Source organism: Actinophytocola sp. KF-1, from assembly GCF_054661535.1.
This window is the reverse complement of the sequence record NZ_BAAFVK010000001.1, coordinates 1,069,266-1,126,936: the sequence shown is the minus strand read 5'-3', so window position 1 is coordinate 1,126,936 and position 57,671 is coordinate 1,069,266. Positions and strand designations below refer to the sequence as shown.

42 protein-coding genes (2 of these 42 cut by a window edge) are annotated in these 57,671 nt (G+C 71.4%); 24 read left to right on the top strand and 18 right to left on the bottom strand.

Annotated elements, in window-relative coordinates; translation table 11 throughout:
- Window positions 1-565, top strand: the end of a protein-coding gene (locus ACYQ77_RS05400; protein ID WP_459707942.1) for an AMP-dependent synthetase/ligase. 1,244 nt of this gene lie to the left of the window's left edge; only the last 565 of its 1,809 coding nucleotides appear in the window; the start codon falls outside the window, past its left edge; the stop codon is at window positions 563-565.
- 119 nt (window positions 566-684) lie between these two features.
- Here the strand turns inward: ACYQ77_RS05400 and ACYQ77_RS05395 are convergent, their stop codons facing one another.
- From ACYQ77_RS05395 to ACYQ77_RS05365, 7 genes are all read right to left on the bottom strand, one after another.
- On the bottom strand, window positions 685-1,416 hold the full coding sequence (locus ACYQ77_RS05395; RefSeq protein ID WP_459707941.1) for an AMP-binding protein: 732 nt from the start codon (window positions 1,414-1,416) through the stop codon (window positions 685-687).
- Entirely contained in the window at window positions 1,416-1,919 is a 504-nt protein-coding gene (locus tag ACYQ77_RS05390) for an SRPBCC family protein (RefSeq protein ID WP_459707939.1), read from the bottom strand. The genes ACYQ77_RS05395 and ACYQ77_RS05390 overlap by 1 nt, the downstream gene beginning before the upstream one ends.
- A 360-nt stretch (window positions 1,920-2,279) precedes the next feature.
- Window positions 2,280-3,293, bottom strand: a complete 1,014-nt coding sequence (locus tag ACYQ77_RS05385; protein WP_459707938.1) for a 2-oxoacid:ferredoxin oxidoreductase subunit beta — start codon at window positions 3,291-3,293, stop codon at window positions 2,280-2,282.
- Entirely contained in the window at window positions 3,293-5,167 is a 1,875-nt protein-coding gene (locus ACYQ77_RS05380) for a 2-oxoacid:acceptor oxidoreductase subunit alpha (RefSeq protein WP_459707937.1), read from the bottom strand. The genes ACYQ77_RS05385 and ACYQ77_RS05380 overlap by 1 nt, the downstream gene beginning before the upstream one ends.
- 221 nt (window positions 5,168-5,388) lie before the next feature.
- The gene (locus ACYQ77_RS05375; RefSeq protein WP_459707935.1) at window positions 5,389-7,614 is read right to left on the bottom strand and encodes a (Fe-S)-binding protein; all 2,226 of its coding nucleotides are present in this window, start codon (window positions 7,612-7,614) and stop codon (window positions 5,389-5,391) included.
- A gap of 124 nt (window positions 7,615-7,738) precedes the next feature.
- Complete coding sequence (locus tag ACYQ77_RS05370; protein WP_459707934.1) at window positions 7,739-8,617, bottom strand: bile acid:sodium symporter family protein; 879 nt, start codon at window positions 8,615-8,617, stop codon at window positions 7,739-7,741.
- Window positions 8,618-8,867: 250 nt separating this feature from the next.
- On the bottom strand, window positions 8,868-9,650 hold the full coding sequence (locus ACYQ77_RS05365) for a TetR/AcrR family transcriptional regulator (RefSeq protein ID WP_459707933.1): 783 nt from the start codon (window positions 9,648-9,650) through the stop codon (window positions 8,868-8,870).
- A gap of 83 nt (window positions 9,651-9,733) precedes the next feature.
- On the opposite strand from ACYQ77_RS05365, the gene ACYQ77_RS05360 reads away from it, so the two are divergent.
- The 5 genes from ACYQ77_RS05360 (at window position 9,734) to ACYQ77_RS05340 (ending at window position 15,176) form a co-directional block, all read left to right on the top strand.
- Window positions 9,734-10,684, top strand: a complete 951-nt coding sequence (locus ACYQ77_RS05360) for an ATP-binding cassette domain-containing protein (RefSeq protein ID WP_459707932.1) — start codon at window positions 9,734-9,736, stop codon at window positions 10,682-10,684.
- Window positions 10,681-11,466, top strand: a complete 786-nt coding sequence (locus ACYQ77_RS05355; RefSeq protein WP_459707931.1) for an ABC transporter permease — start codon at window positions 10,681-10,683, stop codon at window positions 11,464-11,466. Before ACYQ77_RS05360 ends, ACYQ77_RS05355 begins: the two co-directional genes overlap by 4 nt.
- A 7-nt stretch (window positions 11,467-11,473) precedes the next feature.
- Window positions 11,474-13,852 (top strand): DEAD/DEAH box helicase, encoded by a 2,379-nt coding sequence (locus tag ACYQ77_RS05350; RefSeq protein ID WP_459707929.1) that lies wholly within the window; start codon window positions 11,474-11,476, stop codon window positions 13,850-13,852.
- A gap of 89 nt (window positions 13,853-13,941) precedes the next feature.
- Window positions 13,942-14,601, top strand: a complete 660-nt coding sequence (locus ACYQ77_RS05345; protein ID WP_459707927.1) for an SWIM zinc finger family protein — start codon at window positions 13,942-13,944, stop codon at window positions 14,599-14,601.
- 359 nt (window positions 14,602-14,960) lie between these two features.
- On the top strand, window positions 14,961-15,176 hold the full coding sequence (locus ACYQ77_RS05340; RefSeq protein WP_459707926.1) for a hypothetical protein: 216 nt from the start codon (window positions 14,961-14,963) through the stop codon (window positions 15,174-15,176).
- Here ACYQ77_RS05340 and ACYQ77_RS05335 read toward each other — a convergent pair.
- Window positions 15,157-16,191 (bottom strand): MBL fold metallo-hydrolase, encoded by a 1,035-nt coding sequence (locus ACYQ77_RS05335; RefSeq protein WP_459707925.1) that lies wholly within the window; start codon window positions 16,189-16,191, stop codon window positions 15,157-15,159. The two genes, ACYQ77_RS05340 and ACYQ77_RS05335, sit on opposite strands and share 20 nt — an antisense overlap.
- Before the next feature lie 721 nt (window positions 16,192-16,912).
- Here ACYQ77_RS05335 and ACYQ77_RS05330 point away from each other — a divergent pair.
- Entirely contained in the window at window positions 16,913-18,136 is a 1,224-nt protein-coding gene (locus ACYQ77_RS05330) for a glycoside hydrolase family 18 protein (protein WP_459707924.1), read from the top strand.
- A 493-nt stretch (window positions 18,137-18,629) separates the two neighbouring features.
- Here the strand turns inward: ACYQ77_RS05330 and ACYQ77_RS05325 are convergent, their stop codons facing one another.
- Genes ACYQ77_RS05325 through ACYQ77_RS05310 form a run of 4 tightly spaced genes read right to left on the bottom strand, consistent with a single transcriptional unit; the run spans window position 18,630 to window position 21,758 of the window.
- Complete coding sequence (locus ACYQ77_RS05325) at window positions 18,630-18,815, bottom strand: hypothetical protein (protein ID WP_459707923.1); 186 nt, start codon at window positions 18,813-18,815, stop codon at window positions 18,630-18,632.
- Between the two features lie 59 nt (window positions 18,816-18,874).
- Window positions 18,875-19,696, bottom strand: a complete 822-nt coding sequence (locus ACYQ77_RS05320) for an ABC transporter ATP-binding protein (RefSeq protein WP_459707922.1) — start codon at window positions 19,694-19,696, stop codon at window positions 18,875-18,877.
- Window positions 19,693-20,727 (bottom strand): FecCD family ABC transporter permease, encoded by a 1,035-nt coding sequence (locus ACYQ77_RS05315; RefSeq protein ID WP_459707921.1) that lies wholly within the window; start codon window positions 20,725-20,727, stop codon window positions 19,693-19,695. The genes ACYQ77_RS05320 and ACYQ77_RS05315 overlap by 4 nt, the downstream gene beginning before the upstream one ends.
- Entirely contained in the window at window positions 20,724-21,758 is a 1,035-nt protein-coding gene (locus ACYQ77_RS05310; protein WP_459707919.1) for a FecCD family ABC transporter permease, read from the bottom strand. Before ACYQ77_RS05310 ends, ACYQ77_RS05315 begins: the two co-directional genes overlap by 4 nt.
- A gap of 136 nt (window positions 21,759-21,894) precedes the next feature.
- On the opposite strand from ACYQ77_RS05310, the gene ACYQ77_RS05305 reads away from it, so the two are divergent.
- Genes ACYQ77_RS05305 through ACYQ77_RS05295 form a run of 3 tightly spaced genes read left to right on the top strand, consistent with a single transcriptional unit; the run spans window position 21,895 to window position 38,457 of the window.
- Complete coding sequence (locus tag ACYQ77_RS05305) at window positions 21,895-22,875, top strand: iron-siderophore ABC transporter substrate-binding protein (protein WP_459708161.1); 981 nt, start codon at window positions 21,895-21,897, stop codon at window positions 22,873-22,875.
- Window positions 22,876-22,894: 19 nt separating this feature from the next.
- Entirely contained in the window at window positions 22,895-38,251 is a 15,357-nt protein-coding gene (locus ACYQ77_RS05300) for an amino acid adenylation domain-containing protein (RefSeq protein ID WP_459707918.1), read from the top strand.
- A complete protein-coding gene (locus ACYQ77_RS05295; protein WP_459707916.1) occupies window positions 38,248-38,457 on the top strand; it encodes an MbtH family protein in 210 nt (69 codons plus the stop codon). Before ACYQ77_RS05300 ends, ACYQ77_RS05295 begins: the two co-directional genes overlap by 4 nt.
- A gap of 1 nt (window position 38,458) precedes the next feature.
- Here ACYQ77_RS05295 and ACYQ77_RS05290 read toward each other — a convergent pair whose 3' ends face one another.
- A complete protein-coding gene (locus ACYQ77_RS05290; protein WP_459707915.1) occupies window positions 38,459-39,409 on the bottom strand; it encodes a methionyl-tRNA formyltransferase in 951 nt (316 codons plus the stop codon).
- A gap of 101 nt (window positions 39,410-39,510) precedes the next feature.
- Between ACYQ77_RS05290 and ACYQ77_RS05285 the strand changes: the two genes are divergently transcribed.
- From ACYQ77_RS05285 to ACYQ77_RS05230, 12 genes are all read left to right on the top strand, one after another.
- Window positions 39,511-40,839, top strand: a complete 1,329-nt coding sequence (locus ACYQ77_RS05285) for a lysine N(6)-hydroxylase/L-ornithine N(5)-oxygenase family protein (protein ID WP_459707913.1) — start codon at window positions 39,511-39,513, stop codon at window positions 40,837-40,839.
- Complete coding sequence (locus tag ACYQ77_RS05280) at window positions 40,836-41,651, top strand: siderophore-interacting protein (protein WP_459707911.1); 816 nt, start codon at window positions 40,836-40,838, stop codon at window positions 41,649-41,651. Before ACYQ77_RS05285 ends, ACYQ77_RS05280 begins: the two co-directional genes overlap by 4 nt.
- Window positions 41,652-41,660: 9 nt before the next feature.
- Complete coding sequence (locus tag ACYQ77_RS05275; RefSeq protein ID WP_459707909.1) at window positions 41,661-42,470, top strand: enoyl-CoA hydratase/isomerase family protein; 810 nt, start codon at window positions 41,661-41,663, stop codon at window positions 42,468-42,470.
- Entirely contained in the window at window positions 42,467-43,528 is a 1,062-nt protein-coding gene (locus ACYQ77_RS05270; RefSeq protein ID WP_459707907.1) for a hypothetical protein, read from the top strand. Before ACYQ77_RS05275 ends, ACYQ77_RS05270 begins: the two co-directional genes overlap by 4 nt.
- Window positions 43,529-43,679: 151 nt before the next feature.
- Complete coding sequence (locus ACYQ77_RS05265; RefSeq protein WP_459708159.1) at window positions 43,680-44,561, top strand: ABC transporter ATP-binding protein; 882 nt, start codon at window positions 43,680-43,682, stop codon at window positions 44,559-44,561.
- 73 nt (window positions 44,562-44,634) lie between these two features.
- Window positions 44,635-45,474, top strand: a complete 840-nt coding sequence (locus ACYQ77_RS05260; protein WP_459707905.1) for an ABC transporter permease — start codon at window positions 44,635-44,637, stop codon at window positions 45,472-45,474.
- Complete coding sequence (locus ACYQ77_RS05255) at window positions 45,471-45,728, top strand: helix-turn-helix transcriptional regulator (protein ID WP_459707903.1); 258 nt, start codon at window positions 45,471-45,473, stop codon at window positions 45,726-45,728. Before ACYQ77_RS05260 ends, ACYQ77_RS05255 begins: the two co-directional genes overlap by 4 nt.
- A 34-nt stretch (window positions 45,729-45,762) precedes the next feature.
- Window positions 45,763-46,293: a methylated-DNA--[protein]-cysteine S-methyltransferase gene (locus tag ACYQ77_RS05250; protein ID WP_459707901.1), complete on the top strand. Its 531-nt coding sequence runs from the start codon at window positions 45,763-45,765 to the stop codon at window positions 46,291-46,293.
- A gap of 14 nt (window positions 46,294-46,307) precedes the next feature.
- Window positions 46,308-47,141, top strand: coding sequence for a PaaX family transcriptional regulator (locus tag ACYQ77_RS05245; RefSeq protein WP_459707899.1), 834 nt, complete (start codon window positions 46,308-46,310; stop codon window positions 47,139-47,141).
- A 152-nt stretch (window positions 47,142-47,293) separates the two neighbouring features.
- Entirely contained in the window at window positions 47,294-47,656 is a 363-nt protein-coding gene (locus ACYQ77_RS05240; protein ID WP_459707897.1) for a YybH family protein, read from the top strand.
- A gap of 1,884 nt (window positions 47,657-49,540) precedes the next feature.
- Complete coding sequence (locus ACYQ77_RS05235) at window positions 49,541-50,443, top strand: GNAT family N-acetyltransferase (RefSeq protein ID WP_459707895.1); 903 nt, start codon at window positions 49,541-49,543, stop codon at window positions 50,441-50,443.
- Window positions 50,443-51,150 (top strand): SAM-dependent methyltransferase, encoded by a 708-nt coding sequence (locus tag ACYQ77_RS05230; RefSeq protein ID WP_459707893.1) that lies wholly within the window; start codon window positions 50,443-50,445, stop codon window positions 51,148-51,150. Before ACYQ77_RS05235 ends, ACYQ77_RS05230 begins: the two co-directional genes overlap by 1 nt.
- Here the strand turns inward: ACYQ77_RS05230 and ACYQ77_RS05225 are convergent.
- Genes ACYQ77_RS05225 through boxC form a run of 4 tightly spaced genes read right to left on the bottom strand, consistent with a single transcriptional unit; the run spans window position 51,147 to window position 56,583 of the window.
- Window positions 51,147-52,004, bottom strand: a complete 858-nt coding sequence (locus tag ACYQ77_RS05225; RefSeq protein WP_459707891.1) for an amidohydrolase family protein — start codon at window positions 52,002-52,004, stop codon at window positions 51,147-51,149. The genes ACYQ77_RS05230 and ACYQ77_RS05225 overlap by 4 nt on opposite strands.
- Window positions 52,004-53,572, bottom strand: a complete 1,569-nt coding sequence (locus ACYQ77_RS05220) for a benzoate-CoA ligase family protein (protein WP_459707889.1) — start codon at window positions 53,570-53,572, stop codon at window positions 52,004-52,006. The genes ACYQ77_RS05225 and ACYQ77_RS05220 overlap by 1 nt, the downstream gene beginning before the upstream one ends.
- A 12-nt stretch (window positions 53,573-53,584) precedes the next feature.
- Window positions 53,585-55,006 carry a benzoyl-CoA 2,3-epoxidase subunit BoxB gene (gene boxB / locus ACYQ77_RS05215; RefSeq protein WP_459707887.1) on the bottom strand — a complete coding sequence of 474 codons (1,422 nt, stop codon included), beginning with the start codon at window positions 55,004-55,006 and terminating at the stop codon, window positions 53,585-53,587.
- Window positions 55,003-56,583, bottom strand: coding sequence for a 2,3-epoxybenzoyl-CoA dihydrolase (gene boxC / locus ACYQ77_RS05210; RefSeq protein ID WP_459707885.1), 1,581 nt, complete (start codon window positions 56,581-56,583; stop codon window positions 55,003-55,005). Before boxC ends, boxB begins: the two co-directional genes overlap by 4 nt.
- 92 nt (window positions 56,584-56,675) lie before the next feature.
- On the opposite strand from boxC, the gene ACYQ77_RS05205 reads away from it, so the two are divergent.
- Window positions 56,676-57,131, top strand: coding sequence for an FxsA family protein (locus ACYQ77_RS05205; RefSeq protein WP_459707884.1), 456 nt, complete (start codon window positions 56,676-56,678; stop codon window positions 57,129-57,131).
- On the opposite strand, the gene ACYQ77_RS05200 is transcribed toward ACYQ77_RS05205, so the two are convergent.
- On the bottom strand, window positions 57,085-57,609 hold the full coding sequence (locus ACYQ77_RS05200; protein ID WP_459707882.1) for a TetR/AcrR family transcriptional regulator: 525 nt from the start codon (window positions 57,607-57,609) through the stop codon (window positions 57,085-57,087). The two genes, ACYQ77_RS05205 and ACYQ77_RS05200, sit on opposite strands and share 47 nt — an antisense overlap.
- Before the next feature lie 54 nt (window positions 57,610-57,663).
- Between ACYQ77_RS05200 and ACYQ77_RS05195 the strand changes: the two genes are divergently transcribed.
- Window positions 57,664-57,671: the 5' portion of a VOC family protein gene (locus ACYQ77_RS05195; RefSeq protein WP_459707880.1), read on the top strand. The gene runs 349 nt beyond the window's last position; the window shows 8 of its 357 coding nt (coding positions 1-8); it begins with the start codon at window positions 57,664-57,666; its stop codon lies beyond the right edge, outside the window.

Below are 57,671 nucleotides of genomic sequence, written 5' to 3'. Positions count from 1 at the left end.
GCGCGGGTACCGCAACGACCCGGAGAAGACGGCGGAGACCATCGACGCCGACGGCTGGCTGCACACCGGCGACATCGCGGAGATCGACGCGGACGGGTACGTCAAGATCGTCGACCGCAAGAAGGAACTGATCATCAACGCGTCGGGGAAGAACATGTCCCCGTCCAACATCGAGAACGCGATCAAGGCGGCGACGTCGCTCGTCGGCCAGGTGGTCGCGATCGGCGACGACCGGCCCTACGTGGCGGCGCTCGCGGTCCTCGACCCGGACGCGGCGGCGGCGTTCGCGGCGCAGCACGGTTTCGGCGGCGCGTCACCGGAGGAGCTGGTGGCGCACCCGGAGATCCGGGCAGCGGTCCTGGCCGGGCTCAAGGAGGGCAACGAGAAGCTGGCCCGCGTGGAACAGGTGAAGCGCCTGCGCCTGCTCCCGTCGCCGTGGGAGCCGGGCGGCGAGGAACTCACCCCGACGATGAAGCTCCGCCGCAAGCCGATCGCGAAGAAGTACGCGGCGGAAATCGACTCCCTCTTCGCGGAAACCCCGGACGAAACCATCCTCCAGCCCTGACCCCGGCTCTCGAACCTCGCGAGTCACGCTCTCAGACATGCCGAGTTGTCAGTTTCGTGCACATGGGTACCTGCACGAAACTGACAACTCGGTGTGCGCGAGAGCGTGACTCGCGGGGTTCAGGCTGCCTTGAGGCCGGTTTCCGTCAGGACGTGGGTGGGGGCCTGCGAGGTGGGGTGGTCGTCGTGGCGGGACAGGACCTGGGTGGCGCCCGTCAGGAGGGCCGCGCTCAGGGTGACCGGGTCGTAGGACGAGGTGGTCGTCAGGACCACCGCGTCCGCCGTCAGGTTGACCGCCGCCGCACGGACCTTCAGCTCCTGGTGCGTCAGCAGACCGGACAGGATGGCGGCCGGTTCGCGTTCGTCGCGGTCGCGGGGTTCGACGAGCAGCGCACCGCCGGTCGACAGCTCCGCGCACGTCAGCACCCCCGGCTCGGCGGGTGCGTCGAGCAGCAGCACCAGTTCCAGGGTGTCCGGCAGCACCGGCCGCACCCGCTCGTACATCGCACGGCCGAGCACCACCGCACGCGCCTTCGTCACGGCGAGGAAGTCGGCGAAGACGTCGGCGGGCATGTCCGGGTCGACCGGCGCCGCGACGTTGCCGCTGCGGACGATCGCGTAGAACGCCGTCGGGAAGTGCGTGCCGGGCAGCGCGGCCACCGCCACGGTCAGCCCGTCGCCGCCGAGCCGCTGCCGCAGGCCGAACGCGAGGCGCGACACGGCACGGTCCAGCTCGGCGAACGTGACCGTCGTGCTGGTGGTGCGCAACGCCGCCCGGTCGGGCCAGGCCGCCGCCGCGAGGCTGGGCAGCACGTCGGCCGAGCCGACCGGCAGGTCTGCGAACGAAGTCATCAGGAGGCCTCCCTCTCCGGGGCCGCACTGTCCGAACGGGACTGGAGCAGGTAGGGCACGGAACCGTACTCCGCGGTCCGCCGCAACGACTCGAGCATCGCGCTGCCGACGGCGGTGATCTGCCGCGCGGCCTCGGCCGCGGTCTCCGCGCTGTCGTCAGCGACGCTGTAGTAGTGGTCGAGCGCCACCACGACGCCGACCGCCTTCGTCTCCACCCGCCAGAGCCCGGCCATCGACCTGAGCGGCGCGGGCGGGTCGAGCCGCCGGTACCGCACCTGCAGCCGCTTCTGGTTCGCCTCGCGCACCGAGATCCAGGAGTTGCCCGAGCGCTCGACGATCCGGAACCGCTCGCAGGCCCGGTCGATCCCGAGTGGCTCGACCGCGGCCACCGAGTCGAACACCGACGGCCAGCCCTCGATGTCGGCGACCAGCTCGTACACGCGCTTCGGCAGGGCGGCGACCTTGACCCGCTGGCGTGTCGTCCAGATCCTCAGTTCCGCCATGGCTCCGCTCCTTCCGCATCTCCCAGTGGCAAGGCTTCCTGTGAGTTTCCTCACCGCCACTGGAAGGCAGCTCGAAGGCTGCTCGACAGGTGGTCCTCATCCTGGCCACTCGTGGTAAAGGGACCGCTACCGCATGTTTTCGTGTGTGTTGCGAGCGTGGCTCGAGGCGCCGGTCGCATCCTGGCGACGAACGCGGTGAAGGAGGCCGAGATGACGCATCATGGCGTGCCACGCAGCCTCACCCCGACGGTCGTCACCGTGGACGCGGGGCCGGCCGCGCGGAGGCGTTTCCACGCGCTCATCGTGCGCGCGTACCGCGACTGGGAGTCGGGTACGCGCGGTCCGGTGTGGCTGCGGTGTTCAGCCGACCGTCCAGGTGTCGGCCCCGCGGAGGAGTGACCGCAGGTCGGCCTGCTTCGCCTCGGTCGCGGCCCGCACCTGCGCGCGGGCCTGGTCGTCGTACGCGGGCCGGTCGACGTTGCGGTAGACGCCGGTGACCGTGTACCGCAGGTCCTGTGTGGACAGGCGGGAGAGCGCGAACGCGTAGGCCGGGTCCTCGGCCGACGCGTCGTGGACGACCACCCGGTCGGGGTCGTGGGGTCCGACCTCCAGGCCGCCCCGGTCGTTGCGCAGCACGGCGAGCGCTCCGTCCGGTCCGAACCGGATCGGTTTGCCGTCCTCCAACGGGATGAGGCGTTGTTCTTTCTCGCCGGGTTCTTTGAGGACGTCGAAGGCGCCGTCGTTGAAGATGGGGCAGTTCTGGTAGATCTCGACCAGGGCGGAGCCGCGGTGTTGTGCGGCGGCGGTGAGGATGGAGGTGAGTTGGGCGCGGTCGTTGTCCAGCGTCCGCGCCACGAACGTGGCTTCCGCGCCAATCGCGAGGGAGAGCGGGTTGAACGGGTGGTCCAGTGAGCCCATGGGAGTGGACTTGGTGAGTTTCCCGGTCTCCGACGTCGGCGAGTACTGCCCCTTGGTGAGGCCGTAGATGCGGTTGTTGAACAGCAGGATCTTGAGGTTCACGTTGCGGCGCAACGCGTGGATCAGGTGGTTACCGCCGATGGAGAGCGCGTCGCCGTCACCGGTCACGACCCACACCGACAGGTCCGGTCGCGTCACCGCGAGACCGGTGGCGATCGCGGGGGCGCGGCCGTGGATGGAGTGCATGCCGTAGGTGTTCATGTAGTACGGGAACCGGGACGAGCACCCGATACCGGAGATGAACACGATGTTCTCGCGCTTGAGCCCGAGCGTGGGCAGGAACGACTGCATGGCGTTGAGCACCACGTAGTCCCCGCAGCCCGGGCACCAGCGCACTTCCTGGTCGGACTTGAAATCCTTCGGCTTGAGCCCCAGCTCCAGGTCCACAGTGGTCATCAGGCTGCCTCCGCGAGCGTCGTGCCCAGGTATCGCCCGAACACGTCGACCAGCTCCGACTCCATGAACGGCGTGCCGGCCACCTTCGTGTACGACACCACGTCCACCAGGTACCTGGCCCGCAGCAACAGCGCCAGCTGCCCCAGGTTCATCTCCGGCACGACGACCGTGCCGTACCGCTTGAGCACCTCGCCCAGGTTCGCCGGGAACGGGTTGAGGTGCCGCAGGTGTGCCTGCGCGATCCGCTGACCGCGCTTGCGGAGGGCCCGGCACGCGGCCCCGATCGGGCCGTACGTCGATCCCCAGCCGAGCACCAGCACGTCCGCACGGTCATCGGGGTCCTCGACCACCAGGTCCGGCACCGCGATTCCGTCCACCTTGGACTGTCGCAACCGGACCATGCGGTCGTGGTTGTCCGGGTCGTAGGAGATGTTGCCCTTGCCGTCGGCCTTCTCCAGCCCGCCGATCCGGTGCTGCAGACCCGGCGTGCCCGGGATCGCCCACGCACGCGCGAGGGTCTCCGGGTCGCGGACGTACGGCCAGTGCTCGCCGTCCGGCCCGTTGGGTTCCGTCTCGAACGTGACCGACAGGTCCGGCAGGTCGTCGACGTCCGGCACCAGCCACGGCTCCGACCCGTTCGCGATCGCGCCGTCCGAGAGGACCAGCACCGGCGTCCGGTACGTCAACGCGATCCGGGCCGCGTCGATGACCACGTCGAAGCAGTCCCCCGGCGACTGCGGCGCCAGCACCGGCACCGGCGACTCACCGTTGCGGCCGTGCAGGGCCTGCAGCAGGTCGGCCTGCTCGGTCTTCGTCGGCAGACCGGTCGACGGGCCGCCGCGCTGCACGTCGATCACCAGCAGCGGCAGCTCCTGCATGACCGCGAGCCCGATGGTCTCGGACTTCAACGCGATGCCCGGCCCGGAGGTCGTGGTGACGCCGAGCGCGCCGCCGTACGACGCGCCGAGCGCCGCGCCGACCCCGGCGATCTCGTCCTCCGCCTGCATCGTGATCACGTTGAAGTTCTTGTGCTTGGACAGCTCGTGCAGGATGTCCGACGCCGGCGTGATCGGGTAGCTGCCGAGGAACACCGGGAGCTTGGCGCACTGCCCGGCCGCGACGATGCCGTACGACAGGGCGAGGTTGCCGGTGATCTGGCGGTACTCCCCCGGGGGGAACGACGCGGGCGCGACCTCGTAGGTGGTGGCGAACGCCTCGGTGGTCTCGCCGTAGTTCCAGCCCGCGCGGAAGGCCAGGATGTTGGCCTCGGCGATGTCGGGCTTGCGGGCGAACTTCTCCCGCAGGAACCGCTCGGTGCGCTCGGTCGGCCTGCCGTACATCCAGGAGAGCAGGCCGAGCGCGAACATGTTCTTGCAGCGCTCGGCGTCCTTCTTCGACAGGCCGGTGCCCTCCAGCGCGCCCTGCGTGAGCGTCGCCATCGCGACGGGCAGCAGGTGGTAGGCGTCGAGCGAGCCGTCCTCGAGGGGGTTCGCGTCGTAGCCGACCTTGCCGAGGTTGCGCTTGACGAACTCGTCGGTGTTGACGAGCACGGTCCCGCCCGGCGGCACGTCCCCGATGTTGGCCTTGAGCGCCGCCGGGTTCATGGCGACGAGCACGTCCGGCCGGTCGCCCGGGGTCAGGATGTCGTCGTCCGCGAAGTGCAGCTGGAACGACGAGACCCCCGGCAGCGTGCCCGCAGGCGCGCGGATCTCGGCGGGGAAGTTGGGCAGCGTGGCAAGGTCGTTGCCGAACGCCGCGGCCTCGGAGGTGAACCGGTCACCGGTGAGCTGCATCCCGTCACCCGAGTCCCCGGCGAACCTGATCACCACCCGGTCAAGCTGCACCCGTCGCGCGGGTTCTCCTCCGGTGATCACCAGCCAAGTGTGTGCGCCCCTGACAGAGCCCGGGACGAATCCGACTAGAGCCCCCGCGAGTCCCGCCCCCCGAAACCCGCGAGTCACGCCCTCAAACAGCGCGAGTCGCGCTCTCACGCATACCGAGTTGTCGATTTCGTGCAGGTCGCAGGTGCACGAAACGTACAACTCAGTGTGCGCGAGAGCGCGACTCGCGGTGTTCTGGAGCGTGACTCGCGGGGTCAGGGGGTGGGCTGGCCGCGTTTGACGGACTCCAGGAGCATCTGGCTGACGTCGCGGACCTGGACGTCGGTGCCCTTGTCCTCGCTCTGCCGCTGCACGAGGCCGTCGGTGATCATGACGCGGCAGAACGGGCAGCCGGTCGCGACCTCCTTGGCGTTCGTGCTCAGGGCCTCGTCGACGCGCTCCAGGTTGATGCGCTTGCCGAGGTGCTCCTCCATCCACATCCGCGCGCCGCCCGCGCCGCAGCACAGCGACCGGTCGGCGTGGCGCGGCATCTCCGTCAGCTGCATGCCGGTCGCCGTGACCAGGTCACGCGGCGCCTCGTACACCTTGTTGTGGCGGCCGAGGTAGCACGGGTCGTGGTAGGTGACCGGCGTCCCGCCCTCCGGCGGCTTGACGGGCGTCAGCTTCTTGTCGCGGACGAGGCGGTTCAGCACCTGCGTGTGGTGCAGCACCTCCCAGTGCCCGTTCGTGCCCTCGAACGTCGGGATCATGCCCTCCAGCTGCGGGTACTCCCGGGCGAGCGTGTTCATGCAGTGCGGGCACGTGGTGATGATCTTCCGCTTCTCCGGCTCGCGGCCCTCGAACACGGTGTTGAGCATCTCCGCGGTCTGCTGCGCCATCATCTGGAACAGGAACTCGTTGCCCGCGCGCCGCGCCGGGTCACCGGTGCAGGACTCCTCGTTGCCCAGCACCACGTACTTGACACCCGCGATGTGCAGCAGTTCGGCCGTCGCCCGCACGGTCTTCTTGGCCTGGTCGTCGAACGAGCCTGCGCAGCCGATCCAGTACAGGTACTCGACGTCGGGCTCCAGCACCCCGTCGTACACCGGCACCTCGAACGGCAGGTCCTTGGCCCAGTCCATGCGCGCCGAGTTGTTCTGGCCCCACGGGTTGCCCTTGTTCTCCAGGTTGCGGAACAGGGTGCCCAGCTCGGTCGGGAACTCCGACTCGATCATGACCTGGTAGCGGCGCATGTCGACGATGTGGTCGATGTGCTCGATGTCCACCGGGCACTGGTCGACGCAGGCGCCGCAGGTCGTGCAGGACCACAGCACGTCGGGGTCGATGACGCCGCCGACCTCGGCGGTGCCGACGAGCGGCCGCACCGCCTGCGCCGGCCCCGAGTCGGGGACGCGCCCGAAGCCGGACTCCGGCACGGAGTGGTGGCCGTTGTCGCCCTCGGCGAGGGCGAGCACGTCGACGTCGCTGTGGTCGGGCATCTCCTGCCCGCCGATCAGGTACGGCGCCTTCGCGAACAGGTGGTCGCGCAGGTCCATGATCACGAGCTTCGGCGACAGCGGCTTGCCCGTGTTCCACGCGGGGCACTGGCTCTGGCAGCGCCCGCACTCGGTGCACGTGGCGAAGTCGAGCATGCCCTTCCACGTGAAGTCCTCGATCTTGCCGCGACCGAAGACGTCGTCCTCGCCCGGGTCCTCGAAGTCGATCGGCTTGCCGTTCGACTCCATCGGCAGCAGCGGGCCGAGGCCGTCCGGGAGACGCTTGGTGGAGACGTTGATCGGCGCGACGAAGATGTGCAGGTGCTTCGAGTGGAGCACGATCAGCAGGAACGACAGCGCGACGCCGATGTGGGCGAGCAGCGCGATCGACTCGATCCACTCGTTGGCGGTGTGGCCGAGCGGTTCGAGCAGCTCACCGACGCCGAGCGAGACCCAGGCGCCGGAGTCGTACGGGAAGTTGCCCAGCGCGGCCGCGGCGCCGCGGAACAGGAACAGCGTCCAGACGACGTTGAAGATCATGAACAGGATCAGCCACGCGCCGCCGGTGTGCGAGCCGTAGAAGCGGGACTTGCGCTCCTTGCGCTCCGGGTCGTTGCGCAGGCGGATGATCGCGAAGACGCCCAGCGACACGGCGACCAGCACGGCGATGAGGTCCTGGGCGAAGCCGAGCACGGACCAGCGGCCGATCAGCGGGATGTGGAAGTCGGGGTCGAACAGCGCGCCGTAGGCCTCGAGGTAGACCGACAGGAGCAGCACGAAGCCCCAGAAGGTGAACGCGTGGGCGGCGCCGGGGATGGACCACTTGAGCAGCTTGCGCTGGCCGAAGACCTCTTTGACCTGGGCCCACAGGCGGGCGCCGAGGTGGTCGAAGCGGTCGACGGGCTGACCGGACTTGATCAGCTCGTAGAGGAACTTGGCGCGCCGCGCGGCCAGCCCGAGCACCACGACGGTGATCAGCAGTCCGAGAATGAGTCGAACGACCACGAGCTATCCGCCTCCGGCGACAGTGACGACCAAGACTGGCTTGCAAGGGTGTCAGTCTTGCTTGTTACTCGCCAGTATTTCCGATCGCGTCGCGAGTCGCGCAACAGGGTTGTGACGTTTGCCGCTACTGGATCGGTGCTGGTTCCCGATCCCGGGCGAACAGGGCGGCGAGCACACCCGCGGGCAGGAACATGAGGATGCCGTAGACCGCCGCCGGCACCGCCATCTCCGCGCTGTTCAGCAGCGACGGGGACAGCGCGATCGTGATGGCGAGGGTCGAGTTGTGCACGCCGATCTCGAACGCGGACGCGATCGACTGCCGCTTCTCGATCTTGGCGGCGCGCGGCACGAGGTACCCGATCGTGAGGCTGAACACGCACAGCAGGAGTGCGACGAGGCCCACGTCCTGGAGGTAGCCGAGCACGTTGTCCCGCTCCTGCCAGACCGCGACGACGATCACCGCGACGAGTACCACGATCGAGGCAATCTTGACCGGTCCGCGCATGCGCTCCGTGAACGCGGGTGCCTTGCGCCGGATCACCATCCCGATCGCGACCGGCACGAGCACGATGGCGAAGACCTGCAGCATCTTGGCCGGCTGGAGGCCGATGGCGTCGTCGCCGTCCATGAACCCGGCGAGCGCGAGGTTCACCACGATCGGGAGCGTCACGACGGCGAGTACCGAGTTGATGGCCGTGAGCGTGATGTTGAGCGCGACGTCCCCGCGCGCGAGGTGGCTGAACAGGTTCGCCGTGGTCCCGCCGGGCGAGGCGGCGAGCAGCATCATGCCGACAGCGAGCGCCGGTTCGAGGTCGAAGAGCAGCACGAGCCCGAGGCAGACCGCGGGCAGCACCAGGATCTGACAGGCCAGTGCCACGATCGTGGCCTTCGGGTACCGCACCACCCGGGTGAAGTCGGCGACGGTGAGCGACAGGCCGAGCCCCAACATCACGATCCCGAGCGCGACCGGCAGGAAGACCGTCGTCGCCGTCGACGAGTTCATTGCCGGAGACTCACACCAATCGGACAAACTGACAATCAGCCGAAAGGCCGAACCCCGCGAGTCGCCCACTCAGAACCCGCGAGTCGCCCTCTGGGGACCCGCGAGTCTCCCGTTCGCGACCTGCGAGTTGGCGGTTCGGGCCATCGAGCCGCCCTCGCGAACCGCCGACTCGGGGGTCCGGAACGGGAGACTCGCGGGTTCCGAACGGGAGACTCGCGAGGTCCGAACGGGAGACTCGCGGGGGTTGGGGTTAGTGGCGGGTTTTGATCAGGGATTCCACGCCGTCCAGGATGCGGGCCAGGCCGAACTCGAAGCCGTGTTTCGCGTCGTAGGCCGACTGGTAGGTCTCGCCTGCTATGGCGCCCACGCGGGCCGCCACCGGGTACTTCTCCGCGTCGAAGACCTTTTCCAGCAGGGGGGCGTAGACCGACCACCACTCGTCGTCCGTCTGGCCGGTGTCCCGGGCTGACGACGCGGCCTCCACCGCCGCGCGTGCGGTGCCCTGCACGTAGACGCCGACCATGCTGACCACGGAGTCCATCTCCAGCTCGGTCAGGCCGATGCCGTCGACGGCACGCAGCTGGTGGTCGTAGTCGGCGATGCTGTTCGGGCCCAGCGGCGGCCGGGACATGGCCATGACCTGCAGCAACCACGGGTGGCGCAGGTAGAGGTCCCACGCGGACCGCGCGATGGCGGTCAGCTTCTCCCGCCAGCCGCCCTCGACCTCCGGGCGCGCGGCCGACCCGATCGCGCGGTCGAACATCACGTCGACCAGCTCGGCCTTCGACGGCACGTACGTGTAGAGGGACATGGTGCCGACGCCGAGCCGGTCGGCGACGCGGCGCATGGACACCGCCGCCAGGCCCTCCGCGTCGGCGATCTCGATGCCCGCCTGCACGATCCGCTCCACCGTGAGCCCCTGCTTCGGACCACGGGAACGGGGCGCCTGACCGAGCCCCCACAGCAGCTCCATGCTGCGCACCGGGTCGCCGCGGCCGCCGTAGTGCTTGGTCTCGTCATTTTTCTTCGCCATCGCCGTAACATCCTAGAATCTCCGTACGATGTACGGTAGCGTCCATCCGAACTCCGTACAACGTACGACAAGGGAGATGACTGGTGAGCCCGACCATCGTCGCCGAGAGCCTGCGCAAGCGGTTCGGCGACAAGACCGCGCTCGACGGGTTGGACCTGACCGTCGCCACCGGGACCGTGCACGGCGTGCTCGGCCCGAACGGCGCGGGCAAGACCACCTGCGTCCGCATCCTCACCACGCTGCTGAAACTCGACGACGGCCACGCCGAGGTGGCCGGTTTCGACGTCATGACCAGGCCGGACCAGGTGCGTGCGCACATCGGGCTGGTCGGCCAGAACGCCGCGGTCGACGAGGTGCTGTCCGCACGGCAGAACCTCGAGCTGTTCGGCCGCCTCTACCACCTGAGCGCGAAGGACGCCCGCGCCCGCGCGACCGAGCTGCTCGACCGGTTCGGCCTCGCGGACACGGGCACCAAGGCGGTGAAGCAGTTCTCCGGCGGCATGCGGCGGCGGCTCGACCTCGCCGCGAGCCTCATCCTGCGACCCCGCGTCCTGTTCCTCGACGAGCCGACCACCGGGCTGGACCCGCGTGGCCGCAACGAGGTGTGGGAGGCGGTCCGCGCGCTCGTCCGCGAGGGCACGACGGTGCTGCTCACCACGCAGTACCTGGACGAGGCCGACCAGCTCGCGAGCGCGATCTCGGTCGTCGACCACGGCCGGGTGATCGCGTCCGGCAGCCCGGCCGCGCTGAAGTCCCGGCTGGGTGGCGACCGGCTCGAGGTCGTCCTCCACGACACCGCCGCGCTGCCGGGCGCGGCCGAGGTCGTCGCACGGATCGCCGGCGCGCCGGCACAGATCGACGCCGACAACCGCCAGGTCAGCGCGCCCGTGACCGATCCGCTGGCCGCGCTCGGCGACGCGGTCCGGGCACTGCGGGAGGCGGGCCTCGCGGTCGAGGACGTCGCGTTGCGCAGGCCGACGCTGGACGAGGTGTTCCTGCACCTGACGGGTGACAAGAAGGAGGTGCACGCATGAGGTGGGCACTGGCCGACGGCTGGACGATCACCCGCCGCGACATCCTGCACTGGACCCGCGACCCCGGTCCGGTGATCGTCGGGCTGCTGTTCCCCGTGCTGATGGTCGTGATGTTCGGCTACCTGTTCGGCGGCGCGATGGCGGTGCCGGGCGGCGGCGACGGGTACCGCGAGTTCATCCTGCCGGGCATGTTCGCCATGACCATGGCGTTCGGGCTGGAAGCGACCATGATCGCGGTCAGCACGGACGCGCAGAAGGGCGTCACCGACCGGTTCCGCTCGATGCCGATCGCACCGTCCGCGGTCGTCACCGGCCGGGCGGGCGCGGACATGCTGAACTCGGCGCTCGGCCTGGCCGTGATCATGGCGGCGGGGCTGCTGGTCGGGTGGCAGGCGCACACCGGCCCGCTCGAGGTGCTCGCCGCGGTCGGGCTGCTGCTCCTGCTGCGGTTCGCGCTGCTGTGGGTGGGCATCTACCTGGGCCTGACGATCAAGGGCCCGGAGAACGTGGTCATGGTGCAGATCCTGGTGTGGCCGGTGACGTTCCTGTCGAACACGTTCGTCGCGCCGGGGACGATGCCGGGCTGGCTGGGAACCATCGCGGAGTGGAACCCGTTGTCCTCCACGGTCGCGGCGACCCGGGACCTGTTCGGCAACCCGTCGTGGGGTGCGGACTCGTGGGTCGCCGAGCACGCACTGCTGATGGCGATCCTGTGGCCCGCCGCACTGATCGCGATCTTCGCGCCCCTGTCCGTCCGCCGATTCCAGCGACTCTCCCGATAGGAGACCGATGACCGAGGCCGAGCTGCTCGCACTGCACCTGGTGGCACGTGGGCGCCTGCTGCCGACCGTGACCGAGGACGGGTACGCCGCGTGGCGGGTCGGCCCGCTCGACCCGTCCGATGTGGACCGCATGCGCCGGCTGGGGATCACGCGCGAGCAGCTCGACCCGGTCGCCGACCGGCTGGCACGCGAGGCCGGGGCGAGTGTGACGCCGCGGACGCCGTTCGCCGACCCGGTCCCGCACCACGTGCCGGAGCTGCGCGAGTGGGCCGCGGCGATCGCGGCCGAGCACGACCGGGCCGCGCGCGTGTCGCTGCGGGTCGAGATGACCGGGGACGCGCTCTCCGCCGTGCTCCAGGTGCACAGCATGACCGAGCCCGGGCTCGTCGCGGACGCGGCGGCGGTGTGGGCGGGTGAGGCGTTCGGGCACCAGGAGCGGCTCGACGCCGTGCTCGAGCTCCGGCACGCCGCGCAGGCGTGGCCACCGCTCGCCCGGCTGCTGGAGCTGGCCGTGCCGGACCAGCTGGAGCTGACCGACGAGGAGGTCGGGGACCTGGCACGCGACGGCGAGCGAGCGCTCTCCGACGTCGGCGTCGCCGTGCACTGGCCGCGTGAGCTGGCCAGGGACGTGACGGCGGCGACGGTGGTCGGCGGCACCGAGCTGCCGTCGTTCTTCGAGGGCGTCATGGACTTCTCGTGGCAGCTGACGGTCGACGGGCGAACGCTCTCCGACGCCGAGATGGACGTGCTCGCCGAGGCGCACCGGCCGGTGGTGCGGCTGCGGGACCGGTGGACGCTCGTCACCCCCGACCTCGCACGCAAGGCGCGGGAGCGGGTGCTGAAGCCCCTCACCGCGGTCGAGGCGCTCGGCGCGGCGCTGACCGGGCGGGCGCACGTCGACGGCGAGTGGGTGCCCGTCGCGTCGAGCAGGCCGCTGGAACTGTTGCGGGGCAAGCTCGCCACGACCGAGACCGTCGACCAGCCCGCCGCGCTCACCGCGACCCTGCGCGACTACCAGCTGCGCGGGCTGCGGTGGCTCGCGCGGATGACGGAGCTGGGCCTGGGCGGCTGTCTCGCCGACGACATGGGCCTCGGCAAGACCGTCACACTGATCGCGCTCCACCTCCACCGCGGCACCGGCCCGACGCTCGTGGTGTGCCCGGCGTCGCTGCTCGGCAACTGGGAGCGCGAGATCCGGCGGTTCGCGCCCGGGGTGGCCGTGCACCGCTACCACGGCGGCGGTCGTGCCATCGTGGCGACGGACGGGTTCGTGCTCACCACCTACGGCACGATGCGCGTCGACGCCGACGCGTTGTCCACCGTGGACTGGGACCTCGTGGTTGCCGACGAGGCGCAGCACGTGAAGAACCCGCGCTCGGACACCGCACGGGCGCTGCGGCGGATCCCGGCACGCGCGCGGATCGCGCTCACCGGCACGCCGGTGGAGAACAACCTCTCCGAGCTGTGGGCGGTCCTCGACTGGACCACGCCCGGTCTGCTCGGGTCGCTGGGCGAGTTCCGGGCGCGGTGGGCACAGCCGGTCGAGGCCGGCGACCCGCTCGCGGCCGAACAGCTGGCACGGCTGGTCACGCCGTTCCTGTTGCGGCGCCGCAAGTCCGACCCCGGCATCGCGCCCGAGCTGCCGCCGAAGACCGAGACCGACCGGCCCGTCACGCTGACCCGCGAACAGGCCGGGCTGTACGAGGCGGTGGTGCGCGAGACCATGGCGCTGATCCGGGAAAGCACCGGCGTGCAACGGAAAGGGCTCGTGCTCAAGCTGCTCACCGCGCTCAAGCAGGTGTGCAACCACCCGGCGCAGTACCTCGGTGAGCACGATGGCGTGCTCACCGGCCGGTCCGGGAAGCTGGAGCTGCTGGACGAGCTGGTCGACACGATCCGCGCCGAGGGCGGCGGCCTGCTGGTGTTCACGCAGTACGTCGCGATGGCGCGGTTGCTGGCGCGGCACCTCGCCGAACGGGGTGTGCCTGCGCAGCTCCTGCACGGCGGCACGCCGGTGCGGCAGCGCGACGAGCTGGTGCGGACGTTCCAGGAAAGCGATGTCCCTCCGGTGTTCCTGTTGTCGCTGAAGGCGGCGGGCACCGGGCTGAACCTCACGCGCGCCGATCACGTCGTGCACTACGACCGGTGGTGGAACCCGGCGGTGGAAGCGCAGGCGACCGACCGGGCGTACCGGATCGGGCAGGACCGGCCGGTGCAGGTGCACCGGCTCATCGCGGAAGGGACCCTGGAGGATCGCATCGCGACCATGCTGGCGGCCAAGAAGGAACTCGCCGACGCCGTGCTCGGCAAGCGGGACGGCGCGGAACTCACCGAACTGTCCGACGCCGAACTGACGGAACTCGTGGAACTGAGGGAGGCCCTGTGACGGCGATCGGATTTCCTGCTTTTCCCGCCACGAAACGGAAACCGGGGCGATTCGCGCGGACCTGGTGGGGAAACGCGTGGCTGCAGGCGATGGAGGACACGTCGCTCGATCTCGGGCAGCTCAAACGCGGCCGCAAGTTCGCCTACGCCGGGCTCGTCGGCCCCATCACCGTCAGCGCGGGCAGGCTCGCCGCGCAGGTGACGGGTGACGACGGCGGGGTGCACCACACGGTCGTGCTCGTGGACCGGCTCTCCGACGCGCAGTGGCAGCGGTTCCTCGACGAGGTCGCCGCCAAGGCCGGGCACCTCGCCGCGCTGCTCGACCGGGACATGCCGCACGACCTCGTCGAGGCCGCGGCGGATGCGGATGTCCCGTTGCTGCCCGGAATTGGCGATCTGCAACCGGAATGCGACTGCGAGGGCTGGGAGCTGCCGTGCACGCACGCGGCCGCGCTGTGCTTCCAGGCCGCGTGGCTGCTCGACGCGGACCCGTTCATGCTGCTGCTGTTGCGCGGCCTCGGTCAGGAGGACCTCACCGACGAGCTGCGCAGGAAGGCCGCCGCACGCACCCGCCCCGCCGCCGCGCCGGCCGTCGGCACGGAACCGCTCCCGGCGCTGCCACCGGTTTCCGGTCCGCCGCGAAAACTGGTCGTGCCGCCCGCGCCGGGCATTGATCCCGGCGAACTCGCGGCGATCGCGGCGCGTGCCGCGGAACGCGCCAGAAAACTCCTGACCGAATACGCACAGTGATGTTACGAACAGGTGCCCACGCATGATCAACTCGTGAACTTGCCACCCCTGGTGATCGACCGAATCCGGAACGTGCTTCACCCTAATAACCGTGAAAGCTGGGAATAATCTGAGAGCATAAAAGCCTAAAGCCCAGTTCACCTGGCGATAAGCAACCTTTTCCAACTATGTGTTACCGCCGGTCAGACCGGTGCGGGGGTGGTGTGAACCACTCGGGGAGTGTCAGGATTGCCATCGCCGGGAGGCTTCCCCGGACGACCGTGCCGCTCGGACCCCCGATTACCGAGCGAGACGGTCAGCGATGGCGCTGCCGCAGATGGCCCCCGACGCCACCGCGGCAGCAGGCAGAAAGGCTCCGCATGACCTGGGCACGACACGCCAGCCCGACCCTTGAGCAAGGCCGATTCGCCGAAGCGCGGGCGAACGAGAGAGTTCACTACGCCATTCAGAACCGCAAGGCGGCACTCACCGTCGCCTGTCACTCGTCGGACGCACAGGACTGCGCGAACCTGCTCGCGATGCTGGGCCTCGACACGCTGGACGAGAACGGGGCCATCAAGTCCCCGACGGAGTGACGGAGTACTCCACCACCCCGTCCACGGTGACGGACTGAAGTTCCCCACGCACGACCAGCACGTCAAGGTGTGCCGCGGTTTCCCCCGCCGCGAGCGTCTTGTTGAACAGGTCGAGGTCGTCGAACCGGCGGTGCCGACGGGTCCACCCCAGCTGCCGCGCTGCTTCGAACGCGGTGCCGGCCCCGTCGCGCACCGCCGCCAGCGTCTCGGCGAGCCGTTCCTCGTGATGTGCCAGCAGTTCGTCGACGCGCGCGTGCACGCTCGGCGTGACCGGGCCGTGCGCGGGCAGTAGGCGCAGGTCCGGGTAGGACCGGACGAGGCGCAGGCTGTCGAGGTAGTCGCCGAGCGGCAGCTTCGCCGGTGCGGGCTGGAACCCGATCGACGGCGTGATGTGCGGGAGCACGTGGTCGCCCGCGAACAGCACCCCGGCCTGCTCGTCGACGAAGACGACGTGTCCCTGCGTGTGCCCGGGGGTCGGCAGGGCCACGAGCGTGCGGTCGCCGAGGTCGATCTTCGTGGTGCCGTCGAGCCACTCGTCGGGTTCCTCGTAGCGGGCGGGCGCCTCGCGCTCGTCCCGCTCGACGAACTGCCGCCGCCACTCCTCCATCAGCGGCGTGGCGCCCCACCGGACCATCTCGACGGCCTGCCCGTCGAGCCGGCGGGCCATGATCCGCTCGAGCGACGGCTGCTCCCCGATCCCGAGCGCGATCTTGCTCCCGTAGATCCGCCGCAGCGACACGCCCAGGGTGTAGTGGTCGCGGTGCACGTGGGTGACGAGGAAGCGCTGGATGTCGGAGAAGTCGCGGCCGATCGTGCCGAGGGCCGCCTCGAGCTGCCGCTCCGCGACGTCGAGCGCCCACCCGGAGTCGATGAGGACGAGCCCGTCGCCGGACTCGATGGCGTAGACGTTCACCGCCCGCAGACCGTCCGTGGGCAGGGGCAGCGGGATGCGGTACACGCCGGGGGCCACCTCGAACGCCCCGGGCTCGACCCACGCGTGCCGGTCCTCGGCCATGGCCACCTCCTCGTTAGCAAACCGAACTTAGCAAATCTCGGTTCACTTCCGGGTCGGTGACGTGCCGAAGAACACGCGCGGTGGGCGGCCACCGGCCCCCGGAATCCAGCGTAGACCGGGGGACCGACAGTTCTGCGGTGGTGGGAGCTGGTTGTCCACAGGGGGCGGGGTTGTCCACAGGCGACCTGCTGACGGGCCGGGACTGTCGCCCCTCCCCGGTAGGCTGGAAATCGGGGGCCGGAGGCCAACCCGCGAAGCGGGTCCCACCGCGGACGCGGACTCGCGAGGGCAAGGCCTGAGGCGGGCCGGGCCGGAAGCTCGCCCTGGGAAGTCAACCGCGGGACGGAAGCCCAACTCGAGGCAAGCCCACGGCGAGCAGCCGACCCGGGAGGCAACCTCAGTGCTCAGGCCCAAGCTGGGCGGCAAGCCCGATGGGTGAAAGGCCAACGCCGGAGGCCTGCCCGAGGCGCAACACGGAGGGCGGCCCCGGATCGGGAGCCGCCCCGGGAGGCGAGCCCAGCGCGGGAAGCCAGTGCGAGGTCGACCACGGACCGGGGACCACACCCTGGCGCCACCGAAAATCGCCTCTGGGAAGCAGCCGCGACCACCGGCCTGACAGTTGCCACTTGGTCTGTACCACTTGACGGCGCGTGGTCTAGACCACATAGTGGGAGTGGATCTCCGTTCAAGCGCTGGACCCCCTGCATCCACGAGGAGAACGATGACCCGCACACGATGGCGCCTGTCCGCGCTGGTGGCCATGGTGGCCACGACCTTCGGCCTGGTGGCCGCTCCAGCCCAGGGTTCCGAGTCCACACCCGCCGTGTCGGAGGCGGCGGGAGGGATCACCCTCGGGTACTTCGTCCAGTGGGGCGTCTACCAGCGGAACTACCACGTCAAGAACATCGAGACGTCCGGCTCGGCCGGCAAGCTGACCCACATCAACTACGCGTTCGGCAACGTCACGAACGGCCAGTGCGCCATCGGTGACGCCTACGCGGACTACGACCGGTTCTACGACGCGGCGTCCAGTGTGGACGGTACCGCCGACACCTGGGACGCGGGCGCGCTGCGCGGCAACTTCAACCAGCTGCGCAAGCTGAAGGCCATGCACCCGGGACTGAAGGTGCTGTGGTCGCTCGGCGGCTGGTCCTGGTCAGGGGGCTTCGGCCAGGCCGCGCAGAACCCCGCCGCGTTCGCCGAGTCCTGCTACAACCTCGTCGAGGACCCGCGGTGGGCCGACGTGTTCGACGGCATCGACATCGACTGGGAGTACCCGAACGCCTGTGGCCTGCAGTGCGACACGAGCGGGTTCGAGTCGTTCGAGAACGTGATGGCCGCGATGCGCGCGAAGTTCGGCCCGGACAACCTGGTCACCGCCGCGATCACGGCCGACGGCTCCGACGGCGGCAAGATCGACGCGGCCGACTACGCGGGCGCGGCGCAGTACGTCGACTGGTACAACGTCATGACCTACGACTACTTCGGCGCGTTCGACGCGGACGGTCCCACGGCCCCGCACTCGCCGCTGACCGCCTACGACGGTATCCCCGCCGCGGGCTTCAACTCCGACGCGGCGATCCAGAAGCTGAAGGGCAAGGGCGTCCCGTCGTCGAAGCTGTTGCTGGGCATCGGGTTCTACGGCCGCGGCTGGACCGGCGTCACGCAGGCCGAGCCGGGCGGCGCGGCGACCGGGCCCGCGCCGGGCACGTACGAGCCGGGCATCGAGGACTACAAGGTGCTCAAGGACCGTTGCCCCGCAACGGGAACCGTCGCGGGCACGGCGTACGCGTTCTGCGGCGGGCAGTGGTGGAGCTACGACACCCCGGCCACGATCGGCGGCAAGATGGACTACGCCGCCCAGCAGGGCCTCGGTGGCGCGTTCTTCTGGGAACTGTCCGGCGACACGGCGAACGGCGAACTGATCACCGCGATGGCGGGCTGACACATGGGCGGAGGGCGCGTCCGGGCTCCGGACGCGTCCTTTGCCATGATCAACGGCGGCCCGCCCGACCCCGGCATCCAGTCCAGCGGCGGGCGCCCGCAGGTCAGCGGTCCGCGTGCGGATGACTTTGACCACGGGGCGAGCTTTCACGGGCGCTCGGAGTGGACGAGCAGGACCGGCACCGATCGGCGAGGCGACGGCGGCAGGGGCTGGTCAGCGATCCTGACGAGACCGGAGCAGCCGCCGGACCCGGCATCCGGCCCAGCGGCCGCCACCCACAGGTCGGCGGTCCGCGTGCGGATGGCTGTGCGCCACCGGGCGAGCTTTCACGGGCGTCCACACCGGAAGGCGAACCAGGACCGGCACCGAACGGTGAGGCGACGGCGGCTGGTCAGCGGTCCTGACGAGACCGGGAGCGGCCGCCGGCCCCGACATCCAGCCTAGCGGGCACCACCGACAGGAACGGGCGGCGACGGCCGGGTTGTCCACAGGGTCACGGCATGCCGCGCGGGTCGCGGATGTCGCGGTAGCTCTCGGCCAGTGGGTTGTGGCCGGAGCGCACGACGACGGCGACGAGCAGACCGGCGAGACCGCCGATCGTCAGCGCGAGGAGCTGGAGCACCAGCCCGGCGACGAACGCTGCGGCGGCGAGGAGACCGATCACCCATCGGACGGCCATGTCATCCCCCAAACAGACGCACCTTGACGTTTGGGTTTTCGCCGCAGCCCGCGAAAGTGTTACCGAGAGTGCTGATGTTCACGGTCGGTGAGTGAGTGGTGTCGCCCAGTGGGGATTACCAGTGGCGTTCCGCTCACGGGGTCGGTCGTCACCTGGCACCGCACGTCGAACACGTCCTCGACCAGCGATGGCGTCACGACCTCGGCGGGCGGGCCCTCGGCGACGATCGCGCCCGCCTTCATCGCGATCACGTGGTCGGCGTAGCGGCACGCCTGGTTGAGGTCGTGCAGCACCATCACGACCGTCCTGCCCTCGCGCCGGTTCAGGTCGACGACCAGGTCCAGCACGTCGATCTGGTGCGCCAGGTCGAGGAACGTCGTCGGCTCGTCCAGCAGCAGCACCGGCGTCTCCTGGGCGACCGCCATCGCGATCCACGCGCGCTGCCGCTGCCCGCCGGACAGCTCGTCCACGGGCCGGTCGGCGAGGTCGGTCATCCCGGTCGCGGTGAGCGCGGCGGTCACCGCGGCCTCGTCGGCGGCCGACCACTGCCGCCACCAGCTCTGGTGCGGCGAACGACCGCGCGTCACCAGGTCGACGACGGTCAGCCCGTCCGGCGCGACCGGCGACTGCGGCAGGATGCCGAGCACGCGGGCGACCTGCTTGGTCGGCATGGCGTGCACGGACTTCCCGTCGAGGTGCACCGTGCCCGCCCGCGGGGTCAGCAACCGCGCGAGCGCACGCAGCAGCGTCGACTTGCCGCACGCGTTCGCGCCGACGATCACGCTGATGCGGCCGGGTGGCACGAGCAGGTCGAGGTCGTCCACCACGACCCGGTTGTCGTAGGCGAGGCGGACGTGCTCGGCACGCAACTCCACGGTCATCCTCCCGAGCCTGCTCGGTTGGCCCTGGCCAGCAGCCAGAGCAGGAACGGCGCCCCCAGCGCGCCGGTCACGACCCCCACCGGGAGCTGCGTGTCCGGCACGAGTTCGCGGGCGATCAGGTCGCTGCCCAGCAGCACGACCGCGCCGGTGATCCCCGACGTGACGAGCGGCGGCACCGGCGTGCCCGCGACACGCTTGGCGATCTGGGGCGCGGCGAGCGCGACGAACGCGACCGGCCCCGCGGCGGCGGTGCCGAACGCGACGAGCCCGACGCCGACCACCAGCAGCGTCAGCCGGGCGAGCTGCACCGGGGTGCCGAGCCCGACGGCGACGTCGTCACCGAGGTGCAGCGCGGTGAGCCAGCCGCTCGTCGCGAGCGTGATCGGCACGAGCACGGCCATCGCGACCAGCAGCGGGGTGGCCTGCGCCCACGTGCTGTCGTTGAGGTTGCCGACCATCCAGCCGACGATCTGCTGCGCCTCGTACAGCTTCGCGTGCGCGAGCAGGTAGCTGGTGGCGCTCGTGCACGCCCACGAGACGCCGATGCCGACGAGCACGATCCGGTAGCCGGTGGTGCCGCGCTGCCACGCGAGCATGTAGATCAGCAGCGCCGACCCGAGCGCGCCGGCGAGCCCGAGCGTCTGGGTGCCGAGGCCGGCGCCGACGCCGAGCACGATGCCGCACACGACCGCGGTGGTCGCGCCGGCGGAGACGCCGATGACGTCGGGGCTCGCGAGCGGGTTGCGGGTGATGGTCTGGAAGATCGCGCCGGACATGCCGAACGCGAGGCCCACGAACAACCCGCACAGCGCACGCGGCATGCGCCAGTCGTAGACGACGACCCGGTCGTGGTAGTCGCCCTGGGAGAACAGCGCGGCGACGACCTTGCCGACCGACAGCGGGTAGTCCCCGATCGTCATGCCGACGCAGCACAGCAGGAACGCGACGGCGGCGAGGACCAGGGCGGTCCCGAGCACCCTCGGCCGCACGCGTGCGGAGGCGCCGCCGACGCGGATGGCGATCGCCGTCATAGCTCGGCCAGCCTGCGACGGCGCACCAGCGCGATGAAGAACGGCGCGCCGAGGAACGCGACCACGATGCCGACGTCGACCTCGCCGGGCCGCGCGATGACCCGGCCGACGATGTCCGCGGCCAGCACGAGGACCGGCGCGAACACCATGCTGTACGGCAGCAGCCAGCGGTGGTCGGGCCCGGTGACGGCGCGGGCGACGTGCGGCACCACGAGCCCCACGAACACGATCGGCCCGACGACGGCGACGGCCGCACCCGTGAGCAGCGTGATCGCGACCGCGCCCTGGACGCGGATGAGCGCGACCCGCCTGCCGAGCGCCTTCGCCACGTCGTCGCCGAGCGCCATGCTGTTGAAGGCGCTCGCCGACGCGAGCGCGAGGACCGCGCCGGCCAGCACGAACGGCAGGACGCGGAGCAGCACCGCGTTGTCCTGTCCGGCAAGGGATCCCGACGCCCAGAAGCGGTACCGGTCGAGCGCCCGCGGGTCGAGAAGCGAGATGCCGTTGGTGAGCGAGGTCAGCAGCGCGGTGATCGCGACACCGGCGAGCGCCAGCTTGACAGGGGTGGCACCGCCCCGGCCGACGCTGCCGAGCAGGTAGACGACCGCGCTCGCGACCAGCGCCCCCGCGAACGCGAACCAGATGTAGCCGTACAGGGAGGCGATCCCGGTGGTGGCGACCGCGACGACGATGCCGAACGCGGCGCCCGCGCTGATGCCGAGCAGCCCGGGGTCGCCGAGCGGGTTGCGGGTGAGCGCCTGCATGACCGCGCCCGCGAGCCCGAGCGACGCGCCGACGAGGATGCCGAGCAGCGTGCGCGGGAAGCGGGTGCCCCAGATGATCGCGCTCTCCGAACCGTTCCCGAAGAGCGTCGCGACGACCTCACCAGGCGGGATGGTCCTGGTGCCGATCGCGAGCGACAGCACGCACAGCACCAGCAGGACCGCGATCGACGCGGCCAGGAACGTCGTGCGGCGACGGGCAGACCCACGCGCGGGCGCCCCGACGGGCGCGGCGTGGGTCTGGATCATGTGGCCTAGCCTACTCGGCAGAAGTTAGGGTAGGTATACCTCAGCTCTCCATGTTAGGTTCCCCTTACCTAACCCCGCCTGCGTGCACTGGGAGCGAAGAGAACTCATGAGGTCAGCCAAGATTGCCCTGTTGTTCGTGGTTCTGGCCCTCGCAGGCTGCGGGGTGGGCGATCCGCCCGCGGCACAGGAGCCGACCGGGGAGAACGCTCCCTCGGGCCAGGCCACGTTCCCGGTCGAGGTCGAGCACAAGTACGGCACGACCGTCATCGAGAAGAAGCCGCGGAAGATCGTCACGCTCGGCCTGTCCGACCAGGACGCCGTGCTCGCGCTCGGCGGCAAGCCCGTCGGCGCGATCGACTGGTTCAAGGAGCGCCCGTACGGGCTCTGGCCGTGGACGAAGGACCTGTGGGGCGACACCCCGCCGGAGATCGTCGGCGAACGCGACGACTACAACCTCGAGAAGATCCTGAACCTCAAGCCGGACCTGATCATCGCGCTGTACTCCGGCATGTCGAAGCAGCAGTACGACGAGCTGTCCAAGATCGCGAAGACGGTCGGCCAGCCGAAGGGCTTCGACGACTACGGCGCCCCGTGGCAGGACATGACCCGCATGGCGGGCAAGGCGATGGGCCTCGAGGCCGAGGCGGACGCGAAGATCAAGGAGATCGACGACCGGTTCGCGCGGCTCCGCGAGGAACACCCGGAGTGGCAGGGCAAGACCGTCGCCGTCGTCGACCCGTACCAGCCGGGCAAGATGGTCGCCTTCCAGGAGACCGACCCGAAGGCCGCGTTCCTGGAGCAGCTCGGGTTCACCGTGCCCGAGGAGATCAACGAGGCCGCGCGGGAGAGCAAGGAGCAGAACGCCGTCGAGCTCTCCAGCGAGCGGTTCGACATGGTCGACACCGACCTGATCGTGGTGCTGACGTTCGACCCGGCCGCCGCGAAGAAGAGCCTCGACGCGAACCCGGTGTGGCAGGGCCTGAAGGCCGTCAAGGACGGGCGCGTGCTGTACGTGCCGTACTCGCAGCCCGCGATCGGCGCCGCGCTGTCGTTCAACACCGTGATCAGCATCCCGTACGCGATCGACGAGTTCGTCCCGCTGCTCGAGAAGTCCTGAGACGGTCGGAGAAACCACCATGGGGACAGGTCTGCCTCTCACCGGGGCGCAGGCCGGGGTCTGGTACGCCCAGCAGGCGGAACCGGCCGGCACCGATTTCCACGTCGCGTTCATCGTCGACCTGCGGGGCGCGCTGGACGTGCCGCGCCTGGTCGCCGCCGTCGAGCAGACGCTCGCCGAGGCGGAGACCCTGCACGTCCGGATCGCCGAGGTCGACGGCCGACCGCGCCAGACGGTGGCTCCCGGGGCGGTTTCTGTGCCGGTGCTGGACTTCCCGTCGGAGGACGCGGCCAGGGAGTGGCTGCTCGCCGACCGGGCCCGCCCCATGGACCTCGCGACCGGTCCCCTGTTCCACCACGCGGTCCTGCGGTTCGCGGCCGACCGGGTGTGGTGGTACCAGCGCTACCACCACACGGTCATCGACGGCTTCGGCGCGTCGCTGCTGATCCGGCGCGCGGCCGACCGGTACACGGGGCGCGCGCTCGCCGACGTCGACTGGTCGCTGGCGCGCCTCACCGACGACGAGACGGCCTACCGGGAGAGCCCCCGCCACGAGGCGGACCGCGCGTACTGGCTCGACCGCATGGCGGACGCGCCGGAGCCGGTCAGGCTGCTGGACCGGCCGACCGCGCCCGCCACCCGGCTGGTGCGCCGGGAGGTCGTGCTCGACGCCGCGCGGCTGCGGGCGGCCGCGGCGCGCGAGCACACGAAGCCGTCGCGGCTGCTGGTCGCGGCGGCGTTCGGGTACGCGCACCGGGTCACGGGCGAGCGCGACCTCGTGCTCGGGATGCCGGTCGCCGGGCGCGCGCTGTGGGACGTGCCGGGGATGACCTCGAACGTCCTGCCGGTCCGGGTGCCGGTCGACCCGCACGCGCCGGTGTCCGCGCTGCTGGAGGCGATCGCCGACGAGGTGGCGGGCACCGTGCGGCACGGGCGGTTCCGCGCCGAGGAGCTGGCGCGGGCGCTCGGCCAGGAGGACGGCGTCGACGCGCTGGCCGGGCCGACGGTCAACGTGCTCGGGTTCATGAGCGCCGTCGACTTCGGGGACGTGTCCGCGGAGTTCCACGCCGTGTGGCCGGGCCCGGTGCACGACCTCGCGATCACCGCGCTCGAACAGGCGGACGGCGAGTCGTTCCTGTTCACCGTCGAGGGTGACGCGGCCGTGTGTGGCGACGCGGAACTGGCGGCGCACGAACGCGGTCTGCTCGCCGTGCTCGACGCGCTCGTGTCCACTCCGGACCTGCCGCTGCGGTCGGTCGAGCTGGCGCCGCTGCCGCTGGACTTCGGCACCGACCCGCGCGACGCGGACGAGGTGACGTGGCCGGGGGCGTTCGAGCGCCAGGTGGCGTCGTCGCCGGACGCCGTGGCGCTGGTGTGCGAGGACGTCACGCTGACGTACGCGGAGCTGAACGCGGCCGCGAACCGGTTGGCGCGCCTGCTGATGTCCCGTGGCGTTGGCCGCGACGACGTGGTCGGGGTCGCGCTCCCCCGGTCGGCGGACCTGGTGGTGGCCCTGCTCGCGGTGATGAAGACGGGGGCGGCGTACCTGCCGCTCGACCTGGACCACCCCCTGGACCGGTTGGCGTACATGCTGACCGACTCGTCCACGCGGCTCGTCGTGACCACGTCGACCACCGAACTGCCGCCGTGCGAGCGGCTCCTGCTGGACCACGTCGACCTGTCCGCCGCCGATCCGTCCGATGTGGACGTCGAGATTCCGTTGGCCGGCGCGGCCTACGTCATCTACACGTCCGGCTCGACCGGGCGGCCCAAGGGTGTCGTGGTGTCGCACGACGGGATCGGGTCGCTGATCGCGACCGCCGTCGACCGCATCGGGGTGACGGCCGCGAGCCGGGTCGCGCAGTTCGCGTCCGTCGGGTTCGACGTGGCCGTGTGGGACCTGTGCATGTCGCTCGGCACCGGCGCGCGGGTCGTCGTGGTGCCCGAGCACCGCCGCGTCGCGGGCCCCGAGCTGACGGATTACCTGCACGAACACGGCGTCACGCACATGATCCTGCCGCCGTCGCTGGTGGCCGCGCTGCCCCCGGAGTGCACGCTGCCCGAGGGCGCGGTGCTCGTGGTCGGCACCGAGGCGGTGCCCGCCGAGCTGGTGGCGCGGTGGTCGCCGACGCTGCGGGTCGTGGTCGCGTACGGGCTGACCGAGGCGACCGTGAACTCGACGCTGTGGCTCGCGGAACCGGGCTGGGACGGGCCGGTGCCGATCGGCGGGCCGGACCCGAACACGCGGCTGTACGTGCTGGACCCGACGCTGCGGCCGGTCGGTGTCGGGGTGACCGGAGAGCTGTACGTCGGCGGGCGCGGGCTCGCGCGCGGGTACCTCGGCAAGCCGGGGATGACCGCGTCGCGGTTCGTGGCGGACCCGTTCGGGGCGCCCGGGGACCGGATGTACCGGACCGGCGACCGCGTGCGGTGGACCGCCGCGGGGCACCTGGAGTTCCTCGGGCGCGCGGACAACCAGGTGAAGATCCGCGGGCACCGGGTCGAGCCGGGTGAGATCGAGAGCGTGCTGCTGCGGCAGCCGGGCGTGGCGCAGGCGGCGGTGCTGCTGCGGCACGACCACCGCAAGGCGCCGCGGCTCGTGGCGTACCTGTCCGGTGTGGACGTCGACGCGGCGGCCGTGCGGGCGGTGGTCGCGGACGAGCTGCCGGAGTACCTGGTGCCGTCGGTGTTCCTCGTGGTCGACGGCACGCTGCCGTTGACCCCCAACGGGAAGCTCGACACGAAGGCGTTGCCGGAGCCGGACTGGGCCGGGCTCGCCGGCACCGCCGCGCCCGTCACGGAGACCGAGCGCACGCTGGCCGCCGTGTTCGCGGACGTGCTGCGGCTGCCCGAGGTGGGGGTCCGCGACAGCTTCTTCGCACTCGGCGGCGACAGCATCGTCGCGATCCAGCTGGTGAGCCGGGCCCGCGCGGCCGGGCTGGCGTTGACGCCGAGGGACGTGTTCCGGCACCGCACGGTCGAGGCGCTCGCCGCGGTCGCGACCCCGACGACGACACAGGTGACCGACGTCGGCACCGGTGTCGTGCCGCGGACGCCGATCATCCGGTGGCTGAGCCAGGTCGACGGGCCGACGGACGCCTACTACCAGGCCGCCGTCCTCCCCCTCCCGTCCGATGTGGACGCGGCCGAGGTGGTGCGGCGGCTGGTGGACCACCACGACCTGCTGCGTGCCCGGCTGACCGGCGAGTGGACGCTGGACGTGCCGGCGTCGGCCACGGTCGAGGTGACGGTCGCCGGGGCCGACGAGGCCACGGAGGAGCGGCGGGCCGCCGCGCGGCTCGCGCCGCGCGCGGGCCGCATGGTGGCCGCGGTCCGCTTCCCGGACCGGTTGCTGCTCGTGATCCACCACCTCGTCGTCGACGGGGTGTCGTGGCGGATCATCGCCGAGGACGTGGCCCGGCTGGCGGCCGGGGACGACCCGGTGCCGGTGGCGACGTCGTTCCGCCGCTGGGCCACCGCACTGTCGGCAGTGGACCGTTCCGCCGAACTGCCCTTCTGGGAACGGCAACTCGACGGGCCGGACCCGTTGCTCGGCACCCGGCCGCTGGACGCGCGGGACACCGCCGCCACCGTCCGGACGCACACGTTCTCGCTGCCGCCGGAGGTCACGACGCCACTGCTGTCGCGGGTGCCCGCCGCGTTCCACGGCTCGGTCAACGACGTGCTGCTGACCGGGCTCGCGGTCGCCGTCGGGCTGTGGCGCGACGCGGGCAGCGCGGTGCTGGTCGAACTGGAGGGCCACGGCCGGGAGGAACAGGTCGCGGGACATCCGGCAGGCGGGGTCGACCTGTCCCGCACGGTCGGCTGGTTCACCACCACGTTCCCGGTGCGGCTCGACCCCGGCACCGGTGACCTGGCGAACGCGGTCAAGCGCGTGAAGGAGCAGCTGCGTGCGGTGCCGGACAACGGCATCGGCCACGGCCTGCTGGGGCTGCCCGCCGGGCGACCGCAGATCCTGTTCAACTACCTGGGCCGCTTCGACGTGGCCGGCGCGCTGCGCGCCGGGGTCGACCCGGCCATGCCTGTCGGGCACGCGCTGGAGATCAACGCGCGCACGGTCGGCGACACGTTCACCGCGACGCTCTCGTTCCCGGCCGGTGTGCTGTCCGAGGACGAGGTCGCGGCGCTCGCCGAGCTGTGGGCCGAGGCGCTGACCCGGCTGTCCGCACTGGACGGCGGCGGCCACACGCCGTCGGACTTCCCGCTGGTGTCGCTCACACAGTCCGAGGTGGACGAGCTGGGCGACGTGGCGGACGTGCTGCCCGCGTCGCCACTGCAGGCGGGGTTCTACTTCCACGAGCGGTTCGAGTCGGCCGAGCACGACGTGTACGTGGTGCAGCAGACGGTCGAGCTGCACGAGCCCGTGGACCCGGCCGCCATGCGGCGGGCCGCGCAGGAGGTGCTCGACCGGCACGCGCCGCTGCGTGCGTCGTTCCACCAGCTCGCGGACGGCAGGCTGCTGCAGGTGATCCGGGACGGCGTGCCCGTGCCGTGGCGGGAGTCGGAGGACGCTCCCCGGGACGTGGCCGCGGAGGAACGCGCGGTCCGCTTCGACCTGGCGACCGCGCCCGTGCTGCGGGTCGCGCTGGTGCGCCGGAAGTGGCTGGTGCTGACGCTGCACCACATCGCGACCGACGGCTGGTCCGCGCCGATCCTCGTGCGGGAGTTGCTGGCCGGCTACCGGGGCGAGGCGCTGCCGCCGGTGACGGCGTTCCGCACGTACCACGAGTGGCTGGCCGCGCAGGACACCGAGGCGTCGCTCGCCGAGTGGCGGACAGCGCTCGCCGACGCCGAACCCACACTGCTGGCGACGGCGGGCGGGACACCGCGACCACGGCGCCTCGAGCTGACCGTGGCCGCGCCGACCGAGCGGGCGCGGGAGCTGGGTGTCACGCTCAGCACGTGGGTGCAGACCGCGTGGGCGGTCGTGCTGGGCAGGCTGACGAACCGCGACGACGTCGTGTTCGGCACGACGGTGTCCGGGCGGTCGTCGGACGTGCCGGGCGTCGAGTCGATGATCGGCCTGTTCGCGAACACGCTGCCGGTGCGGGTGCGGTGGCGGCCGGACGACTCGCTCGCCGACGTCGCGCGGCGGACGCAGGCCGAGCAGTCGGAGCTGTCCGCGCACCACCAGGTCGGCCTGTCCGAGCTGCAGAAGGGCACCGGCGCGCTGTTCGACACGCTGCTGGTGTTCGAGAACTACCCGCTCGACGCGCTGCCGGACGTGGCGTCGTGGGACCACTTCGGCGAGGGCCACTACCCGCTCGCCGTGATCGTCATCCCCGGCGACGAGCTGCGGATCCAGCTCGAGTACGACGCGAACCGGGTGCCGGACGCGGCCGGGATCGGCGACCAGCTCCGGCGTGCGCTCACCGCGGACCCCGGCCGTCCGGTCGCGGCCCTGTCCCTCGTGGACGCCGAGCCGCTGACCGGTCCGGCGCTGCCGGTCGAGGACGTGACCGTCGCCGAGCTGTTCGCCCGCCAGGCCGCCGCCACCCCGCTGGCGACCGCGGTGATCGCCGGGGACACCCGGCTCACCTACGCGGAGCTGGACGACTGGTCGCAGCGGGTCGCTAGCGGCCTGGCGCCGGGGACCGTGGTCGCCGTCGAGATCGCCCGGTCGGTGGAGCAGATCGTCGGACTGCTCGGGGTGCTGAAGGCGGGCGCGGTGTACCTGCCGGTCGACCCCGAGTACCCGGCCGAGCGCCGCCGGTTCCTGCTGGCGGACTCCGGCGCGCGGACCGTGCTCACCGCCCCCGAGGTCCACGCGGCACGGGAACCCGGCGCGACGCACGCCCGGCCCGGGCCCGCGTACCTGATCTACACGTCCGGCTCGACCGGCACCCCGAAGGGTGTGCTGGTCACCCATTCCGCGCTGGTCAACCAGCTCACCTGGCTGGCGAGCGCGTTCCCGCTCGACGACCGCGACCGCGTGCTGCACCAGATCTCCCCCAGCTTCGACCCGTCGCTCGTCGAGGTGCTGTGGCCGCTGACCAGCGGCGCGACCGTCGTGGTCGCCGACGACCACCGCGACGCCGAGGCGCTGGTCGCCACGATCCGCGAGCACCGGGTCACCACGCTGATGTCGGTGTCCCCCATGCTGAACGCGCTCCTCGCGTCCGATGTGGACGGACTGCGGTCGCTGCGGCGCGTGTTCGGCGGCGGCGAGGCCATGACCGGCGAACTGGCCACGCGGTGGCGCGTGACCACGGGCACCGAGCTGTACAACGTGTACGGACCGACGGAGACCGCGGTCCAGGTCACGTACTGGCCCGCGACCGAGGCCACCGGCCCGGTCCCGATCGGGCGGCCGGTCGCGAACACCACGGCGTACGTCCTCGACCGCTACCTGCGGCCGGCCACGACCGGCGAGCTGTACCTGGCGGGCCCGCAGCTCGCGCTCGGCTACCTGCACCGCCCCGGCACGACCGCGGAACGGTTCGTCGCGAACCCGTACGCGCCCGGTGAGCGCATGTACCGCACCGGCGACCTCGTCCGCCGCGACGGCGACCGGCTCACCTACCTCGGCCGCGCCGACCACCAGGTCAAGATCCGCGGCAACCGCGTCGAACTGGGCGAGATCGAGGCACACCTGCGCAGGCACGGCGACGCGGCCGTCGTCGTCGACACCGACGGGCCCGGCACCCGCCTGCTCGCGTACGTCGTCACCGACGACCCCGCGTCCGTCCACACGGCACTGAAGCGCGACCTGCCGTCCGCGCTGGTGCCCGACGCGGTCGTCGCACTCGACGTGCTCCCCCGCACCGCGAACGGCAAGCTCGACCGCGACAAGCTGCCGAAGCCGACCCGCGGTACCCGCGAAGCGGAATCCACCGCCGAGCAGACGCTCGCCGGGATCTTCGCCACGGTCCTCAAGCTCGACCACGTGGGTCCCGACGAGGACTTCTTCACCCTCGGCGGCGACAGCATCCTGTCGATCACCGTGTCGTCGCACGCCCGCAAGGCCGGGCTCGACCTCAGCCCGAAGGACGTCTTCGAACACCGCACCCCCACCGCGCTGGCGGCCGTCGCGGCACCGTCGACGGCCACCCAGGACACCGACGGCGTCGGGACCGTTCCGCTCCTCCCCGTCGTGCACCACCTGCGGGAACGCGGCGGCCCGATCGACCGGTTCACGCTGTCGATGTACGTGCGGACGCCGGAAGGCGCGACCGAGGAGCAGCTCACCCGCACGCTGCGGGCGGTGGTCGACCGCCACGACGGGCTGCGCCAGAAGCTCACGCGGCACGCGCCGGACGTGTGGTCGCTGGAGACGCTGCCGTCGGTGCCCGTGGAGATCACGCGGGACCTCGACGACGTCGACCTCGACCCCGAGTCGGGCCGGATGCTGCGGTTCGTGTGGCAGGAGCGCGCGCGCCGGCTGCTGATCGTCGCGCACCACCTGGTGGTGGACGGCGTGTCGTGGCGGATCCTGTTCGAGGACCTCGCCGCCGCGTGGGCGGGCAGGCCGCTCGACCCCGTGCCCACCTCGCTGCGCCGCTTCGCCCGGCACGTCGCCGAGCAGGCCCACGAACCACACCGCCTCGCCGAGCTGCCGCACTGGACGGCGACGCTCGCCCCGGGAGCGGAACTGAAGCCCGGGGCACGGCCCGGTCCGGTGCGCGCGCTGCGCACCCACCAGGTCGACCTGCCCGCCCCGGACGGCATCGGGCACGACCGGCTGCTGACCGCGCTGCGGATCGCCGTCACGCGCTGGCGCGGCGATGGCGATCTCCTCGTCGACGTCGAACGCCACGGCCGCGAGGGCGACCTCGACCTGTCCCGCACGGTCGGCTGGCTCACGAGCGTCCAGCCGGTCCGCCTGCCCGCCGCGGACACCCCGGGCGAGCAGCTGCGGCTCGTGCGGCGAGCGCTGTCCGCGGCGCCGGACAACGGTCTGGGGTACGGGATCCTGCGCTACCTCAACCCGCAGTCCGCGCCACTGCTCGCCGCGCTGCCGTCCGCGCAGGTGCTGTTCAACTACTTCGGCCGCTTCCCCGACGCGCGCACCGAGGACTGGCTCCCCGCACCGGACGCGCCGACCCTGCTGCCGGACCCCGACATGGGCATGTCGCACGTCCTGCAACTCGACACGATGTGCGCCGAGACGCCGGACGGACCGCGCCTGCGGGCCACGTGGTCGTGGACGCGCGACCTGACCGAGGAGGACGTCCGCGCACTCGCCGGGTACTGGGAGGAAGCGCTCGCCGAGCAGGCCGACGAGGTGTGGCCGCTGTCGCCGCTGCAGGAGGGCCTGTACTTCCACGCCACCTACGACACCGCGGACATCGACGTCTACACCGCGCAGGGCGCGCTGGACTTCGACCGGCGGATCGACCTCGACCGGCTGCGGGCCGCCTGCCGGACGCTGCTGGCCCGCAACCCGAGCCTGCGGGCCGGTTTCACCGGTGACGCGCAGGTCATCGCCGCCGCGCCGGAGGTGCCGATCACGGTGTACGGCGTCGCGACCCGCGACGAGGCCGCCGAGCTGATGGCCGCCGACCGCGCGGTCCGGTTCGACCTCGCCCGGCCGCCGCTGCTGCGCATGCAGGTGTTCCGCTTCCCCGACGGCACCGACCGGCTGGTCACCACGCACCACCTGATCCTGTGGGACGGCTGGTCCGAGGGCCGGTTCCTGGAACAACTGCTGTCGCTGTACGAGCGGGGTGGCGACGACCGCGGCCTGCCCGCGCCGGGCTCCTACCGCGACTACCTCGACTGGCTGGCCGCGCAGGACAGGGACGCCGCGAAGGAGGCCTGGCGGCGAGCGCTCTCCGGTCTCACCGAGCCGACCCTGGTCGGCCGCGCGGACACGGCGATGCGGCCGGCCATCCCGCGCCGCCACCTGACCGAGGTGGACCAGGCGCGGCTGCAGGCCACCGCCCGCGAGGCCGGGGTGACGCTGAACGCGCTGCTCAACGCGGCGTGGGCGCTGGTGCTGGCCGGCGCGACCGGCCGTGCCGACGTCGTGTTCGGCACGACGGTCGCGGGACGGCCCACCGAGGTGCCGAACGTGGAGAGCGCGCTCGGGTTGTTCCTCAACACCGTGCCGGTCCGGGTCGCGCTCGACCCGAGGGAGACGGTCGCGCAACTGCTGCGCCGCATCCAGGACGAGCGGACCGCGTTGATGCCGCACGAGTACGTCGGCCTCGGTGAGCTGCAGCAGGAGTCCGGCCACACGCGGCTGTTCGACACGCTGTACGTGCTGCAGAACTTCGTGGACGCCGACGCGTTCGCGGCTCTGGAGAGCCGGTTCGGCGTGACCCCGGCGGGCAGCGTCGACGCCACGCACTACCCGCTCACGCTGGTCCTCACGCCGGGCGAGCGGTTGCGCGTCAAGCTCGAGTACCGGCCGGACGTGTTCGACGACGACACCGCGCGGACGTTCCTCGACCGGTTCACCACGCTGCTCGACCGGCTGGCGGACGATCCACACGCGACGGTCGGCCGCCTCGACCTCCTGCTGCCGCACGAGCAGGAGACGCTCACCGCGGAGTGGTCGGCGAACGAGCACCCGGTACCCGACGACACGATCGCCGACCTGCTCGCGCAGCGGGCCGCGCTCATCCCGGACGAGCCGGCGCTGGTGTTCGGCGACCGGACCCTCACGTACGCGGAGCTGGACGGCCGGATCAACCAGCTCGCCCGCCACCTGCTGGCACGGGGCGCGATGCCGGAAACCGTGGTGGCACTGGCACTTCCCCGGTCCATCGAGATGGTGGTCGCGCTGTTCGCGGTGCTGCGGACCGGTGCCGCGTACCTGCCGCTGGACCTGGACCACCCGGTCGACCGGCTGACGCTGATGGTCGAGGACACCGACCCGGTGTGCCTGCTGTCGATGTCCACGGTGGACCCCGCGCTGTCGGCGGGTGCGGTGCTGCTGGACGACCCCGAGATCCGCGCCGAGCTGGAGACCACACCGGACCACGAGATCAGCGACGCCGAGCGGCCGCTGTTCGCGCACGGCCTGCCCGGCAGGCTGGAGCACCCGGCGTACGTGATCTACACGTCCGGGTCGACCGGCAAGCCGAAGGGCGTCGTCACCCCGTACCGCGGCCTGACGAACATGCAGCTCAACCACCGCGCGGAGATCTTCGACCCGACGGTGTCCTCGGCGGGCAGGCGGCTGCGGATCGCGCACACCGTGTCGTTCGCGTTCGACATGTCGTGGGAGGAACTGTTGTGGCTCGTCGAGGGCCACGAGGTGCACGTGTGCGACGAGGAGCTGCGCCGCGACGCGCAGGCCCTGGTCGCGTACTGCGAGCGGCACCGCGTCGACGTGGTCAACGTGACGCCGACGTACGCGCAACTGCTGTTCGAGGAAGGCCTCCTCGACGGGCACGTGCCGCCGCTCGTCCTGCTCGGCGGCGAGGCCGTGCCGGACGCGGTGTGGACGCGGCTGCGGGACACCGAGGGCACGTACGGCTACAACCTCTACGGGCCCACCGAGTACACGATCAACACGCTCGGCGCGTCCACAGCGGACTCGCCGACACCGGTGGTGGGCAAGCCGATCTGGAACACCCGCGGGTACGTCCTGGACGCGCGCCTGCGGCCGGTGCCGCCCGGCACGCCCGGTGAGCTCTACATCGCGGGCATCGGCCTGGCACGCGGGTACCACGCGCGGTCCGGGCTGACGGCGGAACGGTTCGTCGCCGACCCGTTCGGCGCGCCGGGCGACCGCATGTACCGCACCGGCGACCTGGTGCGCCGCAGGCCCGACGGCAACCTGGACTTCCTCGGCCGCACCGACGACCAGGTGAAGATCCGCGGCTACCGGGTCGAGCTGGGCGAGATCGAGGCCGCGCTGAACGACCACCCGGACGTCACGCAGGCGGCCGTGATCGCGACCGACCACGGTGCCACGAAACGGCTGCTGGCGTACGTCGTGGGTTCGCCGGACCTGCGGGAGTACCTGAAGCAGCGCCTGCCCGACTACATGGTCCCGGCCGCGATCACCGCGGTCGACCACCTGCCGCTGACGGTCAACGGCAAGCTGGACGTGAAGGCGCTGCCCGCGCCGGACCTGGTCGCCGCCGAGCACCGCGCGCCGAGCACACCGGCCGAGGAGACGTTGTGCGGGCTGTTCGCCGAGATCCTCGGGGTGCCGACGGTCGGGGTCGGTGACAACTTCTTCGAGCTGGGCGGGCATTCGCTGCTCGCCACCCGGCTCGTCAGCCGCGCCAGGGCCGCGTTGGCCGTCGACTTGTCGATTCGTGACCTGTTCGAGGCGCCGACCGTCGCCGAGCTGGCCGCGCGGGTCGCGGGTGCGTCGGGGGTCACCCGGCCGCCGCTGCGCCCGGTCGCGCGGCCCGACGAGCTGCCGCTCTCCCACGCGCAGCAGCGGTTGTGGGTGATCCAGCAGTTGGAGGGCACGTCGGCGGCGTACAACTTCCCGCTCGTGTTCCGGCTGCGCGGCCCGCTCGACCTGGACGCGTGGACGGCCGCGCTCACGGACGTGGTGCGCCGGCACGAGGCCCTGCGGACGGTGTTCGGCGAGCGGGACGGGCGGCCGTTCCAGCGCGTCCTGCACGACGTGGTGCCGCCGGTGGCGGTGGTCGAGTACCGCGAGGACGTGGTGCAGGCGGCCGTCGACCGGCCGTTCGACCTGGCGACCGAGCTGCCGCTGCGGGTGACGATCGCCCGGGTGTCCGATGTGGAACACGTGGTCGTGGTGCTGCTGCACCACATCACGACCGACGAGTGGTCGGACCGGCCGTTCCTGCGTGACCTGACCACGGCGTACCAGGCGCGCCGGCACGGCAACGCCCCGGAGTGGGCGCCGCTGCCGGTGCAGTACGCGGACTACACGCTGTGGCAACGAGAACTGCTCGACGGGATCGCGGACGAACAGCTGGACTACTGGCAGCGGACCCTCGACGGGGCACCGCAGGAGCTCGAACTGCCGACCGACCGGCCCCGCCCGGCCCGGCCGACGTTCCGCGGGGCCGAGGAGGTCCTGACCGTCCCGGCGGAGACCGCGGCCGCGCTGCGGGAGCTGTCGGCGCGGACCGGCGCGAGCATGTTCATGCTGCTGCACGCGGCCGTCGCCGCCCTGCTGCACCGCATGGGCGCGGGCACGGACATCCCGCTGGGCGCGCCGATCGCCGGCCGGGTGGACGACGCACTCGACGACCTCGTCGGGTTCTTCGTGAACACGCTGGTGCTGCGGACGCGGCTGACCGGTGCCACGACGTTCACGGAGCTGGTCGAGCAGGTGCGGGAGACCGACCTTGCCGCGTTCTCGCACGCGGACGTGCCGTTCGAGTCCGTGGTGGAGCGGATCAACCCGGCCCGTTCCGTCGCGCGGAACCCGTTGTTCCAGGTCATGGTCGGCTACCACACTGGCACCGACTGGCTGGACCTGCCGGACCTGGTGGTCGAACCGGTGCCGTTCCGCATGACCACGGCGAAGTTCGACCTGGTGTTCAGCTTCGCCGAGCACGCGGGCACCGGGCGGCTCGACTGCCGCCTGGAGTACGCGACCGACCTCTTCGACGCGGAAACCGTGGCACGGCTGGGAGAACGGCTCACGATGCTCCTCGCCGCGGTCACCGCCGACCCGGCGGCCCGGCTCGACCGCGTGGACCTGCTCACCGACGACGAGCGGCGGCAGGTGGTCGAGGGCTTCAACGCGACCGACCGGGTGGTGCCCGAGCTGACCATGCCGGAGCTGTTCGCCCGTTGTGCCGGGGCGAAGCCGGACGCGGACGCGGTCGTCGACGAGTCGGTGACGTGGACGTACGCGCAGCTCGACACGCGGTCCAACCAGATCGCGCGGCTGCTGCGGGCACACGGGATCGGCGCCGAGGACGTCGTGGCGATCGCCGTGCCGCGGTCGGCGGAGATGGTGGCGGCGGTGCTCGCGGTCGTGAAGCTGGGTGCCGCGTACCTGCCGCTGGACCTGTCCCACCCGGCGGACCGCCTCGCCTACATGCTGGACGACGCCTCCGCGCGGCTCGTGCTGGCGACCGAACCGGTGAGCGGCAAGATCCCCGAGTCCGAGGTGGTCCTGCTGGACGCCCCGGGCGTCGTTCCCGCCGACGGCAGCCCGCTGGAAACCGTACCGCCCGGTTTGGACTCGACGGCGTACGTGATCTACACGTCCGGCTCGACCGGCCGCCCCAAGGGTGTGCTGGTGCCCCATGACGGCATCGCGTCGCTGGCCGCGACCGCGATCGACCGGATGGGCCTGCGCGAGGACAGTCGTGTGCTGCAGTACGCGTCGGTGGGCTTCGACGTGGCGGTGTTCGAGCTGACGATGGCCGTGTGCGTCGGCGGCACCCTGGTGATCGCGCCGGACGAGGTCCGCACGGCAGGCCGTGAGCTGACGGACTTCCTGGCGGCACAACGGATCACGCACCTGATCCTGCCGCCGTCGCTGGTGTCGGCGCTGCCGGAGGGCTGCGAACTCCCCGCGGGCGCGACGATCCTCGTGGGTACCGAAACCGTGCCGCCGGACCTGATCGCGCGGTTCGCGGGCAGGCTGAACGTGCTGGCCGCGTACGGCCTGACCGAGGCGACGGTGAACTCGACGCTGTGGCCCGCGGTCCCGGACTGGCCGGGCGCGGTGCCGATCGGCGTGCCGGACCCGAACACGCGGGTGTACGTGCTGGACGAGACGCTGCGGCCGGTGCCGCCGGGCGTGGTCGGCGAGCTGTACGTGACCGGCCGCGGCCTCGCCAGGGGTTACCTCAACAAGGCGGCCCTGACGTCGGCGCGGTTCGTGGCGTGCCCGTTCGGGCCGCCCGGCGCCCGCATGTACCGGACGGGCGACCGCGCGCGGTGGCGGCGGGACGGCAACCTGGACTTCTTCGGCCGGGTCGACGACCAGGTGAAGATCCGCGGGTTCCGCGTCGAGCTGGGTGAGATCGAGGCCGTGCTGGCCGGGCACGACGCGGTGCGGCAGGCGGCGGTGGTGGTCGACGGCGGCAGGCTGGTCGGGTACGTGGTCCCGCGCGGGGAACTCCCCGACCTGCGGGCACACGCGGCGGTGTTCCTGCCGGAACACATGGTGCCGTCGGCGATCGTGGCGCTGGACGGCCCGCTCCCGTTGACCCCCAACGGAAAGCTGGACCGCAAGGCGCTGCCCGCGGTCGACTGGGCGGCGATGGTCGGCGACGACCGCCCCACGACCGCGGCGGAACGGCGGCTGGCGGCGGTGTTCGCGGAGGTGCTGGACCTGCCGGCGGTCGGCGTGCACGACAACTTCTTCGCGCTGGGCGGCCACTCGATGGCGGCGATGCGGCTGGTGGGCCGGGTGCGGTCGGAGTTCGGCGTGGACGTGACGATCCGCGACGTGTTCGAGGCCCCGACGGTGGTGGCGCTGGCGTCCGTGCTGGGATCGTCGTCCGCGGCCCGTCCGGAGCTGGTGGCCCGCGGCTTGACCGGCCTGTCGGCGCCGGTGCAGGAACAGTGGCGCGACCGTCCCGGCGACGACCACGTGTTCACGATCCGCTGGCCGGACCGGGCGGCGCTGGAAGCGGCGGTCGCGGACGTGGTCGCCCGCCACGAACCGTTGCGGGGCCCGGGTTTCCGCGCGGAGTGGTCGGACGTGCTGACGCTGCGGATGAACTACGAGGCGGTCGACGAGTGGTCGGTGGTCCCGCTGTTCCGCGACCTGCACACGGCGTACCAGGCGCGCCTCGCCGGTTCGGCGCCGGACTGGTCACCACTCCCGGTGTCCTATTCGGACTACGCGGCGTGGGCGGCGGAACGACTGGACGTGGTGCGGGACCGCCAGCTCACCTTCTGGCAGGCGCGGTTGTCCGACGTGGACTGGACGGTCTCGTCGACGGACCCGACGGCGGACTTCGTCCCGCTGACACTGCCGCCGGACCTGCACGCGTCCATCGACGCGCTGGCGAACCGCACCGGGACAAGCATGTTCATGGTCCTGCAGGCCGCGCTCGCGACGGCACTGGGCGGCGAGGTCCCGATCGGCACCCTGGTGGCGGGCCGCGACGACGAGCAGCTGACGGACCTGGTGGGCTGCTTCTTCAACACGGTCGTCCTGCGCACCCGCGTACTGCCGTCCTTCGAGGAGACGCTGGCGGAGATCCGCGAGCACAACCTGGACGCGCTGGACAACAAGGAGCTGCCGTACTCGGAACTGGCGACCCGCCCCCCGGCGGTGATGCTGATCCACCACGAACAGGCGACCCTGGCAACCACCGACATCGAGGCGGTCCCCACGGGCACGTCGGCGTCGGACCTCACGCTGGCGTTCTACGAACCCCCGGCGGGCCATCCCGTCCACTGCTACCTGCACTACCGCACGGCGACGCACACCCGCGACGCCGTCGAAACCCTGGCGTCCGACCTGCTCACCACCCTGAAGGAGCACACCCGATGACCAACCCGTTCGAGGACGAGGACGGCACCTACCACGTGCTGGTCAACGACGAGGAGCAGCACTCGCTGTGGCCCGCGTTCGCGGAGGTCCCGGCAGGCTGGCGAATCGTGTTCGGCGAGGACACCCGCGCCGCGTGCGTCGCGTACGTGGAGGAACACTGGACCGACCTGCGGCCCAGGTCCCTCCGCGAACGCACCGACGCCTGACTCAGTCCTGCGGGAACGGGCGCAGGTAGCCGCCCATGGCGCGGAAGTACTCCGTGGCCGCGAGTTCCGTGCCGTCGTCGAGGCGGAGCCTGCGCAGCACGAGCCCGCGGTTGCGCCCGTACCGCGCGTCGGCGCCGGCGACGATCACCACGCCGTCGCCTTCCTTGATGAAGATCCGGCCCGGGGTGCCGCCGTACCGGCCCTCGGAGACCGCCGCCGACAGGACGCGCAGCCGGGTGGCGCCGTGGTAGGTGAACGCGTTCGGGTACGGGTCGGACTGGGCGCGCACGAACCGCTCCAGTTCCTCCGCCGACCACGTCCAGTCGATGCGACTGTCCTCGATGGACCGCTTGTGGAAGAAGGACGCCTTCGACGGGTCCTGCTTCGCGAAGTCCGTGTCACCGCGGGCAATGCGCGCCAGCGCGTCCACCACGATCGGGCCGATCAGGTCGACCGTCCGGTGGAAGAGGTCGGTCGCCGTGTCGGCCGGGCCGACCGGGACCGCGCGCTGCAGCACGATGTCGCCCGCGTCGAGGTCGTCGTTCATCATGTGCGCGGTCACACCGACCTCGGGCTCGCCGTTGATCAGCGCCCAGATCACCGGCGCGAACCCCGCGTACGCGGGCAGCAGCGAGTCGTGGACGTTCAGCGTGCCCTTCGGCGGCAGGTTGAAGATGTGCGGCGGGATCCAGGTGCGCCAGTTGTTCGCGACGATGATGTCCGGCCGCGCCTCCTTCAGCGCCCGCTCGACCTCCTCGTCCGGCCGGTTGCGCACCACGACCGGGACCCCGTTGGCGGCGGCGAGATCCGCCACCGAGTCGCTCCAGATCGACTCGTACGCGTGGTCGCTCGCCGGGTGCGTCACCGCGAGCACCACCTCGTGCTCCGACCCCAGCAACGCCTCCAGTGTGCGATGCCCCCAGGTCTGGTACCCGAACAGCGCCACGCGCATGACTACTCCCCGTTCTCGGTGATCTCCGTCAAGTGAAGCGAGGCTATCCTTAGCCCGCCGCGTTAGGTTAGCCTTACCTCCAAGTCGAGGAGAGGACGGTAATGCCAGAGGAACTCGCCGAGCAGCCCGACATCCACGACGTCGTGGGCATCGGCTTCGGACCCGCCAACCTCGCGCTCGCGATCGCGGTCACGGAGTACAACGCCCAGCCGGACGTCCACCCCGTGCGGAGCCTGTTCCTCGAGCGGCAGCCGCGGTTCGGCTGGCACCGGGGCATGCTGATCGACGACGCCACGATGCAGGTCTCGTTCCTCAAGGACCTCGTCACGCTGCGGAACCCGACCAGCGACTTCAGCTTCCTGTCCTACCTGCACAGCGCGGACCGGCTCGTCGACTTCATCAACCAGAAGTCGCTCTTCCCGCTGCGCGTCGAGTTCCACGACTACCTCGAGTGGGCGGCGGCCCGCTTCACCGACGAGGTGCGCTACGGCCACGAGGTCGTCGCGGTCACCCCGGTGTCCGCGGGCGGCGCGGTCGACCTGCTCGACGTCACCGCCCGCCGCGCCGACGGCACCACGACCACCGTCCGCACCCGCAACCTCGTGTTCGGCATGGGCCTCACCCCGTACCTGCCCGACGGCGTGACGCTGTCGGAACGCGTGTGGCACAACCGGGACCTGCTCGACCGCGTCGAGCTGCTGCGCCGGTCCACCACCACGCCGCCGCCCGTGCGGTTCGCGGTGGTCGGCGCGGGCCAGAGCGCGGCCGAGGTCACCAAGTACCTGCACGACAGCTTCCCGCACGCCGAGGTCTGCGGGGTGTTCTCGCGCTACGGCTACAGCCCGGCGGACGACAGCCCGTTCGCCAACCGCGTGTTCGACCCGGACGCCGTCGACCACTTCTACACGGCGCCGCCCGAGGTCAAGCAGCTGATCATGGACTACCACGCGAACACGAACTACTCGGTCGTCGACACCGACCTGATCGAGGAGCTGTACCGGCGCGTGTACCAGGAGAAGGTGCTCGGCACGCAGCGGTTGCGGCTGTTCAACGTGTCCCGCGTGACGGAGCTCGTCGAGACCGGCGACGGCGTGCGCACCACGGTCGAGTCGCTGACCTCGCGCGAGAAGACCGTGCTGGACTGCGACGTCGTCGTCTACGCCACCGGCTACCGGCCCACCGATCCGCTGGCGCTGCTCGGCGACCTGTCCGCGCTCTGCCACCGCGACGACGCAGGCCGGCCCGACGTCGCCCGCGACTACCGCGTGCACACCGACGGCGAGCTGCGTGCCGGGCTCTACCTGCAGGGCAGCACCGAGCACACGCACGGCATCTCCTCGTCGCTGCTGTCGACCACGGCCGTGCGCGCCGGGCAGATCCTCGACTCGATCGTCACGCAGATCCCGGCGCAGCTGGTGAGCGTCCGATGACGACCACCGAGGCACCGGTCCAGCCGTACTCCCTGTTCCGCGTCGAGGTGGTCCGCACGCGGCGGATCAGCCCGTCCATGCTCCGGGTCACCTTCGGCGGCCCCGACCTGGCGCTGTGCACCACCGCGGGCCACGACCAGCGGATCAAGCTGTTCTTCCCGCTCCCCGGGCAGACCGACCCGGTCGTGCCGGAGGGGCCGGACTGGTTCGGTGAGTTCCGCGCCATGCCCGACGACGTCCGGCCGCCGATCCGCACGTTCACGATCAGCGGCCTGCGCACCGGCACCCGCGAGCTGGACGTGGACTTCGTGCTGCACGGCGACCTCGGGCCCGCGTCGAGGTGGGCGGGCCGCGCGCAGCCGGGCGACCGGATCGCGATCCTCGCGCCCGACGCGCGACACCCGGAGATCCTCGGCTACGAGTACAAGCCCACCGAGGGCAGCGACTGGACGTTGCTGGCAGGCGACGAGACCGCACTGCCTGCCATCACCCAGATCCTGTCCGCCATGCCCGCCGACCGGCAGGCGCTGGTGTTCCTCGAGGTCTCCTCCGCGCAGGAGATGCGGCCGCTCGACTGCCCGGCCGGCGTGCACGTGACGTGGCTGTGCCGCGGCGGCGCGCCCGCGGGCGGTGGCCTGCTGAAGGAGGCGATCGCGCGGACCGAGTTCCCGCCCGGCCGCCCGTACGCGTGGCTGGCCGGCGAGTCGAGCGCGGTGGTGGAGCTGCGGCGGCACCTGGTCAGGGAGCGCGGGCTCGACAAGAAGGACGTGTACTTCTCGGGTTACTGGCTCCTCGGCGGTGCGATCGAGTAGGCATGTGGGGTGCACGACTACTCCACACAGTTCCCGACGCTCCGCTTCGCCGACCTCGGTGACGGCGTGCTCGAGGTGTCCATGTCCGCGCCCGGCAGGCTCAACGCGGTCGGCCACGACGGCCACCGCGAGCTGGCCGAGGTCTGGCAGGTCGTCGACCGCGACCCGGACGTCCGGGTGGCGATCATCCGCGGCGAGGGCGGCGTGTTCTCCTCCGGCGGCGACCTCGACCTGGTCAGCGACATGGCCAACGACTTCGAGGTGCGCATCCGGGTGCTGCGCGAGGCCCGCGACCTCGTCTACAACGTGATCAACTGCGCGAAGCCGATCGTGTCGGCCATCGAGGGCCCCGCGGTCGGTGCCGGTCTCGTGGTCGGCCTGCTGGCGGACGTGTCGATCGCCGCGACCGACGCGCGGATCATGGACGGCCACACCCGCCTCGGCGTCGCCGCGGGCGACCATGCCGCGATCGTGTGGCCGCTGCTGTGCGGCATGGCGAAGGCCAAGTACCACCTGCTGACGTGCGACCCGGTCTCCGGCGAGGAAGCGGAACGCATCGGGCTGGTCTCCCTGTGCGTGCCGCAGGAGGAGCTGCACGACCGCGCCCGTGCGGTCGCGCGGAAGCTGGCCCGCGGCTCCCAGTCGGCCATCCGGTGGACGAAGTACGCGCTGAACAACTGGCTGCGGCAGGCGGGCCCGATCTTCGACACGTCACTGGGGTTGGAGTTCATGGGCTTCGCTGGCCCGGACGTCCGCGAGGGCGTCGACGCGATCCGCACCAAGCGCCGCGCGGAGTTCTCCGGCCCCGCATCGGAATGAGGGAGACCCCGAAGAAGCTCGGCGCGGGAATCCTCCTGTGCGCCTTCGTCGCGCTGGTCGGGCTGACCGTGGGAATCGCCTCGGTGATTCCCGCGGTGGGGGCCGCACTGGGCGTGACGGACGGCGTCAGCGTGTTGTTCACCGCCCTCTCCGGCTCGACGGTCTTCGGCGGCCTCGCGCTGCTCGGGCTGCGGGACCTGCGCAGGGACCAGAAACTGGCCGACACCCCGCGCTGGGGCACCGCACCGCCCGGCACGCTCGCGGACCAGGACCAGGTGCCGCTCCGCGACGGCCCGGGCCTGGCCGTCCGGTGGGTCGTGGCGGTGCCGCTCATGCTGGTGACGACGCTGCTGCCGACCATCGGCCAGCTCGCCGTGCTCGCCTGGGGTCGCGCGTCGCGGTCGAGCACCGGCCTCACGTTCTCCCAGGCGTTCGGCGACAGCCTCGGCGACCTCGCCTATCTCGTCGTCGTCCCCGTGTTCGCGCTGCTGGTGTTCCTCGTGGTGCGGACGATGTTCGCCGCGTGGCCGAAGACGTGCCTGTGGCTCGCCGTCTACACGCTCGCCCCGTCGACGGTGCTCAGCCTCGCGATCCACGACGTCTCCGCGCTGCCGAGCCTCGCGCTCGGCGCGGGGCTCGTCTGGCTCAACCACGAACTGGGCAAGCTCACGCTGTGGCGGTTGAGCCGACCGGTCACCCGCGACCTCGCGCTGTCCGAACTGGAGATCCCGTACCGCGTGCCCGGCGCCCGGCTGCGGGTGCGACGCGAGCGGCTGCTGCTCGACGGGCTCGGCGACAAGTCCGTGCACCAGGTGATCCTCTGGCCGGAGCTGACCGTGGTGCGGGTCGAGCGCGTGGCCGAGCCGACGGTGTGGGAGATCGGGTCGAGCACCATGATCGACGTGCCCAGGGGCCACGCGCTGCGCCTGACGGGTGTGGCCGCCGACTGGCTGCTGCCCGTGCCGGAACGGCTGGGCGAGGACCTGGCCGCGGCCATTTCCCTCCGCGCCACCACGCGCCGCGCCGCCGAAGCGGGCGACGGTCAACAGATCGGATAACTCCTACCTCGGAATGTAGTACACCTGCTATCGTTCGCCGCAGAGGAACGACAGGAGGTGGACCGTGGCCGTCGTTGACCACGCGGAGTCGCAGGCGAGGGGGACTCAGCCTGCGACTGAGGGGAACGTGCTCGACGTCCGTGACTTGCGGATGCGGTACGGCACGAAAGACGTACTGACCGGGGTGAACTTCACCGCCCGGCCGGGTGAGGTGGTGGCGCTGCTCGGCCCCAACGGCGCGGGCAAGACGACGACCATCGAGATCCTCGAGGGGTTCCGCATGCGCTCGGCGGGGGACGTGCGCGTGCTGGGGGTCGACCCGGCGCACGGGGACGAGAACTGGCGGGCGCGGCTGGGGGTCGTGCTGCAGTCGTGGCGTGACCACGGCAAGTGGAAGGTCCGGGAACTGCTGTCCCACCTGGGCCTCTACTACGCGCCGTACAGCACGGACCGCATCACGCGGCCCTGGGACGCCGACGAGCTGGTGGCCGCGGTCGGCCTGACCGAGCACGCCGACAAGAAGATCTCCCGGCTCTCCGGCGGACAGCGCCGCAGGCTGGACGTCGCCATCGGCATCGTCGGGCGGCCCGAGCTGCTGTTCCTCGACGAGCCGACCGCCGGGTTCGACCCGGAGGCGCGCCGGGAGTTCCACGACCTCGTGCACCGGCTCGCCGACGCCGACACGACGATCCTGCTCACCACCCACGACCTGGACGAGGCGGAGAAGCTCGCCGACCGGATCCTGATCCTCGCGGGCGGCACGATCATCGCCGACGGGTCCGCGGACGAGCTGGCCAGGCGGATGTCCACCGAGGCCGAGGTGAAGTGGACGGTCGGCGGGCAGCGGTTCGTGCACTCGACGACCGACGCGACCGAGTTCGTGCGGCAGCTGTTCCGCGAGCACGACGACCGGCTGTCCGACCTCGAGGTGCGCCGCGCCAGCCTCGAGGACACGTACATGGCGATGGTGCGGGAGTTCGAGGCGGGCAGGCAGGAGGACGCAGTGCGCGAGTTCGAGGTGGTGGCGCGATGAGCGGAGCTTGCGGAGCGAACCAGACAACACAGGGCGACCGCGAGCGGCGCCCCGGAGCCTGCGAGGGGGCGTCGTGAGTCCCACGATGGCGGCCGTGCGGGCGGGGCTCGCACGCGGCCGCGCCGAGGTGCGGCAGACGCTGACCAACAGCCAGGACCTGTGGAACTACCTGTTCCCGACGGTGATCTTCCTGGTCGTCATGTTCTTCATGCGGAACTCGACCGTGCCGGGCACGACGTTCTCGCTCGGTTCCCGCACGTTGCCCAGCGTCATCGGCATGGGCATCGCGTTCGGCGGGCTCGTCACCCTGATGATGTCGCTCGCGGTGGAACGCGAGGACGGCACGCTGCTGCGGGCCAAGGCGATCCCCAACGGCATGCTCGGGTACCTGATCGGCAAGATCGTGACGGTGTCCGGGATGACGGTGGTCGCCCAGCTGTTCGTGCTGATCCCGAGCCTGTTCATGCTGGACGGCATCTCGATCGACTGGTTCACGCTGATCTGGGTGGTGGCGCTCGGGCTGGTGGCGACGCTGCCGCTGGGCGCGGTCGCCGGTTCGCTGTTCTCCAACCCGCGCAACTCCGGGCTGATCATGCTGCCGGTGATGGGGCTCGTCGCGGTCTCCGGCATCTTCTACCCGATCGGGTCGATGCCGGAGTGGGTGCAGGGCCTCGCGCAGGTCTTCCCGATCTACTGGCTCGGGCTGGGCATGCGGTCGGCGATGCTGCCGGACAACCTGGCCGCCGTCGAGATCGGCGAGTCCTGGCGGCACCTGGAGACGCTCGGCGTGCTGGGGGCGTGGGCCGTCGCCGGCCTGCTCGTGGCCCCTATGGTGTTGCGCAGGATGGCACGCCGCGAGTCCGGCTCGAGCGTTGCCGCGCGCCGGGAGAAGGCCATGCAGCGGGTGACATGACGGGCAAGAGCACGAACACCGAGACGATCTACAACCGGATCGCGATGCTCCGCGTCGAACGCGGGGTGTCGCGCCGGCAGCTGGCGGAGGCGCTCGGCGTCCACTACCAGACGATCGGGTACCTGGAGCGCGGCGAGTACAGCCCGTCGCTGTTCCTCGCGCTGCGGATCGCCGAGTACTTCGGGGTGGCGGTCGAGGTGGTTTTCTCCACCTCGCCGTTCCCCCGACTCGGCGACTCGGAACAATCGGCCTAGCGCTTCGCGTACTGAGCGTGCGCATAATGGCCAGATGGTGGAAGACGCTGACACGGTCGCGTTCGGCAGTGTGCCGACGGAGCTGGGCGACGTGTTGGCGGCGGTCACCCCTGATGGTCTGGTGGCCACCGCCTTCTCGGACTCCCCGCACATCAGGGCCGCGATCGCCGCGCGACTGGGGTTGCGGGAGTCGCAATCCCCGGCGCGCACGGACGGGATCCGCAGGCAGCTCTCCCGGTACTTCGCCGGTGAGCTGCGGGAGTTCGACGTCGAGGTGGACTGGCGGCTGATGTCCGAGGCGCAGCGGCGGGTCCTGGGCACGCTGTACTCGACGGTGCCGTACGGCAAGGTCGTCACCTACGGGGAACTGGCCGCACGCAGCGGTTCCGGCATCCCGCCGCGCGGCATCGGGGCGATCATGGGGAGCAACCCGATCCCGATCGTCGTGCCGTGCCACCGGGTGGTCGCGGGCGACGGGCTCGGCGGTTTCAGCGGCGGCACCGGTGTCGAGTCGAAGCGGCGGCTGCTCACGCTGGAGGGATATCTTCCACCGACACTGTTCTGACGTGGGGAGAATCCATGGCTGAGCCGGTCGTCAGCCGGCGCCGGGAGGTCAGCGGCGGCAGCGCGCGCTCACTGCTGACGACGCTGCTCGGTGAGTACGTCCTGCCGTCGGACGCCCCGGTGTGGACGTCGACGCTGGTGGACGTGCTGGCGCTGTTCGACGTGGAGGAGAAGGCCGCGCGCCAGGCGCTGGCCCGCACGGCGGCGGAGGGCTGGCTGCGGTCCGACCGCGTCGGCAGGCGGGTGCGGTGGACGTTGACCGACCCGGGCAGGCGGCTGCTGGCCGAGGGGGCGGCCAGGATCTACGGCTTCGGCAGCGGTTCACGCGAGTGGGACGGGCAGTGGCTGGTCGTGCTCGTGTCGGTGCCGGAGTCGATGCGCGACCTGCGGCACAAGCTGCGGACCAGGCTGAGCTGGGCCGGTTTCGGCTCGCCGACCGCGGGGGTGTGGATCACGCCGCACGCGTCGGCGGAGGCGCACGCGAAGGTGATCCTGGACGAGCTGGACCTGTCGTCGCAGGCCATGTCGTTCCTGGCGAACTACGGCGCGCTCGGTTCCGAGCGGTCCATGGTGACGTCGGCGTGGGACCTCGCGGACGTCGGCACGCGGTACCAGCGGTTCATCGACGAGTTCGGCGACCTGTCCCCCGCGACGCCCGACGAGGTGCTGCGCGCGCAGACCATGCTGGTGCACGAGTGGCGGCGGTTCCCGTTCCTGGACCCGCAGCTGCCGTCGGCGCTGCTGCCTCCGAAGTGGACGGGCACCACGGCCACCGCCTTGTTCAACGAGCTGCACGTGCGCTGGCGCGCCGCCGCGCGGGAACGCTGGTCGGAACTGGCGGGTGAGTGAGGCGGGTGGCCTCCGGCCCCCTCGAACCACGCTACCGGACACCACCGACAGTTCCGGCCGGCCGACCGTCCCCCTGTGGACAACCCGCCGCCCTGTGGACAACCGCCCCGCACCACCGAAAATTGTCGGTGCCCGATGGCACCCTCCCGTCCATGACAGCCATCACGAGCCGACCGCGGGCCACCGACCCCAACGACCTGGCCAGGTTCTTCGTCGACCGCGCGAACGCGGGTGACGTCGAGGGCCTGGTCGCCCTGTACGAACCGAACGCGGTGCTCGCGTTCCCGGAGGGCACGATCGCCACCGGGCACGCGGAGATCCGCGCCGTGTACGAGGACTTCCTGGCGAGGTCACCGGTGCTGTCCCCGGGCAGGCAACGCGCACCGCTGGTGAGCGGCGACCTGGCCCTGACCGCGACGGAACTGCCCACCGGCGCCGTGACGGTGGAGATCGCCCACCGCCAGCCCGACGGCCATTGGTTATGGGCCGTGGACCAGCCCACGTTCATCCCGTGACAGCGGTGCGGCGCCGTGAGCGCCGCAGACCGCGTGGTCGAGCTGCGCGCACGACGCGCGGCCCGAGCCGCGGAACGCGCAGCCTTCGAGGAGCGCCGCGAGCACGGCCTGCGTGCCCGGCACGCGGCCAAACTCGCCCACCTGGCAGCGAGAGAGGAACCAGGAGAAACCGAACCCAGACGAACCGGACGAAGATCCGGCCCCAGACGCCGCATAACAGCGGGGCGGGCGTGGTGGTCAGGCCCGCCCCGCGCGCCGAACCCTGCGGCGGGCCCAGCCATGGATGGGCCCGCCGCGGGTCGGGCACAGCGGCCACACCCGGCTGGGGGCCTCGCGAGGGGTGCCCGGCGGGGCGACCCTGCCTGGCCAACGCCGGGCAGGGCCTCACGGGCCCAGCTGAGCAGGCAACACCTGGCGGCGAGACCCCGTGGGCGGGCTCACGGGCGACCCCATGGCAGGCAACGCCCGGCAACAGGCTCCCGCGAGCAGCTGCCTGGCAAGCAGGCTCCGGGCAGCAACGCCTGGCAAACAGCTCCCGCGAGCAGCTCTTGCAGACAACGCCCGGCAGGCAAACGCCCGCGCGCAGCTCCCACAAGCAACGCCCGGCGAGCACGGCCCTGGGGCCACTCGCGCAGGCGACGCCTGGAAGCCAGGCTTCGCGGCAGGCAACGCCAGACAAGCAGGCTCCCGCAAGAGCAGCTTGTGCAGACAACGCCTGGCAGGCGCGCTCCGCGCGCAGCTCCCCCAAGCAACGCCTGGCGAGCACGACCCCCGGGACCACCCGCGCAGGCGACGCCTGGAAGCCAAGCTTCGCGGCAGGCAACGCCAGACAAGCAGACTCCCCGCGAGCAGCTTGTGCAGACAACGCCCGGCAGGCAAGCTCCGCCAGCAGGTCCCCCAAGCAACGCCTGGCGAGCACGACCCTCGGGACCACCCGCGCAGGCGATGCCTGGCAGGCAAGCTCCGCCCGCAGCTCCCCCAAGCTACGCTTGGCGAGCACGGCCCTGGGACCACCCGCGCAGGCGACACCCGGCCGACAAGCTCCGCGGCAGGCAACGCCAGACAAGCAAGCTCCCGCAAGAGCAGCTTGTGCAGACAACGCCCGGCAGGCAAACGCCCGCGCCCAGCTCCCACAAGCAACGCCCGGCGAGCACGACCCCGGGACCACCCGCGCAGGCGACACCCGGCAGACAAGCTCCCGCGAGCAGCCCCCGCAGGCCACACCCGACAGACAAGCTCCTCGGCAGACAACGCCAGGCAAACAGGCACCCCGAGCAGCTCCCGCAGGTGACCTCTCGCAGGCAACGCCTCGCGGCAACTCGCGCAGCCAACCTCCGCAGGCAACGTCCGGCAAGCCTCGCGAACAGTTCTGGCGCAGCCCTGCCGGGCAGTCCCTGCGGGCAAGCTGCCACTGGCAGCTCTCGCGCGCGCCCCTGCGGGCGAGGCCACGCAAGCTCCGCCACCGGCTCTCGCAGGCAACACCCCGACAAGCAGCTCTCGCATCACGCTCTGCGGGCAAAAGCCCGGCAAGCTCCCCGCACGCAGCGGCGGCCAACCTGCGGAAGGCAACCTCCCTCGAACAGCCGCGCAAGCTGACAGGCCACAGAGGCAGGTGCCCGCCACCACCCCAAGCCCCGAAGGCAACTCCCGGAATCACCCCCCGCTGCCCTCCCGAGAACGGGCACCACCTCGGGGAGGCGCGCCCCTGCTGACCACCCCCGTCGACCCGGCACGGAAAAAGAACTTGACCCGTGTGGTTACCTGTACCCACGCCCAACGGCCGAGAGGAGGTGAGGGCATGACCGCCATGACGATCACGTGCTCCCACCTCGCCTTCCGGGCGTTCGCGCGGGGGAGCACGCTCCTCCCGTAAGGAAACAGCACATGCTGGAACTCCGCCCGCTCATCGCGGGTGAAGAACACCTCTTCCTCTCCCTGACCGGCAAGGCGCTCGTCGGCGTCGAGAGCTTCGGTCGTGACTACCGCGAGCTGGCGGCCCTCGGCCAGTACCGTCCCGAGTGGACCTGGGTGGCTCTCCGCGACGGTGTCGTCGTCGCGCGTGCCGCCTGGTGGGGCGGGCCGGAGGACGACGAACCCAAGGCGCTCGACTGGCTCGACTTCGCCGACGGTGAGGACGACGCCGCTGTCGAGCTGGTGCGCAAGGCCGGGTTCGGCGCCGAGTACTGCCTGCTCCTGCCGCCCGGCTGGCGCGAGCAGCCCGAGGTCCGCGTCGCCGCTGAACGGCGGGTCGACGTGGCGAAACGGGCCGGGATGACGCCGTTCGTCGAGCGGTTGCGGTACCGGTGGACACCGGCGGACGGGCTGCCGCCTCGGCCGGGCCGGCTCGTCTTCCGGGCCGAACCCGACGACGAGCGGATCCTCGACGTGCTGCGGCAGATCGTCGTCGGGTCGCTCGACGCGCACGAGCGGCGCACCCGCGACAAGGACGGCGTCGACGCGGCCGCCCGTGACGAGATGGCGTTCCTCCAGTGGATGCCGTCGCCGCGGGAGTGGTGGCGGCTCGCGTACACGCCGGGCGGTGACCTCGTCGGGCTGAGCGTGCCGGGCCGCAACTACGCGGGCCCGGTCATCGGCATCATCGGGGTCGTGCCGGAGCAGCGCGGGCACGGGTACGCCTACGACCTGCTCGTCGAGGCCACGCACCTGCTGGTCGAGGAGGGCGTCGACGCGATCACCGCGGAGACCGACACCACCAACACGCCGATGGCGGCCAACTTCGCCAAGGCCGGTTACCCGATCACCCAGGAAAGGGTCTATCTGAAGTGATGGACACGCTCGCCGTCGCGCGGTACTCCGCGCTGGTGTGGAACACCCCGCTCGGCCAGGCCCACGCGGAGGACCTGCTGGACCACCTCGACCTCACCACGGCGAACACCATCGTCGACCTCGGGTGCGGCTGGGGTGAGCTGCTGCTGCGGGCCGCCGCGCGCGGGCCCGCCAAGGCCGTCGGGGTCGACACCGACCCGGGCGGTCTCGACCGCGGGCGGCGAGCGGCCCTGGTCCGGGGGCTGGACGTGAAGTTCGTCGAGCGGGAGGCCGCCGCCTGGCGCGGCACCGCCGACCGTGCGCTGTGCGTCGGCTCGTCGCACGCGCTGGGCGGCAGCCGCGCCATGCTCGGCACGCTCGCGGAGATCGTGCCGAGCGGCCGCGTGCTGGTCGGCGACGGCTGCTGGGAGGCCGAGCCCACCCAGGCCGCGAAGGACATCTTCGGCGACGACGTCCTGCCGCTCGCCGACCTGGTCACGGCCTGTGGCGAGGCCGGCTGGCAGGTGCTGCACATGAGCACCGCCGACCAGCACGAGTGGGACGACTTCGAGTCCCGCCACCGCGCGGGGGTCCGGGAGTGGCTGCTCGCCAACCCGGACGACCCGCGCGCCGCCGAGGTCAAGGCGCGGGAGGACGCACGGGAACGCGAATACCTGACCGTGTACCGGCGCGTGCTGGGCTTCGCGTACCTGGTCCTGGCCCGCTAGACCGCCAGGCCGGGGAAGAGCTTCGCGGCGTTCCCCGACAGGACGCCGCGAAGCACCTCCTCCGGCCACCCGAGCGCGGCGAGCGCGCGGGCGTTGTGCGCGACGCCGGGGATGCCCGGCCAGTCGGTGCCGAAGACCATCCGCGCGGCCAGGCGGGGCAGGTCGAACCGCGCGTAGTACGCCGGCAGCTTCGCGGGCGGCAGCCCCGCCACGTCGAGCCACACGTTCGGCTTGGACTGCGCGAGGAACGCCGCCGTGTCGTACCACCAGCCGCGGCCGCCGTGCGCGAACACGAAGTCCACCCCGGGGAAGTCGTCGACCGGGTCCAGCATCAGCGCCGGGTCGCCGAAGCGGGCGCGAGAACCGGGGAAGCTCGACGATCCCGTGTGGACGATCACGGGCACGCCGCGGTCCGCGCACACGTGGTAGGCCGCGTACAGCTCCTTGTCACCGGGGTCGAAGCCGCCGTGCACCGGGTGGACCTTCAACGCGACCGCGCCGAGGTCGAGCTGCCGTTCCACCTCGGACGCGAGCGGGTGGTGCAGGTGCGGGTTCACGTTCGCCACCAACCGGAACCGCTCCGGGTTGTGCTCGACCAGCGGCAGGTTGTCCTCGATGGGCTGGACACCGGTGGCGCGCGGGCTGTACTCGCAGAACAGCAGCGCCCGGTCCACGCCCTCGCGCTCGAACAACGCGTCGAGCCGCGCGGGCACGGGCACGCCGTCGTCGTCGTACGCCGACCGCCAGTCGTAGCTGCCCGCGAACCGCGCGGCCCACTCCCGCCACGCCGGTTTCAGCGTGGCGAGCCGGGGCACGTGCACGTGCGCGTCGACCAGCGGCAGCCCGTCCAGCATCAGGTGAGGACCGTCTCGGTCGGCGGCACCAGCTCGCCCGCCACCAGGTCACGCAGCACGTTCCTGCGGATCTTGCCGGTGGCGGTCTTCGGCAGCTCGGCCATGGCAACCACGGCACGCGGCCGCTTGTAGGCGGCGAGTCCCTCGCGGCACCACGCGACCAGCGCGTCCTCGTCGACCGCCCGCCCGGACACCGGCACCACGCACGCGACCGGCTTGTCGAGCCCCTCCTCGTCGCGGCGCGCGACCACGGCGGCCTCGGCCACGTCCGGGTGTTCGAGCAGCCGCTCCTCCACCTCCGCCGGGGACACCCAGATGCCGCCCGCCTTCAGCATGTCGTTGGACCGGCCGAGGCACGTGTAGGTGCCGTCCTCGTTGCGCACGTACGTGTCGCCGGTCCGCAGCCACTCGCCCTGGAACACCGTGCGCGTGGTCTCCGTGCGGCACCAGTACCCGGTCGCCACGGACGGGCCGGACAGGAACAGGTCGCCCGGCTCCCCGGGCCCGGCGATGGGGACGCCCCGATCGTCGCGGATCTCCACGCGGTAGCCGTCGACCGGTGTCCCGGACGACCCGGGGTGCACGGCGCCGGGCCGGTTCGACAGGAAGATGTGCAGTGCCTCGGTCGAGCCGAGGCCGTCGAGGACCTCCACGCCGAACCGCTCGCGGAACCGGTGGTAGAGCACCGGCGGCAGTGGTTCGCCCGCCGAGACCCCTTGGCGCACCGAGGAGAACGTGTCGTCGGGGATGTCGGAGTTCAGCAGCGCCGAGTAGAACGTCGGCACGCCGAAGAACAACGTCGGCGCGGTCTCCCGCACCCGCGCCGCGATGCCGGCCGGGGTGGGACGGGCCCGTTCGAGGATGGCCGTGGCGCCCGCCGACAGCGGGAAGAACGCCGAGTTCCCCAGCCCGTAGGCGAAGAACAGCTTGGGCACCGACAGTGTCCGGTCGTCGGCGGTCACGCCGAGCACGCCCTGCCCGTACCGCACGGCGACGTCGCGGACGCTCCCGTGCCGGTGCATGGCGCCCTTCGGTTTGCCGGTGGTGCCGGACGTGTAGAGCCAGAACGCGGGCGAGTCCGCCCACGTCGGGTACACCTCGCCACGTTCACCCGCGGCACGCAGCGCCGACCACGCGACGCCGGGCAGGTCCGTGTCGCCGTCGACGACGACCTGCGTGACCTCGGTGGCGACGGCCAGCGCGACCCGCGCCGCGCCGGCGAACTCGGTGGACACGCACAGGATCCGGGCGCGGGAGTCGGCGAGCACGCTCGCCAGCTCGGCGCCGGTGACCATGGTGGACACGGGCACGGGCACCGCACCCATGTGCATGGCGCCGAGGATGCCGGTGAGCAGCTCCACCCCGTCGGCCATGCACAGCATGACCCGTTCCTCCGGCCGCAGCCCCAGTGCGCGGAAACCGGCGGCCACCCGCCGGGTCTCGTCGGACAGCTCGGTGTAGGTCAGGGTGCGGTCACCGCACACGACGGCGGTCCGGTCGCCGTCACCGTCGCGGACGTGGCGGTGGAGCAACCAGTCGGTGGCGTTGAAGGTGGTGGGAGCTGTCATCGTGGACCGCCTTCAGGCGAGGTGGACGTATTCGTAGTCGAACGGCTTCCCGTTGATGCCGTTGCGCGGTGGTGCCACCCAGCTCGCGATTTTGCCCCGTTCGTAGACCGGGCGCATCAACGAGCGCACGAACGCCAGGTCCTCGCTGGTGGGGAGCCACTTGTGCGTGCCGGCCCGCCACGTCGCCTCGTCGACGATGGTGCCGTCCGGGGTGACGTGGTAGCCGGCCGCGACCCCGACGGACCGGTTGAACCCGGGGTGCGGCAGCGCGAACCGGTAGCCGATCTCCGCGTTCTCCAGGATCCGGTTCCAGCGCTTGATGCCGGTCTCGCAGTCGGCGATGTACTCGCCGCGCAGGTCCAGGTTCAGCGCCAGCAGCGCGGGCAGCTCCTCGGTCGTCCACGTGCCGTCCGCGGTCGGCTTCTCCAGGAAGACACCGTCCTCGGTGAGCTTGTGGTCGTCCTTGCGGCGGGTCTCCTGCCAGCGCCCCTTGAGGCCGGCCGTGAAGTAGTTGGCGGCGTTCGTGGAGGTCTCGCTGCCGAACAGGTCCAGCGACACCGTGTAGTGGAAGTTGATGTACTTCTGGATGATGTCGAGCGGGAGGCCGCCGCGCGGGCCGATGTCGAGGGTGTCGTGCTCGCGGATCAGCTCGGCACTGCGCTCCACCACGCGGTCCACACCGGTGGTGCCGACGAACATGTGGTGCGCTTCTTCCTTGAGCATGAACTCGCACGTGCGCGACAGCGGGTCGAACGCGGACTCCTTGAGCGTGCCCAGCTGGTACTTGCCGTCGCGGTCGGTGAAGTACGTGAACATGTAGAAGGCCAGCCAGTCGGCGGTCTCCTCGTTGAACGCGCCGAGGATGCGCGGCGAGTCGGGGCTGCCGGAGTTGCGCAGCAGCAGACCTTCGGCCTCCTCACGGCCTTCCTTGCCGAAGTAGGCGTGCAGCAGGTACACCATCGCCCACAGGTGGCGGCCCTCCTCCACGTTGACCTGGAAGAGGTTCCGCAGGTCGTAGAGCGACGGGGCGGTGAGGCCGAGCAGCTTCTGCTGTTCCACCGACGCGGGTTCGGTGTCGCCCTGGATCACGATGAGGCGCTGCAGGTCCGCGCGGTACTCGCCGGGCACCTGCTGCCACGCCGGCTCGCCCTTGTGCTCGCCGAACGCGATGGTCCGGCCGGGGTCGCGCTCGGCGAGGAAGATGCCCCAGCGGTAGTCGGGCACGTGCACGTGGTCGAAGTGGGCCCAGCCGTCGCGGCCGACGCTGACCGCGGTGCGCAGGTAGACGCCCTGCGTCTCCAGGGTGGGGCCCATCTCGCCCCACCAGTTCATGAACTTCGGCTGCCAGCCCTCCAGGGCCCGCTGCAGCCTGCGGTCCGACGACAGGTCGACGTTGTTGGGGATCTTGTCCTCGTAGTTGATCGAGGTGGTCACACGCGCCTCCTGTCGAAGACCGCCTTCTTGCCGGTGCCGTAGCGGCGCAGCGCACCGTCCGCACCGGACGCGTTCGGGCGGTTGAACACCCAGTTCTGCCAGGCGGAGAGGCGCCCGAAGACCTTGGTCTCGATCGTCTCGGGCCCGACGAACCGGTGGTTGGCCTCCATGCCGGTCAGCGCGTCCGGCGACAGCGCGGTCCGGCCCTCGACGACGATGCGGATCTCGTCGTCCCAGTCGATGTCGTCGAGCGCGTCGGTGACGAGGCCCAGCTCCTTGCACTCGTCCGGTGACAACGCGGTGCCGACGTGCTTGCGCAGCGTGTCCACGTGGGACTTCTCGCCCCAGAACCGGGACTCCAGCCGGGTGAGGCCATTACCCATCGGGTAGGCGCCGAAGTTGGCCTCGGTCAGCACGAGCGTGCCCGCCGCGCCCGCCTCCTGGTCGTCGAGGACGTACTGCCGGTCGGCGGCGAACGCCAGCTCGGCGAGCATGCCCGCGAAGCATGACCCGGGTTCGATCAACGCGATCAGGCTGCGGCTGGTCACGTCGAGGCGTTTCAGCGTGCGCTTCCAGTAGTGGACGATCTCGCCCGCGAACCAGTCGCCGGTGGTCAGCAGGGCCTCGTAGCCCTGGACGACCTCGGCGTCACCCTCGGTGCGGAGCAGCCACACGCCCAGTTCGGGCTCGTTCGTGCGCAGCCGGAGGATGAGGTCGTCCAGTTCGCGGGTCATGGCGAGCGGCCAGAACTCGGCGTCCCGGCGTTCTTCCACCTCGCCGGGGGCGTGCACGGTGATGGTGACCGTCCCGTCGCCGGGCTCGGCGGTCACGTACCGGTCGCGGACGAGCGGCGTCAGCTCGACGCCCTCGACGTCCGGTCTCGTCGAGCGCTTCGCCAGCTCCCGCGCGCGTTCGGTGACGACCTCGGTGAACCGGCGGGGTGGCGCCAGCTCGTCGACCAGCTTCCAGTCGACCGCGGTGCGGCCCTTCACACCGTCGGCGCGGGTCGCGAACACGTCGGCGAGGTCCTTGCGGGTGCCGCGCTTGTCGACCACGCGGGTCAGGCCGCCGGTGCCGGGCAGGACGCCGAGCAGCGGCACCTCGGGCAGCGCGACGGTCGAGGAGTTGTCGTCGACCAGCACGATGTGGTCGCAGGCCAGGGCCAGCTCGTAGCCGCCGCCGGCACAGGACCCGTTCACGGCGGCCAGGTACGTCTGACCGGAGTTGGCCGTGGCGTCCTCCATGCCGTTGCGGGTCTCGTTGGTGAACTTGCAGAAGTTCACCTTCCACTCGTGGGAGGCGGCGGCGAGCATGCGGATGTTGGCGCCCGCGCAGAAGACCTTGTCCTTGCCGCTGGTCACCACGACGGTCCGGACGCCGGGGTGCTCGAAGCGGAGGCGCTGGGTGGCGTCGTACAGCTCGATGTCGACGCCGAGGTCGTAGGAGTTCAGCTTCAGCTCGTAGCCCGGCTGGAGCCCGCCCTGCTCGTCGACGTCGAGGACCAGCCAGGCGACCTCGCCGTCGACGCGCATCGACCAGTGCCGGTAGCGGTCCGGGTGTGTGTCGAAGGACACCATTCACCCATTCTCTACATCACGAATGATCGTCGTCAAGGTTCTGTAGAAGATCCTCTCGGGAGTGATTCGGGCGGTTCGCACGTTGACCGGGTATGCCTGTCTTCGCACTGCTGCTCATCGCCGTGGTCGCCGAGTTCGCCGTGATCATCGCGGTGGGCCAGGCGGTGGGCGCGCTCTGGACGATCCTGCTGCTGATCGCCGTGTCGATGGCGGGGGTGGCGCTGCTGCGCAGGCAGGGCACCCGCACGCTCACGGCGTTCACCGAGGCGCTGCGCGCCCGCCGCGACCCGAGCCCCGAGATGGCGGACGGGATGCTGATCGCGGCCGCCGGCGCGCTCGTGCTGTTCCCCGGGTTCCTCACGGACGTGGCGGCACTGCTGCTCCTGTTCCCGCCGACCCGGGCCGTGGTCCGCAATCGCCTGCTCACCCGCGCCGCCGCGCGGCGCGGGGTCGTCCGGCACGACGTGGTGGACGGCGAGGTCGTCGAGGACACCCCGATCGTCATCGACGTGCCGACGATCGAACCGCGCCGTCCAGCAGATAGCTGAGTGACGCGCGTGCCGTAGTGCTCGGCACCCCGTCGACCACGGCGATCAGCGCGGCGCGCCAGGCAGCGGCGAGGATGGCGGGCGCGGCACGCAGTTTCTTGGGCAGCAGCGGCCGCAGGGTGCCCGCGATCGGGTCGTCCCGCGGCACCGGCAGCGGCTCGGCGAGGATGCGGCAGACCCCGAAGTGCACGGCCGCGTCGAAGGCGACCAGCAGCGCGGCGCTCGCCGCGTTCCCGTCGGCCGCGGCGGCGGCCCCGACCATGCGGTCCACCACCCGCCGCTCCATCTCCTCGCGCACCACCAGGTAGAGGCCGAGCTTCGAGTCGAAGTGGTGGTACAGGGAGCCGGTGGTGACGTCGGCCTTGGCGGCCAGCTCGGTCACGTTCACGCCGTCGTACCCGGCCGTCTCGAACTGGTGGACGGCCGCCTCCACCAGCCGGGCCTTCGCGGTGCCCGGTACCGGAACCCACTCTCGCATCACGGTCAGCGTAACCCATTGACCGGTCGCCGTAATCGAATTATGGTCCGCCGTATGAAGCT

What these genes read in the sequence shown, in the direction of transcription:
- ACYQ77_RS05395 (WP_459707941.1), bottom strand. Translation starts at nt 1,416, where the DNA reads ATGACTTCGTTCGCAGACCTGCCGGTCGGCTCGGCCGACGTGCTGCCC.
- ACYQ77_RS05390 (WP_459707939.1), bottom strand. Translation starts at nt 1,919, where the DNA reads ATGGCGGAACTGAGGATCTGGACGACACGCCAGCGGGTCAAGGTCGCC.
- ACYQ77_RS05385 (WP_459707938.1), bottom strand. Translation starts at nt 3,293, where the DNA reads ATGACCACTGTGGACCTGGAGCTGGGGCTCAAGCCGAAGGATTTCAAG.
- ACYQ77_RS05370 (WP_459707934.1), bottom strand. Translation starts at nt 8,617, where the DNA reads ATGAACTCGTCGACGGCGACGACGGTCTTCCTGCCGGTCGCGCTCGGG.
- ACYQ77_RS05365 (WP_459707933.1), bottom strand. Translation starts at nt 9,650, where the DNA reads ATGGCGAAGAAAAATGACGAGACCAAGCACTACGGCGGCCGCGGCGAC.
- ACYQ77_RS05355 (WP_459707931.1), top strand. Translation starts at nt 10,681, where the DNA reads ATGAGGTGGGCACTGGCCGACGGCTGGACGATCACCCGCCGCGACATC.
- ACYQ77_RS05350 (WP_459707929.1), top strand. Translation starts at nt 11,474, where the DNA reads ATGACCGAGGCCGAGCTGCTCGCACTGCACCTGGTGGCACGTGGGCGC.
- ACYQ77_RS05345 (WP_459707927.1), top strand. Translation starts at nt 13,942, where the DNA reads ATGGAGGACACGTCGCTCGATCTCGGGCAGCTCAAACGCGGCCGCAAG.
- ACYQ77_RS05340 (WP_459707926.1), top strand. Translation starts at nt 14,961, where the DNA reads ATGACCTGGGCACGACACGCCAGCCCGACCCTTGAGCAAGGCCGATTC.
- ACYQ77_RS05335 (WP_459707925.1), bottom strand. Translation starts at nt 16,191, where the DNA reads ATGGCCGAGGACCGGCACGCGTGGGTCGAGCCCGGGGCGTTCGAGGTG.
- ACYQ77_RS05330 (WP_459707924.1), top strand. Translation starts at nt 16,913, where the DNA reads ATGACCCGCACACGATGGCGCCTGTCCGCGCTGGTGGCCATGGTGGCC.
- ACYQ77_RS05325 (WP_459707923.1), bottom strand. Translation starts at nt 18,815, where the DNA reads ATGGCCGTCCGATGGGTGATCGGTCTCCTCGCCGCCGCAGCGTTCGTC.
- ACYQ77_RS05320 (WP_459707922.1), bottom strand. Translation starts at nt 19,696, where the DNA reads ATGACCGTGGAGTTGCGTGCCGAGCACGTCCGCCTCGCCTACGACAAC.
- ACYQ77_RS05315 (WP_459707921.1), bottom strand. Translation starts at nt 20,727, where the DNA reads ATGACGGCGATCGCCATCCGCGTCGGCGGCGCCTCCGCACGCGTGCGG.
- ACYQ77_RS05310 (WP_459707919.1), bottom strand. Translation starts at nt 21,758, where the DNA reads ATGATCCAGACCCACGCCGCGCCCGTCGGGGCGCCCGCGCGTGGGTCT.
- ACYQ77_RS05300 (WP_459707918.1), top strand. Translation starts at nt 22,895, where the DNA reads ATGGGGACAGGTCTGCCTCTCACCGGGGCGCAGGCCGGGGTCTGGTAC.
- ACYQ77_RS05295 (WP_459707916.1), top strand. Translation starts at nt 38,248, where the DNA reads ATGACCAACCCGTTCGAGGACGAGGACGGCACCTACCACGTGCTGGTC.
- ACYQ77_RS05290 (WP_459707915.1), bottom strand. Translation starts at nt 39,409, where the DNA reads ATGCGCGTGGCGCTGTTCGGGTACCAGACCTGGGGGCATCGCACACTG.
- ACYQ77_RS05285 (WP_459707913.1), top strand. Translation starts at nt 39,511, where the DNA reads ATGCCAGAGGAACTCGCCGAGCAGCCCGACATCCACGACGTCGTGGGC.
- ACYQ77_RS05280 (WP_459707911.1), top strand. Translation starts at nt 40,836, where the DNA reads ATGACGACCACCGAGGCACCGGTCCAGCCGTACTCCCTGTTCCGCGTC.
- ACYQ77_RS05270 (WP_459707907.1), top strand. Translation starts at nt 42,467, where the DNA reads ATGAGGGAGACCCCGAAGAAGCTCGGCGCGGGAATCCTCCTGTGCGCC.
- ACYQ77_RS05265 (WP_459708159.1), top strand. Translation starts at nt 43,680, where the DNA reads ATGCGGTACGGCACGAAAGACGTACTGACCGGGGTGAACTTCACCGCC.
- ACYQ77_RS05255 (WP_459707903.1), top strand. Translation starts at nt 45,471, where the DNA reads ATGACGGGCAAGAGCACGAACACCGAGACGATCTACAACCGGATCGCG.
- ACYQ77_RS05250 (WP_459707901.1), top strand. Translation starts at nt 45,763, where the DNA reads ATGGTGGAAGACGCTGACACGGTCGCGTTCGGCAGTGTGCCGACGGAG.
- ACYQ77_RS05245 (WP_459707899.1), top strand. Translation starts at nt 46,308, where the DNA reads ATGGCTGAGCCGGTCGTCAGCCGGCGCCGGGAGGTCAGCGGCGGCAGC.
- ACYQ77_RS05240 (WP_459707897.1), top strand. Translation starts at nt 47,294, where the DNA reads ATGACAGCCATCACGAGCCGACCGCGGGCCACCGACCCCAACGACCTG.
- ACYQ77_RS05235 (WP_459707895.1), top strand. Translation starts at nt 49,541, where the DNA reads ATGCTGGAACTCCGCCCGCTCATCGCGGGTGAAGAACACCTCTTCCTC.
- ACYQ77_RS05230 (WP_459707893.1), top strand. Translation starts at nt 50,443, where the DNA reads ATGGACACGCTCGCCGTCGCGCGGTACTCCGCGCTGGTGTGGAACACC.
- ACYQ77_RS05225 (WP_459707891.1), bottom strand. Translation starts at nt 52,004, where the DNA reads ATGCTGGACGGGCTGCCGCTGGTCGACGCGCACGTGCACGTGCCCCGG.
- ACYQ77_RS05220 (WP_459707889.1), bottom strand. Translation starts at nt 53,572, where the DNA reads ATGACAGCTCCCACCACCTTCAACGCCACCGACTGGTTGCTCCACCGC.
- boxC (WP_459707885.1), bottom strand. Translation starts at nt 56,583, where the DNA reads ATGGTGTCCTTCGACACACACCCGGACCGCTACCGGCACTGGTCGATG.
- ACYQ77_RS05205 (WP_459707884.1), top strand. Translation starts at nt 56,676, where the DNA reads ATGCCTGTCTTCGCACTGCTGCTCATCGCCGTGGTCGCCGAGTTCGCC.
- ACYQ77_RS05200 (WP_459707882.1), bottom strand. Translation starts at nt 57,609, where the DNA reads ATGCGAGAGTGGGTTCCGGTACCGGGCACCGCGAAGGCCCGGCTGGTG.